Source organism: Streptomyces sp. NPDC127190 (assembly GCF_042672505.1).
Lineage (GTDB): Bacteria > Actinomycetota > Actinomycetes > Streptomycetales > Streptomycetaceae > Streptomyces.
The window spans coordinates 244,807-300,909 of record NZ_JBHXVE010000004.1 but is presented as its reverse complement, the minus strand read 5'-3'; the positions used below and the strand labels follow the sequence as shown (position 1 = coordinate 300,909).

At 72.6% G+C, this 56,103-nt stretch carries 50 protein-coding genes and 1 tRNA gene (1 of these 51 only partly in view); 22 read left to right on the top strand and 29 right to left on the bottom strand.

The genetic code is table 11. The features are described from left to right. Positions 1-882, top strand: partial view of a SpoIIE family protein phosphatase gene (locus ACFVIU_RS09490; protein WP_385841649.1) — the end only. The gene continues 1,314 nt to the left of window position 1, outside the view; 882 of the gene's 2,196 nt are visible here — the last part of the coding sequence; its start codon lies beyond the left edge, outside the window; its stop codon occupies positions 880-882. On the opposite strand, the gene ACFVIU_RS09485 is transcribed toward ACFVIU_RS09490, so the two are convergent. From ACFVIU_RS09485 to ACFVIU_RS09475, 3 genes are all read right to left on the bottom strand, one after another. Beyond that, positions 798-1,898, bottom strand: a complete 1,101-nt coding sequence (locus ACFVIU_RS09485; RefSeq protein ID WP_385841648.1) for an AI-2E family transporter — start codon at positions 1,896-1,898, stop codon at positions 798-800. The two genes, ACFVIU_RS09490 and ACFVIU_RS09485, sit on opposite strands and share 85 nt — an antisense overlap. Before the next feature lie 79 nt (positions 1,899-1,977). After that, on the bottom strand, positions 1,978-2,955 hold the full coding sequence (locus tag ACFVIU_RS09480; protein WP_385841647.1) for a pirin family protein: 978 nt from the start codon (positions 2,953-2,955) through the stop codon (positions 1,978-1,980). Between the two features lie 113 nt (positions 2,956-3,068). Further along, positions 3,069-3,539, bottom strand: coding sequence for an SseB family protein (locus ACFVIU_RS09475; protein WP_385841646.1), 471 nt, complete (start codon positions 3,537-3,539; stop codon positions 3,069-3,071). A 273-nt stretch (positions 3,540-3,812) separates the two neighbouring features. Here ACFVIU_RS09475 and ACFVIU_RS09470 point away from each other — a divergent pair, with 273 nt between their 5' ends. The 3 genes from ACFVIU_RS09470 to ACFVIU_RS09460 all read left to right on the top strand — a co-directional run bounded on the left by ACFVIU_RS09470 (position 3,813) and on the right by ACFVIU_RS09460 (position 7,377). Continuing rightward, positions 3,813-5,639 carry an acyl-CoA dehydrogenase gene (locus ACFVIU_RS09470; RefSeq protein WP_385841645.1) on the top strand — a complete coding sequence of 609 codons (1,827 nt, stop codon included), beginning with the start codon at positions 3,813-3,815 and terminating at the stop codon, positions 5,637-5,639. An 83-nt stretch (positions 5,640-5,722) separates the two neighbouring features. Beyond that, complete coding sequence (locus ACFVIU_RS09465) at positions 5,723-7,018, top strand: M18 family aminopeptidase (RefSeq protein WP_385841644.1); 1,296 nt, start codon at positions 5,723-5,725, stop codon at positions 7,016-7,018. Between the two features lie 101 nt (positions 7,019-7,119). Next, positions 7,120-7,377: a hypothetical protein gene (locus ACFVIU_RS09460; protein WP_385841643.1), complete on the top strand. Its 258-nt coding sequence runs from the start codon at positions 7,120-7,122 to the stop codon at positions 7,375-7,377. On the opposite strand, the gene ACFVIU_RS09455 is transcribed toward ACFVIU_RS09460, so the two are convergent. Beyond that, positions 7,365-9,206, bottom strand: a complete 1,842-nt coding sequence (locus tag ACFVIU_RS09455; RefSeq protein ID WP_385841642.1) for a thioredoxin-like domain-containing protein — start codon at positions 9,204-9,206, stop codon at positions 7,365-7,367. The genes ACFVIU_RS09460 and ACFVIU_RS09455 overlap by 13 nt on opposite strands. A 152-nt stretch (positions 9,207-9,358) precedes the next feature. On the opposite strand from ACFVIU_RS09455, the gene ACFVIU_RS09450 reads away from it, so the two are divergent. Further along, the gene (locus tag ACFVIU_RS09450; RefSeq protein WP_385841640.1) at positions 9,359-9,880 is read left to right on the top strand and encodes an LURP-one-related/scramblase family protein; all 522 of its coding nucleotides are present in this window, start codon (positions 9,359-9,361) and stop codon (positions 9,878-9,880) included. 79 nt (positions 9,881-9,959) lie between these two features. Here the strand turns inward: ACFVIU_RS09450 and ACFVIU_RS09445 are convergent, their stop codons facing one another. Beyond that, a complete protein-coding gene (locus tag ACFVIU_RS09445; protein WP_385841639.1) occupies positions 9,960-10,754 on the bottom strand; it encodes a carbon-nitrogen family hydrolase in 795 nt (264 codons plus the stop codon). Between the two features lie 222 nt (positions 10,755-10,976). Here ACFVIU_RS09445 and ACFVIU_RS09440 point away from each other — a divergent pair, with 222 nt between their 5' ends. Beyond that, positions 10,977-11,801: a maleylpyruvate isomerase family mycothiol-dependent enzyme gene (locus ACFVIU_RS09440; protein WP_385841638.1), complete on the top strand. Its 825-nt coding sequence runs from the start codon at positions 10,977-10,979 to the stop codon at positions 11,799-11,801. A 98-nt stretch (positions 11,802-11,899) separates the two neighbouring features. Here ACFVIU_RS09440 and ACFVIU_RS09435 read toward each other — a convergent pair whose 3' ends face one another. Together ACFVIU_RS09435 and ACFVIU_RS09430 are read right to left on the bottom strand one after the other, a co-directional pair. Then, complete coding sequence (locus ACFVIU_RS09435) at positions 11,900-13,207, bottom strand: nitrate/nitrite transporter (protein ID WP_385841636.1); 1,308 nt, start codon at positions 13,205-13,207, stop codon at positions 11,900-11,902. Further along, on the bottom strand, positions 13,204-13,887 hold the full coding sequence (locus ACFVIU_RS09430) for a GntR family transcriptional regulator (protein WP_385841635.1): 684 nt from the start codon (positions 13,885-13,887) through the stop codon (positions 13,204-13,206). The genes ACFVIU_RS09435 and ACFVIU_RS09430 overlap by 4 nt, the downstream gene beginning before the upstream one ends. 188 nt (positions 13,888-14,075) lie before the next feature. Here ACFVIU_RS09430 and ACFVIU_RS09425 point away from each other — a divergent pair, with 188 nt between their 5' ends. The 3 genes from ACFVIU_RS09425 to ACFVIU_RS09415 all read left to right on the top strand — a co-directional run bounded on the left by ACFVIU_RS09425 (position 14,076) and on the right by ACFVIU_RS09415 (position 16,592). Then, positions 14,076-14,978 carry a D-alanyl-D-alanine carboxypeptidase family protein gene (locus ACFVIU_RS09425; protein WP_385841634.1) on the top strand — a complete coding sequence of 301 codons (903 nt, stop codon included), beginning with the start codon at positions 14,076-14,078 and terminating at the stop codon, positions 14,976-14,978. A gap of 130 nt (positions 14,979-15,108) precedes the next feature. Continuing rightward, positions 15,109-15,456, top strand: coding sequence for a GntR family transcriptional regulator (locus ACFVIU_RS09420; RefSeq protein WP_385841633.1), 348 nt, complete (start codon positions 15,109-15,111; stop codon positions 15,454-15,456). 212 nt (positions 15,457-15,668) lie between these two features. Next, positions 15,669-16,592 carry a DUF1648 domain-containing protein gene (locus ACFVIU_RS09415; protein ID WP_385841810.1) on the top strand — a complete coding sequence of 308 codons (924 nt, stop codon included), beginning with the start codon at positions 15,669-15,671 and terminating at the stop codon, positions 16,590-16,592. Between the two features lie 76 nt (positions 16,593-16,668). Here ACFVIU_RS09415 and ACFVIU_RS09410 read toward each other — a convergent pair whose 3' ends face one another. Next, positions 16,669-17,475 (bottom strand): hypothetical protein, encoded by an 807-nt coding sequence (locus tag ACFVIU_RS09410; RefSeq protein WP_385841632.1) that lies wholly within the window; start codon positions 17,473-17,475, stop codon positions 16,669-16,671. A gap of 177 nt (positions 17,476-17,652) precedes the next feature. Further along, positions 17,653-19,311 carry a murein biosynthesis integral membrane protein MurJ gene (gene murJ / locus ACFVIU_RS09405; RefSeq protein WP_385841631.1) on the bottom strand — a complete coding sequence of 553 codons (1,659 nt, stop codon included), beginning with the start codon at positions 19,309-19,311 and terminating at the stop codon, positions 17,653-17,655. A gap of 115 nt (positions 19,312-19,426) precedes the next feature. On the opposite strand from murJ, the gene ACFVIU_RS09400 reads away from it, so the two are divergent. Together ACFVIU_RS09400 and ACFVIU_RS09395 are read left to right on the top strand one after the other, a co-directional pair. Beyond that, positions 19,427-19,498, top strand: a tRNA-Lys gene (locus ACFVIU_RS09400). Between the two features lie 2 nt (positions 19,499-19,500). After that, positions 19,501-21,906 (top strand): hypothetical protein, encoded by a 2,406-nt coding sequence (locus tag ACFVIU_RS09395; protein WP_385841629.1) that lies wholly within the window; start codon positions 19,501-19,503, stop codon positions 21,904-21,906. Between the two features lie 76 nt (positions 21,907-21,982). Here ACFVIU_RS09395 and ACFVIU_RS09390 read toward each other — a convergent pair whose 3' ends face one another. From ACFVIU_RS09390 to pdhA (ACFVIU_RS09380), 3 genes are read right to left on the bottom strand one after another with little or no spacing between them, the layout of a single operon-like run. Next, a complete protein-coding gene (locus ACFVIU_RS09390; protein ID WP_385841627.1) occupies positions 21,983-23,374 on the bottom strand; it encodes a dihydrolipoamide acetyltransferase family protein in 1,392 nt (463 codons plus the stop codon). Between the two features lie 11 nt (positions 23,375-23,385). Further along, a complete protein-coding gene (locus ACFVIU_RS09385; protein WP_385841626.1) occupies positions 23,386-24,363 on the bottom strand; it encodes an alpha-ketoacid dehydrogenase subunit beta in 978 nt (325 codons plus the stop codon). A 1-nt stretch (position 24,364) separates the two neighbouring features. Beyond that, positions 24,365-25,603 (bottom strand): pyruvate dehydrogenase (acetyl-transferring) E1 component subunit alpha, encoded by a 1,239-nt coding sequence (gene pdhA / locus ACFVIU_RS09380; protein WP_385841625.1) that lies wholly within the window; start codon positions 25,601-25,603, stop codon positions 24,365-24,367. A gap of 574 nt (positions 25,604-26,177) precedes the next feature. Here pdhA (ACFVIU_RS09380) and ACFVIU_RS09375 point away from each other — a divergent pair. Then, the gene (locus ACFVIU_RS09375; protein WP_385841624.1) at positions 26,178-27,197 is read left to right on the top strand and encodes a phosphotransferase; all 1,020 of its coding nucleotides are present in this window, start codon (positions 26,178-26,180) and stop codon (positions 27,195-27,197) included. A gap of 72 nt (positions 27,198-27,269) precedes the next feature. Here the strand turns inward: ACFVIU_RS09375 and ACFVIU_RS09370 are convergent, their stop codons facing one another. Next, positions 27,270-28,898: a protein kinase gene (locus tag ACFVIU_RS09370; protein WP_385841623.1), complete on the bottom strand. Its 1,629-nt coding sequence runs from the start codon at positions 28,896-28,898 to the stop codon at positions 27,270-27,272. Between the two features lie 376 nt (positions 28,899-29,274). On the opposite strand from ACFVIU_RS09370, the gene ACFVIU_RS09365 reads away from it, so the two are divergent. Further along, on the top strand, positions 29,275-30,942 hold the full coding sequence (locus tag ACFVIU_RS09365) for a protein kinase (RefSeq protein ID WP_385841622.1): 1,668 nt from the start codon (positions 29,275-29,277) through the stop codon (positions 30,940-30,942). A gap of 84 nt (positions 30,943-31,026) precedes the next feature. Here ACFVIU_RS09365 and ACFVIU_RS09360 read toward each other — a convergent pair whose 3' ends face one another. Further along, entirely contained in the window at positions 31,027-31,563 is a 537-nt protein-coding gene (locus ACFVIU_RS09360) for a bacterial proteasome activator family protein (protein ID WP_385841621.1), read from the bottom strand. Between the two features lie 172 nt (positions 31,564-31,735). Between ACFVIU_RS09360 and ACFVIU_RS09355 the strand changes: the two genes are divergently transcribed. Then, positions 31,736-32,455 carry a hypothetical protein gene (locus ACFVIU_RS09355; protein ID WP_385841620.1) on the top strand — a complete coding sequence of 240 codons (720 nt, stop codon included), beginning with the start codon at positions 31,736-31,738 and terminating at the stop codon, positions 32,453-32,455. Positions 32,456-32,502: 47 nt separating this feature from the next. On the opposite strand, the gene ACFVIU_RS09350 is transcribed toward ACFVIU_RS09355, so the two are convergent. From ACFVIU_RS09350 to pdhA (ACFVIU_RS09325), 6 genes are all read right to left on the bottom strand, one after another. Next, complete coding sequence (locus ACFVIU_RS09350; protein WP_385841619.1) at positions 32,503-33,483, bottom strand: NAD(P)H-quinone oxidoreductase; 981 nt, start codon at positions 33,481-33,483, stop codon at positions 32,503-32,505. Between the two features lie 162 nt (positions 33,484-33,645). Then, positions 33,646-35,055 (bottom strand): molybdopterin molybdotransferase MoeA, encoded by a 1,410-nt coding sequence (locus tag ACFVIU_RS09345; RefSeq protein ID WP_385841618.1) that lies wholly within the window; start codon positions 35,053-35,055, stop codon positions 33,646-33,648. Next, positions 35,052-35,948 (bottom strand): NTP transferase domain-containing protein, encoded by an 897-nt coding sequence (locus tag ACFVIU_RS09340; RefSeq protein WP_385841616.1) that lies wholly within the window; start codon positions 35,946-35,948, stop codon positions 35,052-35,054. The genes ACFVIU_RS09345 and ACFVIU_RS09340 overlap by 4 nt, the downstream gene beginning before the upstream one ends. Before the next feature lie 83 nt (positions 35,949-36,031). After that, the gene (locus ACFVIU_RS09335; RefSeq protein ID WP_385841615.1) at positions 36,032-37,384 is read right to left on the bottom strand and encodes a dihydrolipoamide acetyltransferase family protein; all 1,353 of its coding nucleotides are present in this window, start codon (positions 37,382-37,384) and stop codon (positions 36,032-36,034) included. Further along, entirely contained in the window at positions 37,384-38,388 is a 1,005-nt protein-coding gene (locus tag ACFVIU_RS09330; RefSeq protein WP_385841614.1) for an alpha-ketoacid dehydrogenase subunit beta, read from the bottom strand. Before ACFVIU_RS09330 ends, ACFVIU_RS09335 begins: the two co-directional genes overlap by 1 nt. After that, entirely contained in the window at positions 38,385-39,539 is a 1,155-nt protein-coding gene (gene pdhA, locus ACFVIU_RS09325; RefSeq protein WP_385841613.1) for a pyruvate dehydrogenase (acetyl-transferring) E1 component subunit alpha, read from the bottom strand. The genes ACFVIU_RS09330 and pdhA (ACFVIU_RS09325) overlap by 4 nt, the downstream gene beginning before the upstream one ends. 175 nt (positions 39,540-39,714) lie before the next feature. Between pdhA (ACFVIU_RS09325) and ACFVIU_RS09320 the strand changes: the two genes are divergently transcribed. Further along, positions 39,715-40,239 (top strand): Lrp/AsnC family transcriptional regulator, encoded by a 525-nt coding sequence (locus tag ACFVIU_RS09320; protein WP_385841612.1) that lies wholly within the window; start codon positions 39,715-39,717, stop codon positions 40,237-40,239. Positions 40,240-40,316: 77 nt separating this feature from the next. Here the strand turns inward: ACFVIU_RS09320 and ACFVIU_RS09315 are convergent, their stop codons facing one another. Further along, positions 40,317-40,904, bottom strand: coding sequence for a TetR/AcrR family transcriptional regulator (locus tag ACFVIU_RS09315; RefSeq protein ID WP_385841611.1), 588 nt, complete (start codon positions 40,902-40,904; stop codon positions 40,317-40,319). Continuing rightward, positions 40,901-42,415: a 3-hydroxyacyl-CoA dehydrogenase gene (locus tag ACFVIU_RS09310; RefSeq protein WP_385841609.1), complete on the bottom strand. Its 1,515-nt coding sequence runs from the start codon at positions 42,413-42,415 to the stop codon at positions 40,901-40,903. Before ACFVIU_RS09310 ends, ACFVIU_RS09315 begins: the two co-directional genes overlap by 4 nt. A 161-nt stretch (positions 42,416-42,576) precedes the next feature. Between ACFVIU_RS09310 and paaN the strand changes: the two genes are divergently transcribed. Further along, a complete protein-coding gene (gene paaN / locus ACFVIU_RS09305; RefSeq protein WP_385841608.1) occupies positions 42,577-44,268 on the top strand; it encodes a phenylacetic acid degradation protein PaaN in 1,692 nt (563 codons plus the stop codon). 24 nt (positions 44,269-44,292) lie between these two features. Here paaN and ACFVIU_RS09300 read toward each other — a convergent pair whose 3' ends face one another. Genes ACFVIU_RS09300 through ACFVIU_RS09290 form a run of 3 tightly spaced genes read right to left on the bottom strand, consistent with a single transcriptional unit; the run spans position 44,293 to position 47,065 of the window. Then, positions 44,293-45,048 (bottom strand): TrmH family RNA methyltransferase, encoded by a 756-nt coding sequence (locus ACFVIU_RS09300; protein ID WP_385841607.1) that lies wholly within the window; start codon positions 45,046-45,048, stop codon positions 44,293-44,295. Then, positions 45,045-46,304, bottom strand: coding sequence for an HTTM domain-containing protein (locus ACFVIU_RS09295; protein WP_385841606.1), 1,260 nt, complete (start codon positions 46,302-46,304; stop codon positions 45,045-45,047). The genes ACFVIU_RS09300 and ACFVIU_RS09295 overlap by 4 nt, the downstream gene beginning before the upstream one ends. Further along, on the bottom strand, positions 46,301-47,065 hold the full coding sequence (locus ACFVIU_RS09290) for a DUF5819 family protein (RefSeq protein WP_385841605.1): 765 nt from the start codon (positions 47,063-47,065) through the stop codon (positions 46,301-46,303). Before ACFVIU_RS09290 ends, ACFVIU_RS09295 begins: the two co-directional genes overlap by 4 nt. Before the next feature lie 398 nt (positions 47,066-47,463). Between ACFVIU_RS09290 and paaA the strand changes: the two genes are divergently transcribed. From paaA to ACFVIU_RS09265, 5 genes are all read left to right on the top strand, one after another. Further along, a complete protein-coding gene (paaA, locus tag ACFVIU_RS09285) occupies positions 47,464-48,498 on the top strand; it encodes a 1,2-phenylacetyl-CoA epoxidase subunit PaaA (RefSeq protein WP_385841604.1) in 1,035 nt (344 codons plus the stop codon). After that, entirely contained in the window at positions 48,495-48,785 is a 291-nt protein-coding gene (paaB, locus tag ACFVIU_RS09280; protein WP_385841602.1) for a 1,2-phenylacetyl-CoA epoxidase subunit PaaB, read from the top strand. The genes paaA and paaB overlap by 4 nt, the downstream gene beginning before the upstream one ends. A gap of 92 nt (positions 48,786-48,877) precedes the next feature. After that, entirely contained in the window at positions 48,878-49,579 is a 702-nt protein-coding gene (gene paaC, locus ACFVIU_RS09275; RefSeq protein ID WP_385841809.1) for a 1,2-phenylacetyl-CoA epoxidase subunit PaaC, read from the top strand. Further along, positions 49,573-50,100 carry a 1,2-phenylacetyl-CoA epoxidase subunit PaaD gene (paaD, locus tag ACFVIU_RS09270; RefSeq protein ID WP_385841601.1) on the top strand — a complete coding sequence of 176 codons (528 nt, stop codon included), beginning with the start codon at positions 49,573-49,575 and terminating at the stop codon, positions 50,098-50,100. Before paaC ends, paaD begins: the two co-directional genes overlap by 7 nt. Further along, positions 50,100-51,164 (top strand): 2Fe-2S iron-sulfur cluster-binding protein, encoded by a 1,065-nt coding sequence (locus tag ACFVIU_RS09265; RefSeq protein ID WP_385841600.1) that lies wholly within the window; start codon positions 50,100-50,102, stop codon positions 51,162-51,164. Before paaD ends, ACFVIU_RS09265 begins: the two co-directional genes overlap by 1 nt. A 51-nt stretch (positions 51,165-51,215) precedes the next feature. Here the strand turns inward: ACFVIU_RS09265 and ACFVIU_RS09260 are convergent, their stop codons facing one another. Further along, positions 51,216-51,608, bottom strand: coding sequence for a hypothetical protein (locus ACFVIU_RS09260; protein ID WP_385841599.1), 393 nt, complete (start codon positions 51,606-51,608; stop codon positions 51,216-51,218). A 147-nt stretch (positions 51,609-51,755) separates the two neighbouring features. On the opposite strand from ACFVIU_RS09260, the gene ACFVIU_RS09255 reads away from it, so the two are divergent. Next, the gene (locus ACFVIU_RS09255; RefSeq protein ID WP_385841597.1) at positions 51,756-52,904 is read left to right on the top strand and encodes an acyl-CoA dehydrogenase family protein; all 1,149 of its coding nucleotides are present in this window, start codon (positions 51,756-51,758) and stop codon (positions 52,902-52,904) included. 75 nt (positions 52,905-52,979) lie between these two features. Here ACFVIU_RS09255 and ACFVIU_RS09250 read toward each other — a convergent pair whose 3' ends face one another. The 3 genes from ACFVIU_RS09250 to ACFVIU_RS09240 form a co-directional block, all read right to left on the bottom strand. Continuing rightward, complete coding sequence (locus ACFVIU_RS09250) at positions 52,980-53,309, bottom strand: rhodanese-like domain-containing protein (RefSeq protein WP_385841808.1); 330 nt, start codon at positions 53,307-53,309, stop codon at positions 52,980-52,982. A 49-nt stretch (positions 53,310-53,358) separates the two neighbouring features. Continuing rightward, entirely contained in the window at positions 53,359-54,171 is an 813-nt protein-coding gene (locus ACFVIU_RS09245; protein ID WP_385841596.1) for a hypothetical protein, read from the bottom strand. A gap of 157 nt (positions 54,172-54,328) precedes the next feature. Beyond that, positions 54,329-55,774: a DUF2252 domain-containing protein gene (locus ACFVIU_RS09240; RefSeq protein WP_385841595.1), complete on the bottom strand. Its 1,446-nt coding sequence runs from the start codon at positions 55,772-55,774 to the stop codon at positions 54,329-54,331. Positions 55,775-56,103: the final 329 nt, after the last annotated feature.

Sequence of the window (56,103 nt, the reverse complement as noted above, 5' to 3'; positions counted from 1 at the left end):
GTCGAGGCCGACCCGGAGACCGGGATGCTGGAGCTGGCCCGCGCCGGGCACCCGGACCCGGCGGTCCGGATGGCCGACGGCACCGTGATCATGCGGCCGACGGCGGGCGGGCTGCCGCTGGGCGTCGACCCGGACGCCGACTACCCGACGACCCGGTTCGCCCTCGAACCCGGCGAGACGATGATGCTCTGCACCGACGGGCTGCTCGAGACCGGCGGGCACGACCTGGAGAGCGGCTGGCGGCGGCTGCGGGCGATCCTGGAGGAGCACCAGGGGGACGCGGAGTCGCTGGCCGACGCGCTGGTGCAGGGCGTGCACGGGCCGTCCTCGCACCACACCACCGGCCCGCTGGCCGACCGCCGCGAGGACGACATCGCGCTGGTGCTGCTGAGCCGGCTGGCAAAGACCGCCCCGGCGCCCCAGGTGCGGCGCACCCTGCTGTCGGTGGCGCAGGACGCGCCGGAGCTGATCGCCGAGGCCCGCCGCCAGCTGCGCGAGCTGCTGCACGACTGGGCCTCGGCGGACCAGGTGGACTCGGCGGTGCTGCTGGTCTCGGAGATGGTCACCAACGTGCTGGTGCACACCGACAGCGACGCGCTGCTGCTCGCCGAGGTCATCGGCGAGCGGGGCGGCCGCCGGCTGCGGGTGACGGTCGCCGACGCGGGCGACGACCTCCCGCACAAGCGCCGCCCCGGCGAGCTGGCCTCCTCCGGCCGCGGTCTGGTGCTGATCGAACTGCTCGCGGAGCGCTGGGGGGTGAACCCGCGGGGCGAAGGCAAGAGCATCTGGTTCGAGCTCTACGAGTCCCCGGACGGCCCGGTCTCGGGGGACGGCCCGGTCTCCGTGGACGGCTCGGGCGATCGCTCGGGGCGGGAGGCGTAGTACGTCCGCAGCTCCTGTACGACCGCGAAGGCGGCGGCGGTCAGCGGGACCGCGAGCAGCATGCCGAGGACCCCGGCGACGGACGCCCCCGCGGTGATCGTGATCATGACCACCGCCGGATGCATCTGCACGGTCCGGCTCTGGATCACCGGCTGGAGCACATGCCCCTCCAGCACCTGTACGGCGAGCACCACCCCGAGCACCCACAGCGCGATGACGAAGCCGCGGTCGGCGAGGGCGACCAGCACTGCCACCGCGCCGGAGACGAACGCGCCCAGGTAGGGGATGTAGGCCCCGACGAAGACGAGCGCGCCGAGGCCGACCGCCCCGGGCACCTGGAGGACCAGCAGGCCGACGGTGATGCAGAAGGCGTCGATGAGCGCGATCAGGGTCGTACCGCGCATGAACCCCTCGACCGCCGCGAACGCCCGCCGCGCGACGGCCTCCACGGTGTCGGCGGTGCCGCCGGGGGCGACGGACCGCAGCGTCTCGACAGCGCGGTGCCCGTCGCGCAGGAAGAAGAAGACGAGCAGCAGCGCCAGCACGGCCATCGCCAGGGCCTCGCCGACGACGCTCACCCCGCTGATGACGTTGGACGCAGCCGTCCCGCCGAACCTGCTCAGCAGCTGCCGCGAGTTGGCGGCCAGGTCGTCCAGCCCGGAGCCGGCGGCCCCGAAGTGCTGCGAGACGCCCTTGGCGGCGTCCCGCAGCGAGGCGACGATCTGGTCGCCGGTGTCGATGAGCGCGGCGACGACGATGTACACCGCGCCGCCCACGACGGCCACGACCGCGACACAGGTGAGCCCGGCCGCCACCGACGCCTGCACCCCGGCCCGCACCAGACGCCGGTGCAGCGGGCCGAGCAGCGCGGTGCCGAGCAGGGCGAGCAGCACCGAGGTGACGGCCGTACGCAACTCCGCGCACAGCCGGACCGCCACCCAGCCGACACCGGCCAGGAGCAGCAGCACGGCGCACCAGGCGGCGAGCCGGCGCAGGGGGTCGGGAAGCAGCGGCACCCACCCAGCGGATCACGGGCACCGGGAAGGTGTCCTGCGCGGATCCGCCGGGTGGGTGCGCCCGGATCAGCCCTGCGGGTCAGTCCTGCGGACCGTTCGGCGTCATCCCGTGGACCGCGGGGACGGTGCCGAGGCGGCCCTTCTGGAAGTCCTCGAAGGCCTGCATCAGCTCGTCCTTGGTGTTCATGACGAACGGGCCGTAGTGGGCCATGGGCTCACGGATGGGCCGGCCGCCGAGCAGGACCACCTCCAGGTCGGGGGTGTGGGAGTCCTGCTTCTCGTCCGCGCGGACGGTCAGCGAGCCGCCGTTGCCGAACACCGCGGTCTGCCCGAGATGGATCGGACGCCGGTCGGCACCCACGCTGCCGCGGCCCGCGAGGACGTAGGCCAGGGCGTTGAAGTCCTCCCGCCAGGGCAGGGTGATCTCCGCACCCGGCGCGAGGGTCGCGTGGATCATCGTGATCGGGGTGTGGGTGATGCCCGGACCCGCGTGGCCGTCCAGCTCACCGGCGATGACGCGGAGCAGCGCGCCGCCGTCCGGCGAGGTCAGGAGCTGTACCTGGCCGCCCCGGATGTCCTGGTAGCGCGGCGCCATCATCTTGTCCTTGGCGGGCAGGTTCACCCACAGCTGGAGGCCGTGGAAGAGACCGCCGGACACGACCAGGGACTCCGGCGGCGCCTCGATGTGCAGCAGGCCGGAGCCGGCCGTCATCCACTGGGTGTCGCCGTTGGTGATGGTGCCGCCACCGCCGTTGCTGTCCTGGTGGTCGAAGGTGCCGTCGATGATGTAGGTGACGGTCTCGAAGCCGCGGTGCGGATGCCAGGGGGTGCCCTTGGGCTCGCCCGGCGCGTATTCCACCTCGCCCATCTGGTCCATCATGATGAACGGGTCGAGGTAGCGGTAGTTGATCCCGGCGAACGCCCGGCGCACCGGGAAGCCCTCGCCCTCGAAACCGCTCGGAGCCGTCGTCACGGCGAGCACGGGACGTGCCACGGCGTCGGCGGATGCGGTCACGCGGGGCAGCGTCAACGGGTTCTCGACGGTCACTGCAGGCATGGTCGGTACCTCCTTGTGCGTCCACTTTAGTTGAGCATTGAACTTTCTGCCACCCACAACACAGAGAGCCCGGAGGGCATTCCCTCCGGGCTCCACTCCTGCGCGCCGACGACTCAGCCGCCGCCGTACATCCGGCGCATCGCGAAGTCGACCATCTGCTCGACCGCCTTCGCGTCGAACACGATCCGGTGCTCACCCTCCATGTCCAGGACGAAGCCGTAGCCGGTGGGGAGGAGGTCGATCACCTCCGCCCCCGTGATCACGAAGTACTTGGACTCCTTGCCCGCGTACCGGCGCAACTCCTTGAGCGAGGTGAACATCGGGATCACCGGCTGCTGGGTGTTGTGCAGGGCCAGGAAGCCGGGGGTGTCGCCGCGCGGGCAGTACACCTTCGACGTGGCGAAGATCTGCTGGAAGTCCTCGGCGGACATCTGCCCGGTGGTGAAGGCGCGCACCGCGTCGGCGAGGGAGGGCGGGGACGGCTCGGGGTACAGCGGCGGCTGCTGCCCGTATCCGCCGGCCATCGGCTGCTGGGGCGGGGCGTACTGCTGCTGGGCACCCACGTTCTGGTCGTAGCCGTACATGGGCGCAAGCGTACCGAGGCGCGGGGGCGGGGCGTCGGGCGCTCCCATCCTGCGGACCCTCGCCGAAACCCAGGCGACCGACCGGTATTGGACGCGACGACCGACCGGCGGACAGCCCTGCTCACGGGCGCGGCCGGGTAGACCCTGCTCACACTTCGGCGGAAAGGGGTTGCCTCTTATTACCGACGGGTAGCATCATCGTAGCTACTTGTTGGTACGTGAACTAGGTGCGAGGAGTCAGTGCCTCGCCGATCCCTCTACGGAGCCGTTGCCATGGGGCACTACAAGTCGAATCTCCGCGACATCGAGTTCAACCTCTTCGAGGTACTGGGGCGCGACAAGGTGTACGGCACCGGCCCGTTCGAGGAGATGGACGTCGACACCGCGAAGAGCATCCTGGAGGAGATGACCCGCCTCTCGGAGAACGAGCTGGCCGAGTCCTTCGCCGACGCCGACCGCAACCCGCCGGTCTTCGACCCGGAGACCAACACCGCGCCCATCCCGGCGTCCTTCAAGAAGAGCTACCAGGCCTTCATGGACTCCGAGTACTGGCGTCTCGGCCTGCCCGAGGAGATCGGCGGCACCACCTCCCCGCGCTCCCTGATCTGGGCCTACGCCGAGCTGATCCTGGGCGCCAACCCGGCCGTGTGGATGTACTCCTGCGGCCCGGCGTTCGCCGGCATCCTCTTCGAGGAGGGCAACGAGGTCCAGAAGAAGATCGCCAAGATCGCCTCGGAGAAGCAGTGGGGCGCCACCATGGTGCTGACCGAGCCCGACGCCGGCTCGGACGTCGGCGCCGGCCGCACCAAGGCGATCCAGCAGGAGGACGGCTCCTGGCACATCGAGGGCGTGAAGCGCTTCATCACCTCGGGTGAGCACGACATGTCCGAGAACATCATCCACTACGTGCTCGCGCGCCCCGAGGGCGCCGGCCCCGGCACCAAGGGCCTGTCCCTCTTCATGGTGCCGAAGTACCTCTTCGACTTCGAGACCGGCGAGCTGGGCGAGCGCAACGGCGCCTACGCCACCAACGTCGAGCACAAGATGGGCCTGAAGGCCTCCAACACCTGCGAGATGACCTTCGGCGACAAGCACCCCGCCAAGGGCTGGCTCGTCGGCGACAAGCACGACGGCATCCGCCAGATGTTCCGCATCATCGAGTTCGCCCGCATGATGGTCGGCACGAAGGCGATCTCCACGCTGTCCACGGGCTACCTGAACGCGCTCGAGTACGCCAAGGAGCGCGTCCAGGGCCAGGACCTGGCCAACTTCATGGACAAGACCGCGCCCAAGGTCACCATCACCCACCACCCCGACGTGCGCCGCTCGCTGATGACGCAGAAGGCGTACGCGGAGGGCATGCGCGCCCTGGTGCTGTACACCGCCTCGGTCCAGGACGCCATCCAGATCAAGGAGACGAACGGCGAGGACGCCTCCGCCGACCACGCGCTGAACGACCTGCTCCTGCCGATCGTGAAGGGCTACGGCTCCGAGAAGGGCTACGAGCAGCTCGCCCAGTCGCTCCAGACCTTCGGCGGCTCCGGCTTCCTCCAGGAGTACCCGATCGAGCAGTACATCCGGGACTCCAAGATCGACACCCTGTACGAGGGCACCACCGCGATCCAGGGCCAGGACTTCTTCTTCCGGAAGATCGTCCGCAACCAGGGCGCCGCGCTGAACTCCCTCGCCGAGGACATCAAGAAGTTCCTGGCGCTCGGCACCGGCGGCGAGGAGCTGGCCGGCGCCCGTGAGCACCTGGCCAAGGCCGCCGTGGAGCTGGAGGCGATCGTCGGCCTGATGCTGACCGACCTCGCCGCCACCGAGCAGGACACCAAGAACATCTACAAGGTGGGCCTGAACACCACCCGCCTGCTGATGGCCTCCGGCGACGTGGTCATCGGCTACCTGCTGCTCAAGGGCGCCGCGATCGCCGCCGAGAAGCTGGCCACGGCCTCCGCCAAGGACAAGGCCTTCTACACCGGCAAGATCGCCGCGGCGAAGTTCTTCGCGGCGAACGTCCTGCCGGGCGTCACGCTCGCCCGCAAGGTCGCCGCCGACGTGGACCTGGACCTGATGGAGCTGGACGAGGCCGCGTTCTAGCCCCTCCGGACGCCCCGTCGTTTCCCGCACGGGCCCGCTCCCTTCCCGGGAGCGGGCCCGTGTCCGTCGTTAAGGTGAATCCCATGAGCGCACCCCTCCGCTTCGACCGCGGCCACACCGACGACCTCATGTCCTTCCTGGCGGCGAGCCCGACGCCGTACCACGCCGTGGCGAACACCGCCGCGCGGCTGGAGAAGGCGGGCTTCCGGCAGGTCGCCGAGACCGAGGCCTGGGACGGCTCGGTCGGCGGCACGTACCTGCTGCGCGGCGGCACGATCGTGGCCTGGTACGTCCCCGAGGGCGCCGAGCCGCACACGCCCTTCCACATCGCCGGCGCCCACACCGACTCCCCCAGCCTGCGGGTCAAGCCCCGCCCGGACAGCGGCGCGCACGGCTGGCGCCAGCTCGCCGTGGAGCTGTACGGCGGTCCGCTGATGAACTCCTGGCTCGACCGGGACCTGGGCCTGGCCGGCCGGCTGACCCTGCGCGACGGCTCCACGGCCCTGGTGAACGTGGACCGCCCGCTGCTGCGCGTGCCCCAGCTCGCCATCCACCTGGACCGCAACGTCAGCAACGACGGGCTCAAGCTCGACAAGCAGCGCCATATGCAGCCGGTGTGGGGCCTCGGCGAATCGCTCGACGGCGACCTGATCGCCTTCCTGGAGGAGGAGGCCGGGCTCGCGGCCGGCTCGGTGGCCGGCTGGGACCTGATGCTCCACCCGGTGGAGCCGCCGGCCTACCTGGGCCGGGACCGGGAGCTGCTCGCCGGCCCGCGCATGGACAACCTGCTGTCGGTGCACGCCGGCGTCGCCGCCCTGGCCGCCGTCGCGACCTCCGGCGCCCCGCTCACCCACATCCCCGTGCTCGCCGCCTTCGACCACGAGGAGACCGGATCCCAGTCGGACACCGGCGCGGACGGCCCGCTGCTCGGCACCGTGCTGGAGCGCTCGGTCTTCGCGCGCGGCGGCTCGTACGAGGACCGGGCCCGCGCCTTCGCCGGCACGGTCTGCCTGTCCTCCGACACCGGACACGCCGTCCACCCCAACTACGCGGAGCGGCACGACCCGACGCACCACCCGCGGCTCAACGGCGGTCCGATCCTGAAGGTCAACGTCAACAACCGCTACGCCACGGACGGTTCCGGCGCCGCGCTGTTCACCGCCGCCTGCGAGAAGGCGGGCGTGCCCGTGCAGTCCTTCGTGTCCAACAACTCCATGCCGTGCGGCACCACCATCGGTCCGATCACCGCGGCCCGGCACGGCATCCGCACGGTGGACATCGGCGTGCCGATCCTCTCCATGCACAGCACGCGCGAACTGTGCGGCGCCGACGACCCGTTCCTGCTGGCGAACGCCCTGACGGCCTTCCTCGCGGGCTAGGTGCCGAGCCTGCTCCTGGGCCGGTTCCGGCCTAGGAGCGGGCTGGGCGGGTACCCGGACGGGACCGGAGAGTCCGGAACCGGAAGGGGAGGCGAATTCTCATGGGGCTCGGCGGATGCATCATCCTCATCGCCGCGGGAGCCATCCTGACGTTCGCGACCGACTGGCACATGCGCGGCGTCAACCTGCCGGTCGTCGGGGTCATCCTGATGGCCGTGGGCCTGATCGGCGTCGCCACGTTCAGCGGTATCGCGCGGCGCCGGCGGATCGTGATGCCGCCGACGCCGGTGGTGGAGGAGAAGCCGCACCACCACGTCGACGGCTACACCGAGGGCTACCGCGACGGCTACGGCGTCTGAGGCGCCGCCTCCTGCTCGTCCATCCCCGCCAGGACGAGCGGCAGGCGGTCCGCCCCGCCCTCGGTGAGGCGGACCGGAACACCCCAGTCCTGCTGGTGCACATGGCAGGCGGGATATTCGTTGGCAGGGTCGTCGTCGCAGGACGCGGCCATCGCCGAGACATGCAGGACACCCTCCGTGACGGCCGGGTTCAGCTCCAGCTCACGGGAGAGTTCCGCCTCCGCACCCGCGCCCTTGAGGAGCAGCTCGGGCGGGGTCGAGGAGACCAGCAGCCGGGTCGACGGGCCGTAGCGGGTGTCCAGCTTCTGCCCGGCCGGCGCCTGGAAGATGACGTCCAGCCGGAGGCTGCCGGGGGCCACCTCGGTCGCCGCGCGCTGGGTGCGATGGGCGACCGACTCCACCCGCACCGCCTCCTCGGGCAGCCGCAGCCGGGTCAGCCGGTGCCGGGCCGACTCCACCACGACGATGTCCGCGCCGACGAGCACGGCGTCACTGGGCTCGCGCAGGTCCGTGGCGAGGGTGGTGACCTCGCCGGTGGCCGGGTCGTACCGGCGCAGGGCGTGGTTGTAGGTGTCGGCGACCGCGACCGAGCCGTCGGGCAGCGCGGTGACGCCCAGCGGGTGCTGGAACAGCGCCTGTCCGGCGGCGCCGTCCCGGTGGCCGAAGTCGAACAGGCCGGTGCCGACGGCGGTGTGCACCTGCCCGTCGAGGTCCACCCAGCGCAGGGCGCTGGTCTCGGAGTCCGCGAGCCACAGCCGGTCGGCGGTGGCGGCGAGCCCGGAGGGCTGGGCGAACCAGGCCTCGGCGCCGGGGCCGTCCACCAGGCCCTCGTTGGTGGTGCCGGCCGCCACCGCGACGGTCCCGTCCACCGGGTCGTACGTCCACAGCTGGTGAACGCCGGCCATCGCCATCCACACCTTGCCGCCGAAGACCGCCACGTCCCACGGGGAGGACAGATCGACCTCGCGGGCCGGGCCCGAGGTGGCCGAGCCCTGCCACCACTGCCGCCCGGTGCCGGCCAGGGTGGTCACCGCACCCGTGGCGAGGTCGAGGCGGCGCAGCGCGTGGTTGACGGTGTCGGCGACCGCCACGGAGCCGTCGTCCAGCAGGGCGAGGCCCTGCGGCTCGTTGAAGGCGGCCTGCCCGGCGTCGCCGTCGGTGAACCCGCGCACTCCGCTGCCGATGCGCCGTACGACGGTCTCGGCGTCCTCGGCCAGCTCCACCAGCTGGTGCCGGGTGGTGTCGCTGACCAGCAGGTTCCCGCTCGGCAGGAGGAGTGCCTTGCCCGGGAAGCGCAGGGTGGTCGGCTCCGGCTCCGGCGGCACATAGGGGCCGTCGCCGCGGCGCAGGGTGCCCTTCGCCTCGTGCTCCGCCTCCAGCTCCTCGACCAGCCGCTCGATGGCGTGCGCATGGCCCTCGCCGGCGTGCTGCGCGACCACGTACCCCTCGGGGTCGATCACGACGAGGGTCGGCCACGCCCGCACCGCGTACTGCTTCCAGGTGGCCAGCTCCGGGTCGTCCAGCACCGGGTGCTCGACGCCGTACCGCTCCACCGCGTCCACGACCGCCTGGTGTTCGGCCTCGTGCACGAACTTCGGGGAGTGCACGCCGATGACCACCACCGTGTCCCGGTGCTTCTCCTCCAGCTCGCGCAACTCGTCCAGGACGTGCAGGCAGTTGATGCAGCAGAAGGTCCAGAAGTCCAGGACGACGATGCGTCCGCGCAGGTCGGCCAGGGTGTACTGGGTGTCTCCCGTGTTCAGCCAGCCGCCCTTGCCGATCAGCTCGGGGGCGCGGACACGGGCGCGTCGGGGTGCGGAGTCGGTCATGGCTCCAAGGGTGCCACCCGCCGCCGACACCCCGCTCACCGCCTGTGGAAAACTCCCCCGGCCCTGGTCAGGAAGGGTGTGGCCGGACCACCGCGGGCGGTTCGCCCCCATGCGCCCGTGATGATCGCCGCGCGGCGGGGAACGGTACCCGCATGAGACTCCTCGTACGAGACCGGCTGCTCGGCATCGGTGACGACTACTGGATCGAGGACGAGCACGGCCGGAAGGTCTACCTCGTCGACGGCAAGGCCATGCGGCTGCGGGACACCTTCGAGCTGAAGGACGCCCAGGGCCGCGTGCTGATCGACATCCACCAGAAGATGCTGGCGCTGCGCGACACCATGGTGATCGAGCGGGACGGCGAGGGCCTGGCCACCATCAAGCGCAAACGGCTGTCGCTGCTGCGCAACCACTACCGGGTGGCCCTGGCCGACGGCACCGAACTGGACGTCAGCGGCAAAATCCTCGACCACGAGTTCGCCATCGAGTACGACGGTGAGCTGCTCGCCGTGGTCTCGCGCCGCTTCCTGCGCGTGCGGGACACCTACGGCGTCGACATCGTGCGGGACGACGCGGACCCGGCGCTGCTCATCGCGGTGGCGGTGTGCGTGATCCACCTGGCGCAGAAGGAACGCGAGGAACGGGGCGAGCGGGCGGAACACGGGGAGGACTGAGGCCCGCGGGGACAGCGGTGCCGGCGTCGGAGAGGCTCCCCTCGCGCCCCGGCATCGCCGCGCCCCCGCCCCGGCAAGGTCACCGCGCGGGCCGCTCCAGGCCCAGCACACGGTCCTTCAGCGCCGGGAACTGCTCGCGGGTGGCCGCGACCTTCGCGGTGTCGAGGTCGACGGTGAGCACCTCCTCGTCGTGCCCCGCCTCGGCGAGCACCTCACCCCACGGATCCACCACGATCGAGTGACCCGCCTGCGGAACTCCCGCATGCGTCCCGGCCGTTCCACAGGCGAGAACGAACGCCTGGTTCTCCACCGCCCGCGCCTGAGCCAGCAGCGTCCAGTGCGCGCGCCGCCGCTCGGGCCAGCCCGCCGGGAGCACCAGCAGTTCGGCGCCGGCGTCGACGAGTCCGCGGAAGAGTTCGGGGAAACGGAGGTCGTAGCAGGTGGCCAGGCCGACCGTGGTCTCCGGCAGCCGTACCGTCACCAGGTCCCGCCCGGCGCCCATCAGCACCGCCTCGCCCTTGTCGAAGCCGAAGCGGTGGATCTTGCGGTAGGCGGCGGCCAGTTCCCCGGTGGGGGAGAAGACGAGGGAGGTGTTGTAGAGCGTTCCGCGCGCGTCCAGCTCCGGGACGGACCCGGCGTGCAGCCACACGCCCGCGTCGCTCGCCGCCTTGGCCATCGCCTCGTACGTCGGCCCTTCCAGCGGCTCGGCCTCCCGGCCGAACTCCTCGAAGGCGAAGGCGCCGGTGGTCCACAGCTCGGGCAGCACCACGAGGTCGGCACCGGCCTGCTGCCGCACCAGCGCGGCAACGCGCTGTCTGCGTGAGGCGACCGATTCGCCCTCGTCCACGGCGATCTGGATCAGAGAGGCGCGCACACTACCACCGTCCTGGCATTCGACCCGTCCACACGGGCCTACGATCGTCACACGAAAGCACTGCCGGGGTGCCTGCCAGCAGCGTAACTTGGGGGGCACTCCCTGTTCGAGCTCAGCCGAGAACCTGGGGGACTCTCAAGACGCCCGCCGAAGTGCAGCCGCCGCCCGCTGGCAACGCCTCCACAACCTGCCCGTGTACCGACCGCCGAGGGGTCCCGTTCCGTGAGTCTGCATCCCACCCTCCAGCCCTACGCCGACGCCTGGTCGCACTCGATCGAGGCGATATCCGAGATGGCGCAGTCACTGGTCGAGGGCGAGTGGAACCGGCGGACCCCCTGTCCCGGCTGGTCGGTCCGGGACATCGTGTCGCATGTCATCGGCCTGGACTGCGAGATGCTCGGCGACCCCCGCCCGATCCACGCGCTGCCCCGCGACCTCTTCCACGTCGCCACCGATCACCAGCGCTACATGGAGATGCAGGTCGACGTCCGCCGCCACCACACGGCGCCCGAGATGACGGCGGAGCTGGAGTACACGGTCATCCGCCGCAACCGCCAGCTGCGCAACGAGAACCGCGCCCCCGACGCCCTGGTGCGCGGCCCGCTGGGCACGGAGATCACCGTCGAACAGGCCTACCGCGCCCGCGCCTTCGACGTCTGGGTCCACGAACAGGACCTGCGCACCGCCCTCGGCCGCCCCGGCAACCTCGACTCGCCGGGCGCGCACATCGCCCGGGACGTCCTCCTCGAAGCGCTCCCGAAGGTCGTCGCCAAGGACGCGAACGCGCCGCGCAGCTCGGCGATCGTCTTCGACGTGCACGGCCCCATCGAGTTCCTGCGCACCGTCCGCGTCGACATCCAGGGCCGCGGCACCCTGGAGACGGCCCCCGCCCTGGGCCCGGTGGCCGCGCTCGCCCTCGACTGGGAGACCTATGTCCGCCTGGCCTGCGGCCGGGTGACCCCGGAGGCTGCCGCCGACCGCATCAAGACGGAGGGCGACCAGGACCTGGCCTCGGCGATCCTGCGCAACTTCGCGGTGACGCCGTAGGCGCGCATCGGCGCTAGCCGCGGGCCATCCCGCTGCTGAGGGCGGAACAGGATCTGGGGGCGACAGCCCCCAGCTCGTCCCCCACCGGCCCCGGGCGGCTACGCAGGCACATGCACCGTCTCCACCCGGCTGGCGACCAACCGCTCCCGCTCCCGGCGAGCCGCCCGCCCCCGCAACCGCAGGATCTGCGAGACCCCCAGCGCCTGGAGCACGAACACGGCGCTGAACGCCACGGTGTAGTCGTCCCCGGTCGCGTCCAGCAGTACCCCGACCGCGAACAACGTCGTCATCGAGGCGACGAAACCGCCCATGTTGGTGATCCCGGACGCGGTGCCCTGCCGCTCGGGCGGATTGGCCGGCCGGGCGAAGTCGAAGCCGAGCATCGAGGCCGGTCCGCACGCCCCGAGCACCACGCACAACACCACCAGCAGCCACATCGGCGCGTGCACCGCGGGATAGGCCAGCGTCGCCGCCCACAGCAGCGCGGTCACCCCCACGGTGCCCAGCGCCAGCGGCAACCGCGCCGCATGGTGCCGGGCGACGATCTGGCCGTAGACGAGCCCGATCACCATGTTGGAGAGCACGACCAGGGTGAGCAGCTCACCCGCGGTGGCCCGGCTGAGCCCCTGCGCCTGGACCAGGAACGGCAGCCCCCACAGCAGCAGGAACACCATCGCCGGGAACTGGGTGGTGAAGTGCACCCACAGTCCGAGCCGGGTCCCCGGTTCCCGCCATGCCGCGGCGATCTGCCGCCGCACATAGGCCGAGCCCTGGTGCGGCGACGGTTCGGGCGCGTACCCCTCGGGGTGGTCCTTGAGGAACAGCAGCGTCAGGACCAGGACGACGGCCCCGGCGAGCGCGCTGCCCGCGAACGCCGGCGTCCATCCGAGGCCGTGCAGCAGCCGGGCGAGGACGAGGGTGGAGACCAGGTTGCCCGCCATGCCGGCCAGCCCGGCGAACTGGGCGACCAGCGGCCCGCGGCGGGCCGGGAACCAGCGGGTGCCGAGCCGCAGCACGCTGATGAAGGTCATCGCGTCTCCGCAGCCCAGCAGCGCCCGGGAGGCGAGCGCGGTGCCGTACGTCGGCGAGAACGCGAAGCCCAGCTGCCCGGCCGTGAAGAGCACCGCCCCCAGGCTGAGCACCTTCTTGGTGCCCAGCCGGTCCACCAGCAGGCCGACGGGTATCTGCATGCCGGCGTAGACCAGCAGCTGGAGGATCGAGAACGTGGACAGCGCGGACGCGTTGACATGGAAGCGGTCCGCCGCGTCCAGCCCCGCCACGCCCAGCGACGTACGGAAGATGACGGCGACGAAGTAGACGGCGACGCCTATGGACCACACGGCGAGCGCACGACGGCCGCCCGGCGGATCACCCGGAAGGGTGGCGTTCCTGGCCGGAGTGCTCATCGGACCTCACCCCGCGCGAGGTGCGAGAACCAGCTCACATGCCGGTGCACGACTCCGACGGCCGCCTCCGCGTCCCCGGCGCGCAGCGCCTGGAGGATCTCCTCGTGCTCGGCGAGCGTCTTGGCGACCCGGTCGGGGTGCGAGTGCATGACGGCGACGCCCATCCGCAGCTGCCGGTCGCGCAGCTGGTCGTAGAGGCGGGACAGGATCTCGTTGCCCCCGCTGCGGACGATCTCGGCGTGGAAGCAGCGGTCGGTCACCGCGGCGGCGGCCAGATCACCGGCGGCGGCCTGCGCCTTCTGCTGCTCCAGCAGCTCGGCCAGCCGCTCAAGCAGGCGCTGCGGTGCGGGTACGGCCTTGCGGGCGGCGTGCTCCTCCACGAGCAGCCGGGTCTCCACCACGTCGGCGATCTCCTGCGCGGAGACGGGCAGGACCAGGGCGCCCTTCTTCGGGTAGAGCCGGATCAGCCCCTCCGCCTCCAGCCGGAGCAGCGCCTCCCGGACGGGCGTACGGGAGACCCCGACGGCCTCGGCCAGCTCCCCCTCGGTGAGGAGCGTCCCGCCCTCGTAGCGACGGTCGAGCACTCCGTGCTTGACATGGGCGTAGACGCGGTCGGCGGCGGGCGGCTGCTTGAGGGGCTGAGGGGTCTTGGGGGCGGTCTGCTGAACGGCCGTGTTCATGTCCACATCATAGATACAACACGTACGCAAGCGCTGCCGCCGTCCATCATGCGGACGTGGCCCAAACCGGCCCGCAGCGACCGCACAACCTTCTGTGCTACTTACGTGTCACACATATGCGGCCCCGCTCCTTTCACCTCAACTGGGCCGCATTCCAGGGGTTTTCCAGACAATCGGGGTACTTTACTTTGATTACCGGCATCAAGGGCACCCGCCTTCGCAGAGCAACCGCCGCCGCCGTGACGACCGGCGCCCTGCTCGCTACCGGTGCCCTCACCGCTGCACCCGCCCAGGCCGTCACGACTCCCTCGATCGTGGCCAAGGGCGGCTATGTGATGAACAACGCCACCGGCAGGACGCTGTACACCAAGGCTGCGGACACCAAGCGCTCCACCGGCTCCACGACCAAGATCATGACTGCCAAGGTCGTGCTCGCGCAGCCGAACCTCAACCTGAACGCCAAGGTGACGATCCAGAAGGCGTACAGCGACTACGTCGTCAAGAACCAGGCCTCCCAGGCCCACCTGATCGTCGGCGACCGGGTCACCGTCCGCCAGCTGCTCTACGGCCTGATGCTGCCGTCCGGCTGCGACGCCGCCTACGCCCTCGCCGACACGTTCGGCTCCGGCAAGACCCGGGCCGCGCGCGTCTCCAACTTCATCGGCAAGATGAACTCGGCCGCCAAGAGCCTGAAGCTGAAGAACACCCACTTCGACTCCTTCGACGGCATCGGCAACGGCAACAACTACTCCACCCCGCGCGACCTGACGACCATCGCCAGCAGCGCGATGAAGAACGCCACGTTCCGCACGATCGTCAAGACCAAGTCCTACACGGCCCACACGGTCACCAGGACGGGCAGCACCCGCACCATGACCCCGTGGACCAACACCAACACGCTGCTGTCCAGCTACAGCGGCACCATCGGTGTGAAGACCGGCTCCGGCCCCGAGGCCGGCGCCTGCCTGGTCTTCGCCGCCACCCGCCACGGCAAGACCGTCATCGGAACCGTCCTGGCCTCCTCCTCGTACGCGCAGCGCGCGAAGGACGCCACGAAGCTCCTCGACTACGGCTTCGCCCGGCTCCGCTGACCCCTCCTCACCTCTGAGGCCCTGACGGGCCCGCAGCCCCCGGCTGCGGGCCCGTTCTGCTGCCCGGCCCTCCCGGAGCCACCGGATTGCCAAGACGGATGGAATGAATGGTGCTAGCTTCATTAGCACCATGTTGCTGCGCCTGGACAAGACCGACACCCGCCCCCTGCACGAGCAGGTCGCGGCCGCGATCCGGCGGGCCGTCGCCGAGGGCGAGTGCCGCCCGGGTGACCGCCTGCCCTCGGCCCGCGACCTCTCGACGGCCCTGGACATCAACGTCAACACCGTCCTGCGCGGACTGCGCCAACTCCGGGACGAGGGCCTGCTGGAGTTCCGCCGCGGCCGGGGCATCACCGTCGCCGAGGACGCGTCCCGGCACTCCGGTCTCCAGATCAAGGTGCGGGAACTGGTCACGGAGGCCTCCCGGCTGGGCTACAGCCGGACCGATCTCATCGACATGATCCGGGGGTTGTCATGACGGACGAGCCAGTGCCCGACGACACCGCGACAGAGCACGACCGCGGACGCAAGCAGGGACAGGACGGGGGACAAGACGGGGAACAAGACTGGGGACAGGACGGGGGGCGGGAGCAAGGCCGGGACCGGACTCTCGTCCGGGAACAGGAACAGAGGCGGGGCAGAGGGTGGGGGCCGGGCAGTGGGGCCCGGCGTGGGACGTGCGCCGGCGGGATCGCCGCCGTGGCCGCGCTGATCGCCGGGCTGCCGTGGGCCGTGCGGGACCGGCTCCCCGACCGGCTGGCCACCCACTGGAGCGGCGGTGCCGCCCCCGACGGCTCGATGCCGCTGCGCACCGCCTCCCTCTTCCCGGCCGCGCTGTGGCTGCTCCTCGCCATCGCGATCAGCGTGCGGTGGCGCCGCTCCTGGCCCTCGCCCCGCCCCTGGGTGGCGATCGCGCTGGCCCCCACCGCGGTGTTCCTCACCGGCGCCGAGCTCTGCGTGGTCCGCGCGAACCTGGACCGCGCCGACTGGCACGAGGCACGCGAGCCCGTCCTGGGCAACGTGGCGATGCTGGTCCTGGCCGCCCTCGCGGGGGTGGCGGCCTGGCGGCTGACCGTCCGCCACGCCGCCGCCACGGCCCCGGCGACGGGTCCCCGGCTGGACCTCCCCGAGGACGAGCGGGTGGTGTGGTTCTCCCGCGCGGCCAACCCCTGGCTCCAGCTGATGGCGGCACTGGCCGGTCTGGTCGCCGTCGCCGCGCTGGTGGCACTCGCTCTCGGTCTGGCCTCTGCCTCCCTTCTGTGGCCCGTGTTCGTGGCCGGCACCGTCATCTCGCTCACCGGCGCCGCCTGCTCCTCCGTCCAGGCCAAGGTGTCGGACGCCGGCCTGGAGGTGACGTTCGGCCCGCTCGGCTGGCCCGCCCGCCACTGGTCCGCGGCCGCCATCGAGTCCGCCCGTGCCGAGCAGCGCCGGCCGGCCCAGGTCGGCGGCTGGGGATACCGCTTCAGCGGCCTCGGCACGACCGTCATGCTCCGCGCCGGTGACTGTCTGGTGATACGGCCCCGGGGCCGCCGTACCGACTTCGCGGTGAGCGTGGACGACGCGGAGCGGGGCGCGGCCCTGCTGAACACCCTGCGGACACGGCAGTCGGCCTGAACGGCCGGGGACGAGGGCCGGGGGCCCGCCGGCCGGGGTCGAAGGCCGGGTCGCCGGCCAGGGTCGGGCTCCTCTCTCAGCGCAGCTGGTCGTATGTCTTGAAGGTGTAGGACGCGTCGTACGACAGCAGGTTGCCGCTGTCCGCCGGGAGCCCCAGCCTGCGGTTGAGGGGCCCGGCCAGTGGGCCGCAGTGCTCGGCCGCCGGGGCGGTGAAGGTGTCGTCGTAGGCGGAGAACTCGATCACCGGCGGGTCCTGGGATATCCACTTCGACGGGCCCGAGCGCTTCAGCCGGAAGTCGACCGGCGCGCTCGCCCCGACCGTGCAGCCCTGCGGCAGCATCGGGCTCAGCAGCCGGAACCGCAGGCTGAACGTCCCGGTGTAGGCGTCGAACCGACCGCCGTACTCCGGCTGTATCGCCAGCCCCAGCACCGGCGAGCGGTCACCGGCCGGGGTCCCGGTCAACCCGCCCGGCACAGCGGTCGGGGGGGTGTGCATGGTGCCCCACACCTGCCCGTTGCCGCCGTCGGGCATGGGGCCCTCGGCATGCGTCATGGTGATCGGCGCGAGGTCCACCGCGACCTTGCCCAGGGTCAACCGCGGCGCGGCCGTGTGCACTTCGCATCTCCAGCGGGCCGGGTCGACGCCCGCGGGCAGGGGCGGGCAGTCACGGAAGTCGGCGGCCGAGGCGGCGGAGCCGACGGAAGCAGTGGAGCCGACGGAAGCGGTGGAAGGAGTGGAAGGAGTGGAGGTGGCCGGGGTCGCCTGGGCAGCTCCCGCCGTGCACACCGCCGCCGTACCGGCGAGGGCCACCGCGCCTGCGGCACCGGCGAGACGACGCACGAACGAGGACCAACGGACCGGAGCAACACGCGATTTCGACATGACACCAGCGTGCCGCCCGCGGCCCGCCCAGCACTATCCGTGACAGCCCTGGCCCGACCCCGAGCCGCCCCTGACCCAGCGTCAGGGTCAGGTCGTGATCCAGCGGCCGACAGCGACCCGACAGCGATCCCGCACCGATCCGGCTCCGATCCGGCACCGATCCCGCACCGCTCCGACTCAGGACCGGAACCCGGGCAGCCGGCGCAGTTCGGTGATCTTCAGTACCCGGGCCAGCAGCAGGAAGACCGCGCCCAGCGCGAGGGTGCCCGCGGCCGTGGCCAGCGCGGTGCCCGCCGTACCGCCGCCCAGGACCCCCGTACCCGCCCGGGCCGCCGCCCATCCCGCGACCGCTCCCGCGCCGCCCGCGCACAGCAGCTTGGCGTACGTCGTGCGCAGCGTGCCGTCGTCCAGCCGGCCACCGACGCGGCGGGCCAGCAGCCGGGCGGTGAGGGTGAGTCCGGCGAGGTAGGAGACGGTGTACGCGCCCGCCATCCCCGTCACCGCCCACTGCGCGGGCAGCAGCAGATGGCAGGCGGTGGCGAGGGCGATGTTCACGGCGCCGATCCACACGGCCATGAAGAAGGGCGTACGGGTGTCCTCGAAGGCGTAGAAGCCGCGCAGCAGCAGGTACTGGGCCGAGAACGGGATCAGCCCCGGCCCGAACGCCTGGAGCATGTGCCCGAGCGGCCGGGCGGAGGCCGGGTCGGCGGTGCCGTGCGCGAAGAGGAGCGTCGCGATCTGCGGCCCGAGGGCGACGAACAGGAAGGCGGCGGGCACGATGACCACCCCGCTGATGCGCAGCGCCCGCGACAGATCGGCCCGCAGATCGCCGACCCGAGCCTCCGCCGCGGCTTTGCTCATCCGCGGCAGCAGGGCGGTGACCAGGGAGACGGTCACGATCGACTGCGGGAGCAGCCAGATCGTCTGCGCATAGCTGTAGGCGGTGTAGCCCACACCCGCATTCGGCAGCGCGCGGTCGGCGGCGTTGGCGTAGTTGGTGACGACCGTCAGCGCGACCTGGTTGGCGAGCACGAACAGCAGCGTCCACTTGGCCGCGTGGATCCCGGAGCCGAGCCCGGTGCCGCGCCAGTCGAACCGGGGCCGGAACCGGAATCCGGCGGCACGCGCGAAGGGCAGCAGCGCCAGCGCCTGTAGGGCGATACCGGCGGTGGTGCCGACGCCGAGCCACCGCACCTGGGCATCGGTGACGTCCGCGACGGTGTGCGGCACGGTCATCATGCCGAGGTAGACGCCGAACATGGCGATGAGCACCACGTTGTTCAGCACCGGTGTCCACATCATCGCGCCGAACTTCTCGCGTGCGTTGAGCACTTGGCCGTAGATGGAGAACAGGCCGTAGAAGAAGATCTGCGGCAGCAGGAACCGGGCGAAGACGACGGTCAGCTGATATGCCTGGTGGCTGTCGGGTGTGTCGCGGATGTACAGGTCCACGATCTCCGGCGCCGCCCACACGGCCAGGGCCGTACCGACGGCCAGCACGGTCACGACGAGGGTGACGAGCCGCTGCTCGTACGCCCGCCCGCCGTCGGGGTGGGTGTTCCGGGCCCGTACGAGCTGCGGCACGAGCACCGCGTTCAGGGCACCGCCGACGATCAGGGTGTAGAGGCTGGTGGGCACGGTGTTCGCCGTGTTGTACGTGGTGGCGAGGAGACCGGTGCCGAGCGCGGCGGCCTGGAGCACACTGCGGATCAGACCGGTCCCGCGGGACACCACGGTCCCCATGGCCATCAGCGCGGACGACCGGGCGAGCCCGCCCCCGTCCGCCGCGGTCCGCCGCCTCGCATGCCGAGCCGATTCCTTGGTCCCCGTCAACATGCCGTCAATCTACGGCAGTTCCGTGTCCCCTCCGGGCGCGGTGATCGACGTCTCCCGGCCTGCGCGGCGAAAACCCGTTTGTACGGCAGCGGCCCGCCGTCTAGCTTCGGGGCATCGGCATGTAGCTCAGCAGCAGAGCACCGGGCTCTTCACCCGGAGGGCGCGGGGGCGGAACCCGCCATGCCGGCTATGAAGGACGACGCTGAGCAGCAGCACCTCGCGCAGGCGAACCCCGGATACGCGGCCGGTCAGCTGGCCGCCGCGTTCCGTACGGCCGCCACCCACCCGGACCCCGAGACCCGCCGCCGTGGCGAGGAACGCGGCCGCAGGTGGCGTGCGGTCCTGGACGGGATGGCGAGCGGCCGGCTGACGATCGGCTCCCGCACCCCCGTCGCCGGACTGCCCGCCTGGGTCACGCCCGAGGTGGTGCGTGGCGGCTTCGCCACCGGCCGGCCGAGCGCGGGCGGCCCGCTGCTCGACCACGAGATCGCCGCCGCGCGCCGGGCCGGCGTCCGGGAGGAGCGGCAGGCGCTGTTCGCCTCCTTCCTGACCGAGGAGGGACTCGCGCGGCTCTACGGCCTTCTCGACAGCGGTCGTTACGAGGTGACCGTGCCGGAGGAGGCCGCCCTGCTCACCGTGGCCTGGCTGGTCCGGGCCGGGGAGACGGACGCGGCACTGGACCTGGTCGAGGAGCTGGCCCCCTTCGCGGACCGGCTGCGGTTCTGTCCGCGGCCGGCCGACCGGCCCGCGCCCCGGCCCGACGCCGTGCACCGCTCCACCGTCGCCGACGCCCGTGCGGCGCTCGCCCGCCGGCAGCCCAGCACGGCCGTCGAGACCCAGCGCGAGGCCCTGGCCGTCTGGCAGCCCTTCGGCGACGAACTGCTGCGGCACTGGCTGGAGGTGACGGACGAGCAGGGGTACGTCCGCCTCCCGCGCCCCACCGACGGCGACTGGCACGCCCGCTCGGCCGGGCTGCTGCGGCGCTACCGCGAACTGGGCCGGCGCCACACCCACTGCACCAAGCACCGCAAGCCCAAGGAGAACCTGGGCATCCTGTGCGGGGCGCTGGCGGAGGTCGTCACCGGGAAGGATCTGGCACCGCGGCGGCTCGGGCTGGTGCGGCACGCCGTCGCGTCCATGGTCCGGCGGCGCGGCCTGCCCGGTTCCGCGGAGCACACCGCGCTGCGCCGGGCGCAGGCCGCCCAGGCCGCACTGCCCTCGCACCATGCGCTGGCCCGTGTGGTGCTGGGGCGGCTGTCCGGCCTGCCCGGGGACGACGGGGTGAGCGATGTCGCGGCGGCCGTCGCACCGGTGAGCGCCGAGGAGGCCGCCGCCACGGCCGTGCCGGACGCGACCGGGGCAGGCGGCAGCGCAGGTGTGCCCGGTGGCGCAGGTGTGCCCGGCGGCGCCCGTGTGCCGGTGGGCGCGGTGATTCCACCGGCCGTGCGCCGGCCGGTCGAGGCGGCGCTCAGCGCACCCGTCGGGACGCTCGTGGACCGCGGTGTCGTGCCCTCGGCGGAGGTCCTCGCCGAGCTGGTCCCCCAGCTGGTCGCCGCCACCACCGCCGCGGCCCACCGTGAACCGGCCCTGCGCTCGCTGGCCGCCGCGAACTACCGGGCGTTCCGCAACCGCCGCTCCCTGCTGCTGTTCAACCTGGAGCGGCAGGTACGGGTGGAGGAGCTGCCCTGGGTCCGGGCCGTCGCCGCCCACCGGACGGACGCCGGGGCGGACGAGGTGGCGGCCGCCGCGCTGCGCGAGCTGGGCGGGCTCGCGGTGCGGGCCTTCCCCGGCACGATCCTGCCCAACCCGCTGATCCGCGAGCTGTCCGTGCTGGCCCGCCAGGCCGAGCTGGGGGCGCCCTTCACCGAGGAACTCGCGGCGGACATCTTCATGGGCACCTTCAGCCCGAAGTTCCTGACGGCCGCGCGGGTCGCGGCCGAACTCCTCCACGGCTCCCTCTACGAGCGGTACTACGCCATCGACTACCGGGCGCTGCGCAACCTCGCGATCGTGGAGGCGGGGAACACGGCACTGCGGTCCCCTGGGCCATACCCGTCCGGCGGGGCGCATACGTCGCCCGGCTTCGCCGCGCTGTGCCGGGAGCGGGCGGAACGGTTCGCTCCGGGCGCGGGGACGTCCACCTCCTGGGTCGCCCGGAACGGGACGGTCATCGAGCAGGCGCAGATCCTCACCACCCACAACCTGGCCACGCTCGTGCACCGGGCGGGCATCGACCCCGGCATCGGCTGGGACGAGCTGGCGCTGCGCTGCTTCGGCACCGTATGCCGGCTCACCGGACAGGTGCAGCACCACCCGCGCCCACTCGGCACCATCAAGGACGTCGCCTACGCCTGGCGGCAGATGGTGTTCTTCCTGTCGCTGTGCACAGCGGACGCCCAGCGGCACGCTGTCGGCCGCCTGGCCGAGGAGACCGCCCGTCAGCCCTGGCATGTCGCGGGACGTCTCGGTCCGGCCCTCACCGGCCTGAGCCAGGCCCTGGCCGGCACCCCGGCCGACGCGGGCACGGGCCGCCGCCTGCTGGGCTGGAGCACCGGTGGCCACTGGTTCCGTGCGCAGCCCGCGTCCCGGAGCTGAGCGCGGGGTGTGAGCGAGGGGGCGGTCGCGAGCCCGTGTCGCGCTCGCCCCCTCCGGGTGGTGCGGTGTTACCGCCTCACGCCCAGGTGATCAGCCGCTTCGGCTGCTCCAGGATCGCCGCCACGTCGGCGAGGACCTTGGAGCCCAGTTCACCGTCGACCAGGCGGTGGTCGAAGGAGAGGGCCAGGGTGGTGACCTGGCGCGGCTTGACCTTGCCCTTGTGGACCCACGGCTGGAGCTTGATCGCGCCGACCGCGAGGATCGCCGACTCGCCTGGGTTCAGGATCGGCGTGCCGGTGTCGACGCCGAAGACGCCGACGTTGGTGATGGTCACCGTGCCGCCCTGCATGGCCGCCGGGGAGGTCTTGCCCTCGCGGGCCGTCGTCACCAGCTCGCCCAGCGCGGCGGCCAGCTGCGGCAGGGTCTTGTCGTGCGCGTCCTTGATGTTCGGCACGATCAGGCCGCGCGGGGTGGCCGCGGCGATGCCCAGGTTGACGTAGTGCTTCTGCACGATCTCCTGGTTCGCCTCGTCCCAGGACGCGTTGACGTCGGGGTTGCGCTTGATGGCGACCAGCAGGGCCTTGGCGATGACGAGGAGGGGGCTGACGCGCAGGCCCTGGAACTCCTTGTCCTGCTTCAGCTCCTCGACCAGGTTCATCGTGCGGGTCACGTCCACCGTCACGAACTCCGTGACGTGCGGGGCGGTGAAGGCCGAGCCGATCATGGCCTGCGCCGTCGCCTTGCGGACGCCCTTGACCGGGATGCGGGTCTCGCGTGCCGTGTCGTACGACGTGACCGCCGGCGCGGGAGCGGCGGGGGCGGGGGTGACCGGGGCCGCCGGGGCGGCCGGCTCCGCGGTCCTCGGAGTGGCCGCCGCGTGGACGTCCTCGCGCGTGATGACGCCGTCCGGGCCGGACGGGACCACGGTGGCCAGGTCGACACCGAGGTCCTTGGCCAGCTTGCGCACCGGCGGCTTGGCCAGCGGGCGGTCCTGCGGCACGGCACTGTGGCCGTTCAGCTCCTTCTGGAGCGCCTGCGCGGCTGCCGGGACGGTGACCTCGGGGCCCTTGCGGGGGCGGCGCTTGGTGGCGGAGGCGGCCACGCCGTAGCCGACCAGGACCGGCTTGCGGCCCTCGGGCTTGGGCTCTTCCGCCGGTGCCGCGGGCTCTGCGGCGGGCTGGGCGGCCGGTGCCTGCGCCGGTGCGGCGCCCGCGACCTCCACGGCGATGATCGAGGTGCCCACGTCCACCGTGGTGCCCTCGGGGAAGTGGAGTGCGCGGACCACGCCGTCGTAGGGGATGGGGAGTTCGACGGCCGCCTTGGCGGTCTCGACCTCGCACACCACCTGGCCGTCGGTGACCGTGTCGCCGGGCTGGACGTACCACTTGAGGATCTCGGCCTCGGTGAGGCCCTCGCCCACGTCCGGCATCTTGAACTCGCGTACGGACGCTTCCGTCATCGTCGTCACGACCCTCTCCCTCAGTACGCCAGCGAGCGGTCGACGGCGTCGAGCACGCGGTCCAGGTCCGGCAGGTAGTCCTCCTCCAGACGCGCCGGCGGGTACGGGGCGTGGTAGCCGCCGACCCGGAGCACCGGGGCCTCCAGGTGGTAGAAGCAGCGCTCGGTGATCCGCGCGGCGATCTCCGCGCCGGAGCCGAAGAAGACCGGCGCCTCGTGGACGACGACCAGACGGCGGGTCTTCTGCACCGAGGTCTGGAGGGTGTCGAAGTCGAGCGGCGAGACCGAGCGGAGGTCCACGACCTCCAGGTTCTTGCCCTCCTCGGCGGCCGCGGCGGCGGCCTCCTGGCAGAGCTTCACCATCGGTCCGTAGGCCGCCAGGGTCAGGTCGGTGCCCTCGCGGACGACCTGCGCCTTGTGCAGCGGGGCCGGGATGGCCTCGGTGTCGACCTCGCCCTTGTCCCAGTAGCGGCGCTTGGGCTCGAAGTAGATCACCGGGTCGTCGCTCTGGATGGCCTGCTGCATCATCCAGTAGGCGTCCGAGGCGTTGGACGGAGAGACGATCTTCAGGCCGGCGACGTGCGCGAACAGGGCCTCGGGGGACTCCGAGTGGTGCTCGACCGCGCCGATGCCGCCGCCGTAGGGGATGCGGACCACGACCGGCATCTTGACCTTGCCCAGCGAGCGCGCGTGCATCTTGGCGAGCTGGGTGACGATCTGGTCGTACGCCGGGAAGACGAAGCCGTCGAACTGGATCTCCACCACCGGGCGGTAGCCCCGCAGGGCCAGGCCGATCGCGGTGCCGACGATGCCGGACTCGGCGAGCGGGGTGTCGATGACCCGGCTCTCGCCGAAGTCCTTCTGGAGGCCGTCGGTCACCCGGAAGACACCGCCGAGCTTGCCGACGTCCTCGCCCATGACGAGGACCTTGGGGTCCGTCTCCAGGGCGCGGCGCAGCGACTCGTTGATGGCCTTGGCCATCGCCATCTTCTCGGCCATCTCAGTGACCCCCTTCTGCGTCCGCGAACGACGCCTGGTAGGCGGCGAACTGGGCTCGCTCCTCGTCGACGAGCGCGTGCCCGTCCGCGTACACGTTCTCGAAGATGGCGAAGTGGTCCGGGTCGGGCATGGCGCGGACCGCTTCGCGCACTCGCCTGCCCAACGCTTCGGACTCGGCCTCGAGTTCCGCGAAGAATCCCTCGTCCGCGTGGTTTGCGGCCTCCAGGTAGCGGCGAAGGCGCAGGATCGGGTCCTTGGCCTCCCAGGACAGACGCTCCTCGTCGCCGCGGTAGCGGCTGGGGTCGTCGGAGGTGGTGTGGGCGCCCATGCGGTAGGTGTACGCCTCGACCAGGGTGGGGCCCTCGCCGCTGCGGGCGCGCTCCAGCGCCCACTTGGTGACCGCGAGGCAGGCCAGGACGTCGTTGCCGTCGACGCGGACGCCGGGGAAGCCGTAGCCCTGGGCGCGCTGGTAGAGCGGGACGCGGGTCTGCTTCTCGGTGGGCTCGGAGATCGCCCACTGGTTGTTCTGGCAGAAGAACACGACGGGCGCGTTGTAGACCGCGGAGAAGGTGAACGATTCGGCCACGTCGCCCTGGCTGGAGGCGCCGTCGCCGAAGTAGGCGATGACGGCCGAGTCCGCGCCGTCCTTGGCGACGCCCATGGCGTAGCCGGTGGCGTGCAGCGTCTGCGAGCCGATGACGATCGTGTACAGGTGGAAGTTGTTCCCGTTCGGGTCCCAGCCGCCGTTGTTCACGCCGCGGAACATGCCGAGCAGGTTGGTCGGGTCGACCCCGCGGCACCAGGCGACGCCGTGCTCGCGGTAGGTCGGGAAGACGTAGTCGTCGTCGCGCAGCGCGCGGCCGGAGCCGATCTGGGCGGCCTCCTGGCCGAGCAGGGACGCCCACAGGCCCAGTTCGCCCTGGCGCTGAAGGGCCGTGGCCTCGGCGTCGAAGCGGCGGGTGAGCACCATGTCGCGGTACAGGCCGCGCAGGTCTTCGGGGGTGATACCGGCGACGTAGGAGTCGTACTCGGCGTTCTTGACCCGCTTGCCCTCGGGGGTCAGGAGCTGTACCAGCTCCGGCCCGGTGCTCCGGGCGGTGGTGCGGTTGGTACGGGTGGTGCGCTTGGTGCCGGTGGCCCCGGACGTCTTCCCGGCGGTACCGGTCTTGTCGCCGGTGGTGCCGGCCTTGCCTGCGGCGGTGCGTCGCGGCTTGCGCGCGGCACTGCTCTCCACGGTCACGTGTGCTCCTCCGTCGTTCCGGCCCCCGGGGTTGCCGGTAGGCCAGTGCGGCTCACCTGTTCGACCACGGGGCACGGGGTGGGTGCCACTCGGCCGGGAACAGGCGTGACAGGTGCCCCGGCGAGCGCCCTGCAACCATTACGTTACCCAGTGCTTCACAATTCTGTGAAACCCCACCTGACCTGCGATTTTGCTTGGATTTCCAAGTAAATCGGGGTGGTGTGCAAGCGTGCTGGTCACAGCCTTGTCGCGGCCGGAACATGCGCACGTTATCCCGCTCACCCAGCTCACGGGAAGAGTTTGCGTGCGAGACCGGTTCGCCGTGCCAAGACCGAAAAATCATGGCAATCCTCCCCAGCGGGGTGTCCCGCCGAGAAGACGATCAAGAATTCCTGCGCGGCCCGATGTAGTCCGAATGCAGGCGGAAAAGAGCGGAAGCAACGGAAACATTTGATAAAGCCCGCCGCATGACCGAAAGCGATCGCCAGCGACTGTCTGTGATAACCCGCAGCTCACAGGCCTCTTTTCGTGCCCTAGCATCTGCCGCGTGCCGCGCTCTTGTGTACCACCCGCCGTGCCCCACGCGCCCCCTCTCGGCCCCTTGCTGCACCTCTACGCCGCTGGTACGGCCCTCACCTGTGAACCGGTCGAACAGGGCCTGCTGAACCGCGGCTACCGGCTCTGCACCACCCGCGGCCGCTACTTCCTCAAGCACCACTTCGACCCGGACACCGCCGATCCGGCCGCCATCGAACGCCGGCACCGCGCCACCCAGCGCCTCGCCGACCTCGGCGTCCCGGTCGCCCTGCCGCTCACCCACCGCGAGGGCCGCACCGTCGCCGTCATCGGCGGCCACGCCTACGCCCTGCACCCGTGGATCGACGGCAGACACCGCCACGGCGGCCAGCTCACCCGTGGGGAGAGCGCACGCCTCGGCGCACTCCTGGGCGCCGTGCACGCCTGCCTGGAGCGCGTGATGCCGCCGAAGGGGCGCACCCGCCCGGCCACCAGCCCCCACCCGGTGGAGAGCGCCGACCCGGCCGAAACCCTCACCGTCATCGACGGCCTGCTCGCGCACGTCGACCGCCACCGCCCCGCGGACGCCTTCGACGAACTGGCCCGGCACCGGCTCCAGGAGCGCCGCGCCCTGCTGGAGCAGCACGCCGACCGGCGCCCGCCGCGCGGCGCCTCGGTGGGCTGGGTGCACGGCGACTTCCACCCGTTCAACCTGCTCTACACCGACGACGACGCACCCGCGGCGATCGTCGACTGGGACCGGCTCGGCGTGCAGCCACGCGCGGAGGAGGCCGTACGCGCCGCCGCGATCTTCTTCGTACGGCCGGCGGGCACGCTGGACCTGCCGAAAGTGCGCGCCTACGCGCGCGCGTACCGGCGCGCGGCCGGTGCGGCGCCCTCGGAGCTGGCGGCGGCCGTGCACCGGGTGTGGTGGGAGCGGCTGAACGACTTCTGGATGCTGCGCTGGCACTACGAACGCGGCGACACGCGCGCGGACTGCCAGTTCCCGGCCGCGTCGGCGCTCGTGGTGTGGTGGACACGCGCGTACGACGCGGTGTGCGACGCGTTCACCGGCTGACGGCGACCGCCCTCAGGACGACGTCCCGCGGGGCGACGGGGTGCCCGGCGGGACGGTCGCCGTGGGTGACCTTCAAGGACCGGTGTCGCCCGTGGTGCCGTCCGTGGCCCCGGTGTCCGTACCGCCGCCGACCGTGGTGCCGGTGTCCGTGCCGCCGTCCACGGTGCCCGTGCCGGTGCCGCCGTCCACGGTGCCGGTGCCGGTGCCGCCGTCCGTCGGGCTGGTGGGCGGCGACTGCGAGGTCGCCGGGTCCGTGGGCGCGGTGGACGGGTCGGTGGTGTCCGGCTGCGACGGGGTGTCCGACGGCGTGGGCGTCGGCGACGTCCAGTGGGAGCCGGAGCCGGTGTCCGAGCCACTGCCCGTGCCGGTGTCAGAGGTCTGGCCGGTGCCGTTGTCGGACGGGGTCGGCGAGTCGGTCTTGTGGTCCGTGGACTTGGAGTGGGTCGTCGTCGGCTTGGTGTCCGTGCCGGGGCTGTGGGTGGTGCCCGTGTTCTTGAGCGCCAGCGCCACACCCGCCGCGATGGCGATCACCGCGAGGACGGCGAGCACCCAGAGCTTGCCGCGGCCGCTGCCCCTGTTGCCGTGTCCCTCGAAGCCGCCGTCGTCACCGCCGCCGTAGCCCTGCGGCAGGATCGACTGCGGGATCTGCGCGGTGCCGGCGCCGTCCATGGGGTGCGGCATCGCGGTCGTCCCCGCGAAGCCGCCCGCCGGCGTGTGCCGGCCGTCGTGCGCCTCCACCGGGCCGGTGTTCCAGGTGCCGGTGTAGCCGCCCTGGTCGTACAGCATCTGCACGCCGTACTGGACCAGGCCGCGCATCTCCTCGGCCGTCTGGAACCGGTCGTCCGGCTCCTTGGCGAGCGAGCGCATGACCAGGCCGTCCAGCTCCGGCGGGCAGCCCTCGGAGACCTGCGACGGCGGCACCGGCATGTCCTGGACGTGCTGGTAGACCACCGACAGCGGGGTCTCGCCGGTGAACGGGGGCCGCAGCGCGAGGAGTTCGTACAGCAGACAGCCGGTCGCGTACAGGTCGGAGCGGTGGTCGACGGCCTTGCCGAGCGCCTGCTCCGGCGAGAGGTACTGCGGCGTGCCCATGACCATGCCGGTCTGGGTCATCGTCGTGGACGCGCCGTGCAGGGCGCGGGCGATGCCGAAGTCCATCACCTTGACCGCGCCGCTGTGCGTGATGATGACGTTGGCCGGCTTGATGTCACGGTGCACGATGCCGTGCTGGTGCGAGTAGGCGAGCGCCTCCAGCACCCCGGAGACGATGATCAGCGCCTGCTCGGGACCCGGCGCGTCGGCGGTCATCAGCAGGTCACGGATGGTGCGGCCCTCGACCAGCTCCATCACGATGTACGGCACGGACTGGCCGCCGACGACGTCCTCGCCGGAGTCGTACACGGCGACGATCGCGTGGTGGTTGAGGCCCGCGACCGACTGCGCCTCACGGGTGAAGCGGGCCTTGGAGACCGGGTCCTCGGCGAGATCCGCGCGGAGCAGCTTCACCGCGACGGTACGGCCCAGACGGACGTCCTCGGCGGCGAACACCTCGGCCATGCCGCCCCGGCCCAGCCGGTGCGTGAGCCGGTACCGGCCGTCGCCGACGAGCCCGCCGTTGCCCCACATCTCCGGCGCGTCCGACATGCCGCCGCCAGTCGCCTCGGGGTCGGACGGGCCCTGGGCGCGCTGCGTCTGTGCCATCAGTCCTCGCCGTCGTTTCTGCCCGCGGTGCGCGCGGTGTTGTCACGGTCTCCGTCGGCCACGCTACAGCCTCCGTCGGGCCCGCCGGTCCGGAACCGGAACCGGGACCGGCCCGGCGCCGGACCGGCCATCAAACCTGTAGCACGCGCTGTCGTGCAAATTCTGTGCGCCGGTCGTACGCCCCCTGTAACGCTTGCGCGACGCTTCTTTCGCGTACGGTCACGGAACGGGCACCGAGCTTGACGTGTCAGTGGCCTGGGGCAGACTTGGCCGGTAATGACACATTCGATCAAGGCCTGCGCGGCCGGCGTCTGATCAGCAGCGGATACGACGCGATCGACGACGGCGCCGGACGGGCAGTGGGGGACGCGGAGACATGAGCCAGGACGGCGCACACGGCCGGTACGCGGGGCAGGGCCTGGCCGGCGGCCGCTACCAGCTGCGCGACTTGCTCGGCGAAGGCGGCATGGCCTCGGTGCACCTGGCGTACGACGCCGTGCTCGACCGCCAGGTCGCGATCAAGACGCTCCATACGGAACTCGGCCGGGAGCAGGCCTTCCGCGAGCGCTTTCGCCGCGAGGCGCAGGCCGTGGCGAAGCTCACGCACACCAACATCGTCTCCGTCTTCGACACGGGCGAGGACGAGCTGGACGGCATGGCGATGCCGTACATCGTCATGGAGTACGTCGAGGGCCGCCCGCTGGGCTCGGTCCTCGAGGAGGACGTCCGGCAGTACGGCGCCATGCCCGCGGACAAGGCCCTGAAGGTCACCGCGGACGTGCTCGCGGCGCTGGAGATCAGCCACGAGGCGGGGCTGGTCCACCGCGACATCAAGCCGGGCAACGTGATGGTGACCAAGCGCGGCGTGGTCAAGGTGATGGACTTCGGCATCGCCCGCGCCATGCAGTCCGGTGTCACCTCGATGACCCAGACCGGCATGGTCGTCGGCACCCCGCAGTACCTCTCGCCGGAGCAGGCGCTCGGCCGGGGCGTGGACGCCCGCTCCGACCTGTACTCGGTCGGCATCATGCTGTTCCAGCTGGTCACCGGGCGGCTGCCGTTCGACGCGGACTCGCCGCTGGCGATCGCCTACGCGCATGTGCAGGAGGAGCCGGTCGCGCCCTCCTCGATCAACCGCTCCCTGCCGCCCGCCGTGGACGCGCTCGTCGCCCGCGCGCTGAAGAAGAACCCGAACGAGCGTTTCCCGACCGCCGAGGCCATGCGGGACGAGTGCCTGCGGATCGCCGCGTCCTTCCAGGCGGCCCCGCCGAGCATCGTGCCGGGCGCCGGGCCGCAGCAGAGCGGTTCGGGCGTGGGCTCCGCGGTGTTCCCGCCGGTCGGCCAGGCCGCGCAGACGGCCCCCGGGCCGGTGCAGACGCCGTACCAGCCGGGTCCGTACGGCCCGCAGACGGCCGCCCCGGCCGCGCACACCCCCGCGCCTGCCTACGGCTACCCGCAGCAGGCCCAGCAGACGGCGCCCCCGGTCGGCTACGGCCCGCAGGGCGCCGCGACCCCGCCGCCGTACACGATCTCGCCCCAGCCGGCCACGCAGACCGGAGGGCGCTCCGGCGGCTCCGGCGGCGGGAAGAGCAACAAGCCGGTGATCATCGGCTCGATCGCGGTGTCGCTCGTCGCGGTCGTCGGTCTGATCGTCGCGATGTCGATGAGCAGCAGCAGCGACGACACCGGCGGGGGCGGCGGGGCCAGCGCCAGCGCCAGCGCCTCGACGTCCTCCGCGCACCGGTCGGGCTACCGCCCCCCGGACCGCTCCAAGGTGATCGACAAGACCCAGTGCACGGAGCCCACCAAGGCGTGGGACGACGCGAGCAAGATCGAACTGCCCGACTTCCGGTACAAGGACATCAACTCCGTGAAGGCCTGCTTCCAGGCCGCGGGCTGGATGATGAACATCAAGAAGGTGGACAACAACACCTGGGGTGACGGCACCGTGCTGGACCAGTTCCCGTCCCAGGGCTCGGACGTCGACAAGAAGGACCCGGGCACCATCGAGCTGAGCGTGTCGACGGGCAACCCGCCGCAGTGACGCGCGCGCGCTGACGAAGGGGCCCGGCGGTCGTCCGCCGGGCCCCTTCTCATGCGGTGTGATCTCGGATGTCGTGCTGACGGTCTACAGGTACGGCCCGCCCGAGCGGCCACCGGTGCGGGGGTCGTCCCCGCCCTCGTGGCTCATGCCCGGCGGCAGCGCGCGGCGCATCTGCTCCAACTGGGCCCGCGCGGCCATCTGCTGGGCGAACAGCGTGGTCTGGATCCCGTGGAACAGACCCTCCAGCCAGCCCACCAACTGCGCCTGGGCGATCCGCAGTTCCGCGTCGCTGGGGGTGGTGTCGTCGTTGAACGGCAGGGACAGCCGCTCGAGCTCCTCGACCAGCTCCGGCGCCAGGCCGTCCTCCAGCTCCTTCACCGAGCTGTGGTGGATCTCCTTCAGCCGGGCCCGGCTGGCCTCGTCGAGAGGAGCCGCGCGCACCTCCTCCAGGAGCTGCTTGATCATGCTGCCGATCCGCATGACCTTGGCCGGCTGCTCGACCTGCTCCGTCACCGGGGTCTCGCGGGATTCCTCGTCCCCGCCGCCGAGTGCCATCCCGTCCTGGCCCACGACGAGGATCTGGGGATTCTCCGGCGACCGTTCGTTCCTCGGCATCTCCATGCCGCCATTCTCTCGCACCAGTACACCTCATCACCGTGGTGCCCCCTCGCGGGACTGATCCACCGTTTAGACCTGACGGAGCAATCCAAAATGCCCTGTTAAGTCATGAATGTGAGGCTTGTTCTCTCGTTATCCATCGATTACGGCCTCTGGGCTCCGGGAGGTCACCGACGTGACTCCAAGGCAGCGACTCACCTTCCACCGCGTACGGCTGCTGCTCGCCCTCACGGCGACCCTGGCGGCGTACACCGCCACCCCCGCCTGCGCCGCGCCCGTACACGCCCCGGAGCCCGGTCCCACGCACCTCTTCGGCTCCGGGCATCCGGCCGCCTCGGGCTCCCCCGGCCATGTCCGGCAGGACGCCCGGCAGCACGGGCGGCCGCACGACGACACACCGGACGCTCCCGTGGCATCGGCCGGCGCGACGGACGCCCCCGGCCAGGATCCGCCCGCTCCCGCCGAGGAGTCGCCCGTGGTCATGCCCTCCGACTCCGCGTCCGCCTCGTTCCGGCCCGCGGACCCCGATCCGTCCCGGGCGGGGAGCCTGGCGGGCCAGGGGCGGATGCGTCCGGGCCGGCCGGACGGGCCCGCCGCCGAGGTGGAGGGCGACGACGACGTACCCACACAGCCGCCCGACCCCGCCGGCATACCGGAGGAGCCGGAGACCGCGGATCCCGCCGGACAGTCACCGGCGGCCTCGCAGCCGCCGGAGGAGGCCGGCCTCGACCCCGCGCGTCCCCCGCTGCGGCCGGCCGCCACCCAGAACGCCGCCCAGCAGAGCCAGGACGCCGGCGAGCCGGTGCTGGACATCCTTCCGCTGGGCAGCGGCCTGGTCTTCATCGGCCTGGGCCTCGGCCTCGCGTTCCTGGGCCTGCGGCTGCGCAAGAGCTGAGACGCGCCTGCGACCACGGCCACGGCCCGACCCTCACCCGGACGTGACTACGGCGCGACCAGCAGCACCTTGCCGATATGGCCGCTGGCCTCCACCACCCGGTGTGCCTCCGCCGCCTGGTCCATCGGCAGCTCACGGTCCACGACCGCCCGGACGTGCCCGGCCTCGACCAGCGGCCACACATGCTCCCGCACCGCCGCCACGATCGCCGCCTTCTCGTCCAGCGGCCGCGCCCGCAGCGACGTCGCGCTGATCGCGGCCCGCTTGCCGAGCAGCATGCCGAGATTCAGCTCGCCCTTGACCCCGCCCTGGAGCCCGATGATCGAGAGCCGGCCGTTGACGGCGAGCGCCTGGATGTTGCGGTCCAGGTACTTGGCGCCCATGTTGTCGAGGATGACATCGGCACCCGCCCCGCCCGTGGCCTGCCGGATCTCCTCGACGAAGTCCTGCTCCCGGTAGTTGACGAGGATGTCCGCGCCCAGCTCGGCGCAGCGCTCCAGCTTCTCCTTGGTACCGGCGGTCACCGCGACCTTGGCGCCGACGGCCTTCGCGAGCTGGATCGCCATGGTCCCGATGCCGCTGGAGCCGCCGTGCACCAGCAGGGTCTCTCCGGGCCGCAGATGGGAGACCATGAACACGTTGGACCAGACGGTGCAGACCACTTCGGGCAGTGCGGCGGCCTGCTTCAGGCCGACGCCCTCGGGCACGGGCAGCAGCTGCCCGGCCGGTACGGCGACCTTCTGGGCGTAGCCGCCGCCCGCGAGCAGCGCGCACACCGTGTCGCCCACGGCCCAGCCGGACACCCCGGGGCCGAGTGCGGCGATGGTGCCGGAGCACTCCAGGCCGGGGTAGGAGGAGGCGCCGGGCGGCGGGTTGTAGAAGCCCTGGCGCTGCATGATGTCGGCGCGGTTGACGGCGCTGGCCGCCACCTCGACCAGCACCTCGCCCTCGCCGGGCACCGGATCGGGAACCTCTTCCCACACCAGCACGTCAGGATCGCCGAATTCGGGAATCGTGATCGCATACATGTCCGTGACGCTACTCCGCCGCCGGGCTTGTCACCCGTCTCGCGCGGGGCGGGTGTCCGAGGTCACCCGGGTGCCGGGCGCGTCGGGGGGATGGCCTCATGGCCCGGTCGTTTCACGTGAAACACACCGCGCCATGGGCGATGGCGTGATGGCCGGGTTGTTTCACGTGAAACACACCCCGATTCCGCCGGTCGCCCAGGGCAGGTCCAGCAGTTCCGTCTCCGCACCCTGCCGTGCTCCGCCGGGCGGTACGACGGCCAGCGCGTCGGCGGCGGCGATGCCCCGGAGCATGGCGGGGCCGTTGTAGTGCAGCGGTACGGCGCGGTCGCCGCGCAGCGTCACCGGGATGAGCCGGGTGTCGTACGGGTGGCCCTGCACCGCCTCCCTCAGCGGCAATGTGTACGGCTCGGGGGCCGGGTGGGCGGCCAGGGTCCGCAGCAGCGGCTCGGCGAGGGTCAGCAGGCCGGAGACGGCCGCGAGGGGGTTGCCGGGCAGGCCCACGAGGTGCTGGTCGTCCTTGGTGCGGGCGAGCAGCATGGGGTGGCCGGGGCGCACCTTGACGCCGTCGACGAGGAGTTCGGCGCCGATGCGTTCCAGGGTGGGGTGGACGTGGTCGACGGGTCCGGCGGCGGTGCCGCCGGTGGTGACGATCAGGTCGGCGGTGGAGCCGGTGACCGCCTTGAGGAGCGCCCGGGCGTCGTCACCGATGCGGCGCACCGCGGACACCTCGGCGCCGAGCGCACGCAGCCAGGGCGGCAGCATCGGGCCGAGCGCGTCCCGGATCAGCCCGTCGTGCGGCAGTCCCTCGGTCAGCAACTCGTCGCCGAGGACGAGGACGTCGACGCGGGGGCGCGGGACGGCGGCGACCGTATCGTAGCCGGCCGCCGCGGCGAGGCCCAGGACGGCAGGGGTGACCAGGGTGCCGGCGGGCAGCAACTGGTCACCACTGCGGCACTCCTGGCCGCGCGGGCGGATGTCCTGGCCGTGGACCATCTCCCGGGTGGGGTGCAGCCGTCCCTGGGCGTCGGTGCGGCCGTGCTCGGTGCGCAGGACGCCGGTGGTGTCGGCGGGGATGCGGGCGCCGGTGGCGATCCGCACGGCCTCTCCGTCCGTGAGCGGCGCGGGCTGGGCGTGTCCGGCGAGCACCCCTTCGTCCCGTACCTGCCAGGGGCCGGGCCCGGCGACCGCCCAGCCGTCCATGGCGGAGGTGTCGAAGGAGGGCAGGTCGGTGAGCGCGTCGAGCGGGGCGGCCAGGACCAGGCCGAGCGCGTCGCCGAGCGGCACGGAGACGGGGGCGCGGCGGGCCCGGGTGCGGGCGGCCCGGGCAGCGGTCTCGCGGGCCTCGGGCCAGGGCGTGGCCCGGTGCCGTGCGGCCGCGCGCCGGTCGGGTGCGGGGGCTGCCGGGGCCGGGACGTGCCCGGCGTCGCCGGCGCCGGGTTCCCTGCCGGTCTCCGCGCCGGGGTTCCTGCCGGGGTCGTGGTCGGGGTCCTTGCCGGCTTCCCTCACGAGTGCCAGGGCCTCCTCGACGTCGAGGTCGTCGCTCTCCCCGGCGCGGGTTCCGGGGGCGGTCATCCGGCGTCCGGGGCGCCGGTGCCCCCGCTGCTCTCCGCTTCCCACCGCAGGGCCAGCGCGGTGGCCTTGCGGGCGGCCTCGGCCACGGCCTCGGGGCCGCCCTCGGCGCGGGCGGCGGCGTAGCCGACGAGGAAGGTGGTCAGCGGGGCGGCGGGCCGGGCGACGCCGTGTGCGGCGTCCCGGGCCAGGTCGAGCAGGACGCCGGTGTCGACGTCCAGGTCGATGCCCAGCTCGTCCTTGACTGCGGAGATCCATTCATCCAACACGTGCCCATGCTCCCTGATGCGTGCCCTGGCGTTGACGATGTCGTCCCAGGTGTCGCAGTCGAAGGACGCGAGCGGGTCCGGGACGCGGGTGAGGCGGAGGGCGCCGGTCAGCCGGCGGAGGGGAAGCCCGGTGAGGCCGTCGGGCGCGGCGGCGAGGGCGGTCAGCTCGCGGCGGAGGGCGGCGGTGCGGTAGGCGGCCACGAGCGGCTGGTCGCGGCCGTCGGCGTCGGTGAGCAGCGCGCCGTCGGCGCCGGTGTCCCGCACCGCGGTCAACAGGCGTTCCAGCACGGCCGGTGCGAGGAAGGGCAGGTCGGCGGAGAGGACGACGGCGTACTCGGCCGTGGTGTGCCGCAGGCCCGCCTCCAGCGCGGCGACCGGGCCGGCGCCGGGCGGCTCCTCGCGCGTCCAGCGCACCGCGCGGGCGGTGGGCCGGGGGGCGGCCACGACGACGGTCGTACCGGCGCCCGCGCAGGCCGCGAGCACCCGGTCGAGCAGCGCGCGGCCGCCGACGCGGACGGACGGCTTGTCGGCCCCGCCGAGCCGCCGGGCGGCCCCGCCGGCCAGCACGACGGCGTCGTACGGCGCGGGGCCGGGGCCCGCGGGGGTGGCGGGGGCGGTGTAGGTCACCCTCCGAGTATGTCCTGCGCGCTCCCGCGGCCGGGCCGGTGCCTCACAGGGCGGACAGCGGCCCGGACGTCAGGGGCGGTGCGTCACAGGGTGCGCAGGAGCACCGCCGGGTGTTCCACGCAGTCGGCGACATAGCGGAGGAAGCCGCCCGCCGTGCCGCCGTCGCACACCCGGTGGTCGAAGGTGAGCGAGAGCTGTACGACCTGACGCACGGCCAGCTCGCCCTCGTGCACCCATGGCTTGGGGACGATGCGGCCGACGCCGAGCATGGCCGCCTCCGGGTGGTTGATGATCGGGGTGGAGCCGTCGACGCCGAACACCCCGTAGTTGTTCAACGTGAAGGTCCCGCCGGTGAGTTCCCCGGGTGTCAGGGTGCCGGTGCGGGCCGCCTCGGTGAGCCGGGCGAACTCGGCGGTCAGCGACTCGGCGTCGCGCGCCTGGGCGTCCCGGACGACGGGCACGACCAGCCCGCGGTCGGTCTGCGCGGCGAAGCCGAGGTGGACCTGTTCGAGCCGGACGATCTCGCGGGCCTCGGTGTCCACGGTGGAGTTCAGCTCGGGGAACCGGGCCAGCGCGGCGGTGCAGATCCGGGCGAGCAGCGCGAGCAGGGAGATCTTGGTGCCTCCGGCGGCGTTCATCGCGGCCCGCGCCCGCATGAGTTCCGTCGCGTCGGCGTCGACCCAGCAGGTCGCGTCCGGGATCTCCCGGCGGCTGCGGGACAGCTTGTCGGCGACGGCACCGCGGACGCCCTTGAGCGGCACGCGGACGCCGTCCCGCGGGGTACCGACGGGCGTCGGCCGGACCGTGGCCGCTGTGGCGTGGCCGGGCTCCGCCGGGGCGGGGGCCTGGTGGAGCGGCTGGGCCGTCGCCGGGCCTGCGGCCCTGGCCCGCAGGGCGCCCTCGACGTCCGCGCGCAGGATGAGCCCCTCCGGGCCGGAACCGGACAGCTGCCTGAGGTCCAGGCCGTTGTCCCGGGCGAGCCTGCGCACCAGCGGGGAGATGACGGGCGCGGGGCCGGGCGCAGCGGGGGCCGCGGTCGCTGCGGGGGCGGCGGCGGCCGGGGCGGGCGCGGGGCGCTCCGCCGGGACGGGCGCCGTGGCGGCCGTACGGACCCTGCGGCGCCGGGGCGGCGCCTCGGAGGTGCCGTAGCCGACCAGGACGTTCCCCGAGCTCTCCGGGGCCGCCGACGGTTCGCCGACGGCAACGGTCAGCAGCGGGGCGCCGACGGGCAGTTCGGTGCCCTCCTCGCCGAAGCGGGCGGTGACCACACCGCCGTAGGGGCAGGGCACCTCGACCATCGCCTTGGCCGTCTCGACCTCGACCACGGGCTGGTCGATGGCGACGACGTCGCCGACCTGGACCAGCCAGCGGACGATCTCCGCCTCGGTGAGACCCTCGCCGAGGTCGGGCAGCTTGAACTCCAGCACCTGTGCCATCAGCCCTCGGCCTCCCACTGGAGCCTGGCCACGGCGTCCAGGATGCGGTCGACGCCGGGCAGGTGGTGCCGCTCCAGCATGGGCGGCGGGTAGGGGATGTCGAACCCGGCCACGCGCAGCACGGGCGCCTCCAGATGGTGGAAGCAGCGCTCGGTGATCCGGGCCGCGATCTCGCCGCCCGGTCCGCCGAACCCGGTGGACTCGTGGACGACGACCGCGCGGCCGGTGCGCCGGACGGACGCGCAGACCGTCTCGTCGTCGAACGGCACCAGGGAGCGCAGGTCGACGACCTCCAGGTCCCAGCCCTCGGCCTGGGCGGCCTCGGCGGCCTCCAGGCAGACCGGCAGCGAGGGGCCGTAGGTGATGAGGGTGGCACTGCGGCCGGCGCGGCGGACGACCGCCCGCCCGATGGGCTCGACGTCCGTGGGCTGCTCGGGGTTCCAGGAGTCCTTGGACCAGTACAGCCGCTTGGGTTCGAGGAAGACGACCGGGTCGTCGGAGGCGATGGCCTGGCGCAGCAGGCCGTAGGCGTCGGCGACGGTCGCGGGCGTGACGACGTGCAGCCCCGGGGTGGCCATGTAGTAGGCCTCGGAGGAGTCGCTGTGGTGCTCGACGCCGCCGATGCCGCCGCCGTAGGGGACGCGGACGGTGATCGGCAGCGGCATCCGGCCGCGCGTGCGGTTGCGCATCCGCGAGACATGGCTGATCAGCTGCTCGAACGCCGGGTAGGCGAAGGCGTCGAACTGCATCTCCACGACCGGGCGCAGCCCGTACATGGCCATGCCGACGGCGGTGCCGAGGATGCCGGCCTCGGCGAGCGGGGTGTCGGTGCAGCGGTCCTCGCCGAACTCCTTGGCGAGGCCGTCGGTGACCCGGAAGACACCGCCGAGGGCGCCGACGTCCTCGCCCATGACGTGCACGGTGGGGTCGGCGGCCATGGCGTCGCGCAGCGCCCGGGTGAGGGCCTGGGCCATGGTGGCGGGCTTGACGGCGACGGTGGTCATCGGGCGCCGCCTTCCTGCGCGCCGTGCTGCTCCTGCTCGGCCTCCAGCTCGGCGCGCAGCAGGGCGCGCTGCTCGCGCAGCTGGGCCGTGGTCTCGGCGTAGACGTGGTCGAAGAGGTCCATGGGGTTCAGCTCGGGGTCCCGGTTCATGCCGTCACGCAGGGAGGCGGCCATCGTCTCGGCTTCCTGCCGGACGGCCTCGATGCCGGCCTGGTCGATCAGCCCGCGCGCGGTCAGCTCGGCCTCCAGCAGCTCGATCGGGTCATGGGCGCGCCATGCCTCGACCTCGGTGTCACCGCGGTAGCGGGTGGCGTCGTCGGCGTTGGTGTGGGCGTCGATGCGGTACGTCACCGCCTCGACCAGGGTGGGGCCGCCGCCCGCGCGCGCGTGCCGTACGGCGTCGCTGAGGACCTCGTGGACGGCGATGGCGTCGTTGCCGTCGACCAGTCGGCCCGGCATGCCGTAGCCGACGGCCTTGTGCGCCAGGGAGGGCGCGGCGGTCTGCTTGGCGAGCGGGACCGAGATGGCGAAGCCGTTGTTCTGCACCAGGAAGACGACCGGTGCCTGCCAGACGGCGGCGAAGTTCAGCGCCTCGTGGAAGTCGCCCTCGCTGGTGCCGCCGTCCCCGACCATGGCGAGCGCGACGACGTCGTCGCCCTTGAGGCGGGCCGCGTGCGCCAGACCGACGGCGTGCGGCAGCTGGGTGGCCAGCGGGGTGCTGAGCGGGGCGACGCGGTGGGCGTAGGGGTCGTAGCCGCTGTGCCAGTCGCCGCGCAGCAGGGTGAGGGCCTCGACGGGGTCCACGCCCCGGGCGACGACGGCGAGGGTGTCCCGGTAGCTGGGAAAGAGCCAGTCGCGCTCCTCGAGGGCCAACGCGGCGGCCACCTCACAGGCCTCCTGGCCGGTGCTGGAGGGGTAGACGGCGAGGCGGCCCTGCTTGGTGAGCGCGGTGGCCTGCGTGTTGTAGCGGCGGCCGCGCACGAGTTGGGCGTGAAGGCGGCGCAGCAGCCCCGGGTCGGCCTTGGCGGCCGCCTCGGTGCCGAGGACGCGGTAGGGCTCGGCGTCGGGCAGCAGTGGCGCGGGGTCCATACGGGGCTGCCAGGCGGGCGGCGGGGCGGGCCGGTAGGCACCCCGCTGCTCCATCACCGTCATGACGGCACCTCCTCGTGGAAGCGGCTACGGGAGGCGCGTCGGCTGTGACCCGCCTCACCTACCGATTGTTCGGTCGACGGCACATTTTGGCTACAGGCCCCGCCAGGCTGTGGACAAACGGTTCTCCACAGCCTGGAATGAACGCAGGACGTCCACAGCGATGAAGCGGGGGGACATGGCACCTGAACAAATGGCCGACGCGCCGTACGACGCGGCCCGGGACGTGTCCCAGGAGGGCGGCGTGCTGCCGCCGCCGCGCCCGCTGGACGCCATCGATCAGGACATCCTGAAGATCCTCCAGGCGGACGGCCGTGCCTCGATACGGTCCGTCGCCGAACGCGTCCACGTCTCGCGCGCCAACGCCTACGCGCGGATCAACCGGCTCGTCGAGGACGGCGTGATCCGCGGGTTCAGCGCGCGCGTGGACCACGAACGCGCCGGACACGGCACCTCGGCGTACATCACGCTCAAGATCGTGCAGAACAGCTGGCGCACGGTCCGCGAGCAGCTGCGGCAGCTGCCCGGCGCCTCGCACATCGCCCTCATGGGCGGCGACTTCGACGTGCTGCTCCTGGTGCACACACCCGACAACCGGGCGCTGCGCGAGCTGGTGCTCACCCGGCTCCAGGCGATCCCGGAGGTGCTGAGCACCCGCACCCTGCTGGTGTTCGAGGAGGAGGACCTGGAGCCGGATTCCTGAGCCGGACCCGAGACCGGCTCAGCCCGCCCTCGGCCCCGCTCCAAGCCGGCGAACCAGCCCCGCTCCAGGCCGGGGAATCAGTCCTGCTTCAGGCCGGTGAAGACCAGTCGGACGACCGCGTCGGCCACCTCCCGGCCGCTGGCGCCCCGCGCCTCCGGCCGGTACCACTCCACGATGGAGTTGATCATGCCGAAGACGAGTCGGGTGGCGAGCCGCCCCTCCACGTCGTCGCGTACGTCGCCGTCGGCTGCGGCCGCCTTCAGCAGTTCGGCGACCTGGTGGTCGAAGTCCCGGCGGCGATCCAGCGCCCACCGCTCGGTGGCGGTGTTGCCGCGCACGCGCAGCAGCAGCGTCACATAGGGCAGCTCGGCTATGAGCACCTCGACCATGCGCCGTACGACGTGCTCCAGCCGGTCGACGGGCCGCCCCACGCGTGCGTGCTCCTCGCCCAGGATGCCGAACAGGCCGTCCAGGGCGCGGCTGACGGCCCGCCGCAGCAGCTCTTCCTTGCCGCTGACGTGGTGGTAGATCGACGACTTGGAGATGCCCGCCGCCTTGGACAGATGCTCCATCGACGTGCCGTCGTAGCCGCGCTGGTTGAACACCTGGACGGCGACGGAGAGCAGCGTCTCGGGTGTGTAGGTGTCGCGCTTGGGGGTGGTCATTCCGTGCCCTCCCGGTTCTCGGCCGCGCATGCGTGGCGGTAGAGCGCGAGGGAGGGCGCGTAGCGCCCGGAGGGGTCGCGCTCGTGCATCTCGTCCAGGACCTCGAAGGCGAACTCGCGGCCGAGCCGGCGGTCCCACTCGAAGGGGCCGAGCGGGTAGTTGACCCCCAGCCGCATGGCGGTGTCGATGTCCTCCTCGGTGGCCACGCCCTTGGCGACCGCGTCGTGCGCGAGGTCGATGATCCGGGCGACCGTACGGGCGACGATCATGCCGGGGACGTCCCCGATGACGCTGACGTCCTTGCCGAGCGCCTGGAACAGCCCGACGGCCTCGGCGAGGGTGCGGGGCGAGGTGTCCTGGCAGGTGGACAGGGCGATGCGGGTGGCCGTGCGGTAGTCCAGCGCGAGGTCGAAGTAGACGACGTCGCGGAACTCCACGGAGGTCTGGCCGTCGGCCAGCACCAGCTGGCCGCCGCTGGGCAGCACCAGACGGGTGCCGTTGTCCTCGTCCTCCTCGCGGACCTGGATGCCCGCCTCCCGGACCAGCGTGAGCACCTCGCGCGCGGGGCCGAGATCGCCCTCGGCGACGACGTACGCGGGCGGCTGCTCCTTGTCGGCGGTGTGCGGCTCGGGCCGCTCGGCACCGTCGGCGTAGTCGTACCAGCCGTGTCCGCTCTTGCGGCCGAGCCGGCCGGACTCCACGAGCCGGCGCTGGGCCAGGGACGGGGTGAAGCGCACGTCCTGGAAGAAGGACTGCCACACCGAGTGGGTGACGGACTCGTTGACGTCCTGGCCGATCAGGTCGGTCAGTTCGAAGGCGCCCATCCTGAAGCCGCCGCACTCGCGCAGCACCGCGTCGATGGTGGCCGGGTCGGCGGCCTGCGCCTCGTAGACGGCGAACGCCTCGGCGTAGAACGGCCGGGCGATGCGGTTGACGATGAAGCCGGGCGTGTCCGCGCAGGCCACCGGGGTCTTGCCCCAGGCGCGGGCGGTCTCGTACGCGCGGGTGGCCGAGGTGACGTCGGTGGCGAAGCCGGAGACGACCTCGACCAGCGGGAGCAGCGGGGCCGGGTTGAAGAAGTGCAGACCCACGAAGCGGCCGGGCCGGCGCAGGGCGCCGCCGATGGCCGTCACGGACAGGGAGGAGGTGTTGGTGGCGAGCAGACAGTCCTCGGCGACGATCTCCTCCAGCTCGCGGAAGAGCTGCTGCTTGATGTCCAGCCGCTCCAGCACGGCCTCGACGACCAGCGCGCAGTCGGCCAGTCCGGACAGGTCGTCCACCGGCGTCAGCCGGGCGCGGGCCGCGTCCCGCTCGGCGTCGCCGAGCCGGCCCTTGGCCGCGAGCCGGTCGAGGCGGGCGCCGATGGCTTCGGCCGCCTCCCGGGCCCGCCCGGCGACGGCGTCGTAGAGCCGCACGGGGTGGCCGGCGACCAGCGCGACCTGGGCGATGCCCTGGCCCATGGTGCCGGTGCCGACGACGGCGACGGGGCTGTTGAGGTCGAGTGCTGTCATGTGCGCGATCCTCCCGCACGGGGTTTTCCACAGATGCGGCAGGCCCCCTTGTCCCGACCGATCGTTCGGTTACTCTAGCTCTGACCGGCTGTTCCCGCCCCTGTTTCTGCCCAGGTCATGAACTCGACGAAGAGTTCCCCCAGACGAGGAGTTGGTCCCTCATGGCCGCCGAACCGACCGCGCCCGAGCTGATCGCGAAGCACCGGCCCACTCTCGACCAGGCCCTGGAAGCGATCCGCACGCGGGCGTACTGGTCCCCGCATCCCGAGCACCCGAAGGCGTACGGCGAGCACGGCAGCCTGGACGCCGCCGCGGGCAAGGCCGCCTTCGACGCCCTGCTGGGCACCCGTGTCGACCTCGGTCAGCCGGGCACCGACGACTGGGTGGGCGGCGAGGTCTCGCCGTACGGCATCGAGCTGGGCGTCACCTACCCGCACGCGGACCTGGACGTGCTGCTGCCCGCGATGAAGGCGGGCCAGGGGGCCTGGCGGGACGCGGGCGCGGAGGTCCGGGCCGTGGTCTGCCTGGAGATCCTCAAGCGGATCAGCGACCGCACCCACGAGTTCGCGCACGCCGTCATGCACACCAGCGGCCAGGCGTTCATGATGGCGTTCCAGGCGGGCGGCCCGCACGCCCAGGACCGCGGCCTGGAAGCGGTGGCGTACGCGTACGCGGAGCAGGTCCGCACGCCGGGCACGGCGGAGTGGAGCAAGCCGCAGGGCAAGCGGGACCCGCTGGTCCTCACCAAGGACTTCACGCCGGTCCCGCGCGGCATCGGCCTGGTCATCGGCTGCAACACCTTCCCGACGTGGAACGGCTACCCGGGCCTGTTCGCCTCCCTCGCGACCGGCAACGCCGTCCTGGTCAAGCCGCACCCGCGCGCGGTGCTGCCGCTCGCGCTGACCGTGCAGGTGGCCCGGGAGGTGCTCACCGAGGCGGGCTTCGACCCCAACCTGGTGGCGCTGGCGGCCGAGCGCCCGGGAGAGGGCATCGCCAAGACCCTCGCCACCCGCCCCGAGATCAGGATCATCGACTACACCGGCTCGACGGCCTTCGGCGACTGGCTGGAGACCCACGCCCGCCAGGCGCAGGTCTACACGGAGAAGGCCGGCGTCAACACGGTGATCGTGCACTCCACCGGCGACTACAAGGGCATGCTGTCCAACCTGGCGTTCTCGCTGTCCCTGTACAGCGGCCAGATGTGCACCACCCCGCAGAACCTGCTCATCCCCCGGGACGGCATCCGTACCGACGAGGGCCCCAAGACCTTCGACGAGGTCGCCGCCGACCTCGCCCGCGCGGTCGACGGCCTGCTCGGCGACGACGCCCGCGCGAACGCCCTGCTGGGCGCCATCGTCAACCCGGACGTCAAGGCCCGCCTGGAGGCCGCGGCCGGTCTCGGCGAGGTCGCCCTCGCCTCCCGCGAGATCAGCAACCCGGAGTTCCCGGACGCCGTCGTCCGCACGCCCGTCATCGTCAAGCTGGACGGCGCCAAGCCGGACGACCAGGCCGCCTACATGAGCGAGTGCTTCGGCCCCGTCTCCTTCGCCGTCGCGGTCGACTCGGTGACCGACGCGGTGGAGCTGCTGCGGCGCACGGTCCGCGAGAAGGGCGCGATGACGGTCGGCGCCTACACCATCGACGCCGAGGTGGAGCGGGCGATCGAGGAGGTCTGCCTGGAGGAGGCCGCCCAGCTGTCCCTCAACCTCACCGGCGGGGTGTACGTCAACCAGACCGCCGCCTTCTCCGACTTCCACGGCTCGGGCGGCAACCCGGCGGCCAACGCCGCACTGTGCGACGGCGCCTTCGTGGCCAACCGGTTCCGGGTGGTGGAGGTCCGCCGCGAGGGCTGACGGGAGGGCCGAAGAACCCCCGGGCTAGGAAGCCGGGGGTGCGCCCCCGGTGAGGCTCCAGTGGTACAGCGTCATCGCCACGCTGGTGGCGAGGTTGTAGCTGGAGACCTGGGGGCGCATCGGCAGCCGCAGCAGATGGTCGGCACGCGCGCGCAGCTCGGCCGAGAGCCCGCTGCGCTCCGAGCCGAACGCCAGGACGGCGTCGTCGGGCAGCGCGGTGCCGCGGATGTCCTGGCCCTCGGGGTCCAGGGCGAACAGCGGCCCCGCGGGCAGCTCCTCGACGCCGAGCCGCTCCACCACGGTCGCGAAGTGCAGTCCCGCGCCGCCGCGCACCACCGTGGGGTGCCAGGGGTCGAGCGTGCCCGTGGTGACCACCCCGGTCGCCCCGAACCCGGCGGCCAGCCGGATCACGGCGCCCGCGTTGCCGAGGTTGCGCGGGTTGTCCAGGACCACGACCGGCGCGGTGCGGGGCGTGCGGGCGAGCGTCCGCAGTCCGGCCTCGCGGGACGGTCGTACGGCGAGGGCGGCGACCCCGGTCGGATGCGGGCGCGGGACGAGCGAGGCGTACGTCTGCGCGGACACCTCGGTAAGCAGCGCGTCCAGCGTGTCCCGCACGTCCTCGGCCAGCTCGGCGGCGAGCGCGAGTGCGGCCCCCCGGTCGGTGGCGACCGCGACCGGCACCTCGGCACCGAAGCGCAGCGCGTGCTTCAGGGCGTGGAAGCCGTCCAGCAGCACGGCGGCACCGGCGTGCTCGCGCCAGCGGATCAGCGGGTCGGTCATGCGGTGAACCCTACGGCGCCGGGGGCGCTCTCCTCGGGGCTCGCACCGGGGCTCGTCCCGGAGCCCGTTTCGGGGCTCGCTTCGGAGCGCGGCGCGGGCACCGCGCCGTCACCCTGCCCGGCGAACCGCCCCCGCGCGCGCAGCGCCAGCGCCTGGATTCGGCGCAGGAAGGACGTCGGCAGGAAGACCGCGTCCGCGGTGATCATCGCCAGGGAGAAGAACGGCAGGCCGAGGACGACCGCGATCACCGCGTGCTCGGCCATCATCAGCACCAGCAGGACGTTCTTGACCCGCCGGTTGAACACCGTGAACGGGAAGGCGACCTGCACCATGACCGTGCCGTAGGCCGCGATCGTCATCATGATGCCGCTGGCCGACATCAGATCGGCGAGACCGGGCCAGGGCGTGAAGTAGTCCAGGTGCAGCGGGTAGTAGACGGCGGTGCCGTCCTGCCAGCGCGAGCCCTGGATCTTGTACCAACCGGCCGTGGCGTAGATCAGGCACGCCTCCGCCGCGATCACGAACATGGCGCCGTTGTGCAGCACGTTCGCGATCACGTCCAGCAGGATCTGCGGATGCGGCGACGTCGCCGCCCGGCGTCCGACCGCCCACCACAGGCCGAGCCCGGCCCACGCCGTCCACAGCAGCGCGGGGACCAGCCAGCCGTTGTCGAACCGGCCGGTCGCCGTCACCGTGACCAGGGCCAGTCCGAGCACCGTCCACAGCGCGGGGCCCGTCCAGTCGGCGGGCACCCGCTCGCCCCGCTCCCGTGCCGCCGCCTCGCGTGCCGCCCGCCGGGCGTCCAGCGACCACAGCCGACCGCAGCGGGTGAACACCAGGTAGAAGGACATCAGGTGCAGCACGTTGTCGCCGCCGTCGCCCACGAAGACACTGCGGTTCTGGAGCGACAGCACGCCCACCATGAACAGCACCGACGCGGTCCGGGTGCGCCAGCCGAGCAGCAGGGCCGCGCTGGCCAGGATCGCCAGCACGTAGAAGCACTCGAACCAGAGCTGCCCGTCGGACCACAGCAGGGCCGTGAAGGCGTGGTTGTCGGTGGTCAGCTGCTTGGCGAGGTTCCAGCCCCAGGGGCCGGCGGGCCCGTACAGCTCCTGGCGGTGCGGGTACTCGCGGAGCAGGAACAGCAGCCAGGTCCCGGCGAAGCCGATACGGATCACGGCGCTCTGGTACGGCGCGAGCGCCTCCCCGGTGACCTTGGCGATCCCCCGCGAGAGGGTCAGGGAGAACCGGTTCACCGCACACCTCCGGCGGCCTCGTCGGCGGCCACCGTCCACCACGGCAGCACGCGGTAGACCGGCTTGTCGGGCACCTGTTCATGGCTCCACTTCGGTGGCTGCACATTGGTGGTGACGGAACGGACCTGCACCCGCTGGATGACACCGTCACGGCTGGTCGGATCGGTCCGGTAGAGCCGCATCACCACGATCCGGCGCACGTACTGCTCGGACAGCGAGCCGCGCATGCCGACCGGGCGGTTGTCGTTGGTGTGCGTGGCGACGAGGAAGTCCCAGGCACGACGGACCTCGTTCTGCTGGGTGTGGCTGGGCAACAGGTTGCCGTCGATTGCCGCCCCGTCCTGCGCGGACAGGTCGATCCAGCCGGTGGTCCGCACACTGCCGTCCTTCATCTGCACCTCGGCGCGCACCTGGACGGCGATGTTCTGCTGGAGCGGGTTCGGCGCGAAAAGCTTCCAGTTCTGCTCGAACTCCGGGTAGACCCAGTCCTCCACCATCGTGCCGTGCTGCTTGGTCACCGCGTTCGCGGGGGCGACGCTGAGGAACACCATCAGCAGATGCACCCCGGCGGCGACCGCGACCACCGCGAGCGCCAGCGCCGCCGCGACCTGGTAGCGGGGGGAGAGAGCGGCGACACCGGTGGGCGGCGGGGACGGCTGCGCCGGATCCGGCACCGGAACCTCGTCCGGCACCGGAGCGCCCCCTCCGGGCTGCTGGGCCGGGGTGTCCGGGGGCCCCGAGTCCTCGTCGTACGCGTCCATTGCGCCCCGTCCCCCGTTTCGGTCAGTGGTCAGCTCGATGTCCGGGCCGGCGCTTCGGCTGAGCGGGTGACACGGCCGCACCCTGGGCACCGCATGTGTCACGAGCACCTCTCTTTGCCCGGCACTAGCACGGAACGGTACTCAGCCCCGGGCCGCGGGCGCAGCCCCGGGTACAACCGAGGGCCGTGGCGCTCACCACGAAAGGCCGCCGCCGGTCGGCCGGCGCCACCTGTCCCCACCTGCCCGGCGCGCTGATCCGCCGGGTTGTCCACAGGTGGCGCGGGGAGTTTTCCACAGCGGTTGACACCCCGCGGCGGCCCGGCACACCATGGATGCGCACGGACCGAACGATCGGTCGGGACGGAATCAATCACAGAGCCCGAGGTCAGGGGGACCGCATGGCCACAGCAGCCGCCGCGCAGCGCACGGCCGGCCCGGAACCGGACGGCGCACCGGACGCCACCGTCGACACGACGGAGTACCAGCACGCCTTCGACGCGGCCGTGGCCGCCGACGAGCGCATCGAACCGCGCGACTGGATGCCCGACGCCTACCGCTCGACCCTGGTCAGGCAGATTGCCCAGCACGCCCACTCCGAGATCATCGGCATGCAGCCGGAGGCGAACTGGATCACCCGCGCCCCCTCCCTGCGCCGCAAGGCCATCCTGATGGCCAAGGTCCAGGACGAGGCCGGCCACGGCCTGTATCTGTACAGCGCGGCCGAGACCCTCGGCGTCAGCCGCGAGGAGCTGCTCGACAAGCTGCACAGCGGCCGCCAGAAGTACTCCTCGATCTTCAACTACCCGACGCTGACCTGGGCGGACGTCGGCGCGATCGGCTGGCTGGTGGACGGCGCCGCGATCACCAACCAGGTCCCCCTGTGCCGCTGCTCGTACGGCCCGTACGCGCGCGCCATGGTGCGGATCTGCAAGGAGGAGTCCTTCCACCAGCGCCAGGGCTACGAGCTGCTGCTGGCCCTGAGCAAGGGCACCCCGGAGCAGCACGCGATGGCACAGGACGCGGTGGACCGCTGGTGGTGGCCCTCGCTGATGATGTTCGGCCCGCCCGACGACGAGTCCCAGCACTCGGCGCAGTCGATGGAGTGGAAGATCAAGCGCCACTCCAACGACGAGCTGCGCCAGCGCTTCGTCGACATCTGCGTCCCCCAGGCGGAGTCCCTCGGCCTCACCCTCCCCGACCCGGAGCTGCGGTGGAACGAGGAGCGCGGGCACCACGACTTCGGCCCGATCGACTGGACCGAGTTCTGGGACGTCCTCAAGGGCAACGGCCCGTGCAACGACCAGCGGATCACCCAGCGCCGGCGCGCGCACGACGAGGGCGCGTGGGTCCGGGAGGCCGCCGCGGCCCACGCGGCCAAGCACACCGGCGCCCCCGCCGGGGCGGCACACGAGACAGGAGCAGCGCGAGCATGAGCAGCACCACCGACTGGCCCCTGTGGGAGGTCTTCGTGCGTTCCCGGCGCGGCCTGTCCCACACCCACGCCGGCAGCCTGCACGCCCCCGACGCCGAGCTGGCCCTGCGCAACGCCCGCGATCTGTACACCCGGCGCGGCGAGGGCGTGTCGATCTGGGTGGTCCCGGCCACCGCGATCACCGCGTCCTCCCCGGACGAGAAGGACCCGTTCTTCGAGCCGGCCGCCGACAAGCCCTACCGGCACCCGACCTTCTACGAGATCCCGGAAGGGGTGAAGCACCTGTGACCGCCACCGGACCCGCCACCGGCACCCCGCCCGAGCCCGGCACCCCGCCCGAGCCCGCGGCCGACCCCGCCACCGGTTCCGCCACCCTCCCGGTGGGCGCCGCGCTCGCGCTCGGTGACGACGCCCTGGTGCTCTCCCACCGCCTCGGGGAGTGGGCCGGACACGCCCCGGTGCTGGAGGAGGAGGTCGCCCTGGCCAACATCGCCCTGGACCTGCTCGGCCAGGCCCGGGTGCTGCTGTCCATGGTGGGCGACGAGGACGAACTGGCCTACCTCCGCGAGGAGCGGGCCTTCCGCAACCTCCAGCTGGTCGAGCAGCCGAACGGCGACTTCGCCCACACCATCGCCCGCCAGCTGTACTTCTCCACCTACCAGCATCTGCTCTTCGCCGAACTCGCCGCAGGGGACGGCCCGTTCGCCCCGCTCGCGGCGAAGGCGGTGAAGGAGGTCGCCTACCACCGCGACCACGCCGAGCAGTGGACGCTGCGGCTGGGCGACGGCACGGCCACCAGCCAGGAGCGGATGCAGCGCGCCTGCGACGCGCTGTGGCGGTTCACCGGGGAGATGTTCCAGCCGGTGGAGGGCCTGGCCGTCGACTGGCCGGCCCTGGAGTCCCGCTGGCTGGAGTCGGTGACCGAGGTGCTCGGCCGGGCCACCCTGACCGTCCCGGAGGGACCGCGCACCGGCGCCTGGTCGGCCGGGGCCGGCCGGCAGGGCCTGCACACCGAACCCTTCGGCCGGATGCTCGCCGAGATGCAGCACCTGCACCGCAGCCACCCGGGGGCGTCATGGTGACCGCCACCGCCCTGGAGGCGGAGCTGCTGGAGCTGGCCGGCTCGGTGCCCGACCCCGAGCTGCCCGTGCTCACGCTCCAGGAGCTGGGCGTGGTGCGCGCGGTGCACATCAGCGGCCCCGACGCGGTCGAGGTCGAGCTGACCCCGACCTACACCGGCTGCCCGGCCGTGGAGACGATGACCCTCGACATCGAACGGGTCCTCCACCAGCACGGCATGCGCGAGGTCACCGTGCGCAAGGTGCTCAGCCCCGCGTGGTCGACCGACGACATCAGCGAGGAAGGGCGCCGCAAGCTGCGGGAGTTCGGCATCGCTCCGCCCCGCGTGCGCAGCGCCGCCGGCCCGGTGCCGCTGGCCCTCGGCCCCACACGCACGCTCGAGGCGGACACCGAGCCCGTCCACTGCCCGCACTGCGGTGCGGCCGAGACCGAGCTGCTGAGCCGGTTCTCCTCCACCGCCTGCAAGGCGCTGCGCCGGTGCCTGTCTTGCCGGGAACCGTTCGACCACTTCAAGGAGTTGTGATGGCCCGCTTCCACCCGCTCCCGGTGGCCGCGGTCGACCGGCTCACCGACGACTCCGTCGCCCTCACCTTCGCCGTCCCGCCCGGACTGCGCGAGGAGTACCGGCACGCACCCGGACAGCATCTCGCACTGCGCCGGCAGGCCGACGGCACCGAGATCCGGCGCACCTACTCGATCTGCTCCCCGGCGCCCGACCCGGCCGGGCCGGGACCGGACACCCTCCAGGTCGGGGTGCGGCTGGTCGAGGGCGGGGCGTTCTCCACCTACGCGCTGAAGGAGATCGCCGTCGGGGACGAGCTGGAGGTGATGACCCCGGCCGGCCGCTTCACCCTGGAACCGGCCCCGGGGCTGTACGCGGCGATCGTCGGCGGCAGCGGCATCACACCGGTCCTGTCCATCGTCTCCACCCTGCTGGCCCGGGAGCCCGAGGCCCGGTTCTGCCTGATACGGAGCGACCGCACGGCCGCCTCGACGATGTTCCTGGAAGAGGTCGCCGATCTGAAGGACCGCTACCCGGAGCGGTTCCAGCTGGTGACCGTGCTCTCCCGGGAGGAGCAGCAGGCGGGCCTGCCGTCCGGGCGGCTGGACGAGGACCGGCTGACCGGGCTGCTGCCCGCGCTGCTGCCGGCCGAGCAGGTCGCGGGCTGGTTCCTGTGCGGGCCGTACGGGCTGGTGCAGGGCGCGGAGCGGGCACTGCGCACGCTGGGCGTGGACGGCTCCCGGGTCCATCAGGAGATCTTCCATGTGGACGCGGGCTCGCCCCAGGCGGCCACCGCCCAGGCCCCCGCGCACAGCACCGTCACCGCCCGGCTCGACGGACGCGGCGGCTCCTGGCCGGTGCGGGACGGCGAGTCCCTGCTGGAGACGGTGCTGCGCAACCGCCCGGACGCGCCCTACGCCTGCAAGGGCGGGGTCTGCGGGACCTGCCGGGCCTTCGTGGTCTCGGGCGAGGTCCGGATGGACCGCAACTTCGCGCTGGAGAAGGAGGAGACGGAGGCCGGCTATGTCCTGGCGTGCCAGTCGCATCCGCTGACCGAGGAGGTGGAGCTGGACTTCGACCGCTGACGGAGACGCCCCGCCTCACCCCCGCCCCGCCCCCGCCTGTGACCGAGCGCTTCAGTCGGCGAGTCGGTTCGCGGAAAGCAGCCACCGCCAGCGTCGACGCTCCGTGACGAGGGTGGCGGCGACCAACAGGGTCACCGGGACCGCTGCCCAGGCGGGCCAGGCCAGCCACGAGGAGACCACGGCCGCGACGAGTTGGAGCAGCACCAGCAGGATCGTGGCCCAGCCCGGCACCGCGATGATCACATTGGCCTTGTCCCCCGGGGTGGAGAACAGCGTCGGAAGGCCGATCAGGACCAGCACGGACAGGGCGGCGAGCAGGACCGAGTAGCCGGCCAGGGCCCAGGGGGTGGCCACCCACGCGACGAGTTCCGCCGCGAAGCGCAGGGCGGACGCAGCGCGGTCGTCCGGTCGTCTCGAGGTCGGTGCCCCACCCGCGTCGGTCACCTGCGGACGATCTCACGCCGCGCGGCTGACTGCCAGAGGTGGGGACGCCTCCGCCGTTCCCTTCTCCTAGAACCTGTTCTATCTTGACGGGCCGTCAGATGCTGTGTCGGACGGATCGGATGACGGTTTCCGCCGGGAGGACAGGCCGTGGACTTCACCTTCAGCGAGGAACAGCGGGCGGCGGCCGAGGCGGCGCGGGGGGTGTTCGCCGGGGTCGCGCCGGACGCGGTGCCCAGCCCGGCCCTCACCACCGGTGCCGTGGCCGAGGGCTTCGACCGGGAGCTGTGGTCCCGGCTCGCCGGCGCGGACCTGCTGAGCCTGTTGCTCGGCGAGGCGCACGGGGGCGCCGGACTGGACGCCATCGCGCTCTGCCTGGTGCTGCGCGAGGCGGCGAAGGTCCTCGCGCGGGTGCCGCTGCTGGAGCACAGCGCGGCCGCCGCAGCCGTACAGGCCTACGGCGGCCGGGAGTTGGCTCAGCGACTGCTGCCCCGGGCGGGGCGGGGCGAGCTGGTGCTCACCGTCGCGGCGCACGGCCGTACCGGCCACGAGCCGGCCGAACTCGCCATCGGTGCGCGGCGGGAGGGCTCGGCATGGGTGCTGGACGGGGTGCAGACGGCGGTGCCGTGGGCGTACGACGCGGACCTCGTCGTCGTACCGGCACACCTCGGCGAGGCGGGGGCGGGGGCGGGGCGGACCGTGCTGGCGCTCGTGCCGCGCGAGGGGGACGGGGTGTCCCTCGCCGAGCAGGTGTCCACCAGCGGGGAGCGGCTGGCCGAGCTACGGCTCACCTCCGCCCGGATCGGCGCGGGGGAGGTCATCGAGGCCGAGGGGGCGTGGGAGTGGCTGCACGCGCTTCTCGCCACCGGCGTCTGCGCGCTGGCGCTGGGGCTGGGTGAGCGGGTGCTGCGGATGACCAGCGAGTACACCGGAAAGCGCGAGCAGTTCGGGTATCCGCTCGCCACCTTCCAGGCGGTGGCCGTCCAGGCCGCGGACCGGTACATCGACCTGCGTGCCATGGAGGCCACGCTCTGGCAGGCGGCGTGGCGGATCGCCTCGGGGGCGCCGGGGGCGCTGCCCGCCGCCGGGGACGTCGCCGTGGCGAAGATCTGGGCGGCGGAGGGCGTGCGCCGGGTGGTGCAGACGGCACAGCATCTGCACGGCGGGTTCGGCGCGGACACCGACTACCCGCTGCACCGCTACCACGCCTGGGCCAAGCACCTGGAGCTGGCGCTGGGCCCCGCGGCGGCGTACGAGGAGCGGCTGGGGGACCTGCTGGCCGCCCACCCGCTGGGCTGACAGCCACGCACTCCGGCACCGGACCGGACCAAACCGAACCACACCGGACCGGCGCGATCGGGTCGGAGTCGAGATCTACAGGACGTGACCCGGGTTGCCCTCGTCCGTGATCACCGGGCGGCCCGCGGCCTGCCAGACCTGCATGCCGCCGTCGACGTTCACGGCGTCGAGACCCTGCTGCACCAGGTACATGGTGACCTGGGCGGAGCGGCCGCCGGAGCGGCAGATGACATGGACGCGGCCGTCCTGCGGGGCGGCCTCGGTCAGCTCGCCGTACCGGGCCACGAAGTCGCTGAGGGGAATGTGCAGGGCCCCCTCGGCGTGGCCCGCCTGCCACTCGTCGTCCTCGCGGACGTCCAGCAGGAAGTCGCCGTCCTTGAGGTCCGTGACCTCGACCGTGGGCACACCAGCTCCGAAATTCATGCCTCCGACGCTACCCGAAGGCCGCGGCGGCTCAGTCCTGCGCGAGCAGGGCCGCCAGTTCCGCCTCCCGCTGGGCGATGTCGGCGCGCAGCCGCTCGCCGATCTCGTCGAGCAGGCCGTCGGGGTCGTCCGGGGCGAGCCGGAGCATGCCGGCGATCGCGCCGTCCTCCAGTTCCCGGGCGACGAGGGTGAGCAGTTCCTTGCGCTCGGCGAGCCATTCGAGGCGGGCGTACAGCTCCTCGGCGGGACTCGGACGCCGCTCGGGCGGCACCGGGCCGGCCGCCCACTCCGCGGCCAGCTCCTCCAGCAGCGTGACGTCGCCGCGGGCATAGGCGGCGTTGACGCGGGTGAGGAAGTCCTCACGCCGCTGCCGCTCGTCCTCCTCCTGCGCCAGGTCGGGGTGGGCCTTGCGGGCCAGCTCGCGGTAGAGCTTGCGGGCCTCCTCGCTGGGCCGCACCCGCTCGGGCGGCCGTACCGCCTGATCGGTGAGCATGGCGGCGGCTTCCGGGAACAGCCCGTGGCCGTCCATCCAGCCGTGCAGCAGCTCCTCGACACCGGGGATGGGCAGCACCCGGGCGCGGGCTTCCTCGGCGCGGCGGAGGTCCTCCGGATCGCCGGTACGGGCGGCCTTCGCCTCGGCGATCTCGGCGTCCAGCTCCTCGATACGGGAGTAGAGCGGGCCGAGTCGCTGCTCGTGCAGCCGGGAGAAGTTCTCCACCTCGACCCGGAACGTCTCGACGGCGATCTCGTACTCGATCAAGGCCTGCTCGGCGGCCCGTACGGCCTTCTCGAGCCGTTCCTCGGGCCGCGGGGCCTGGGACTGGTCGGCTTCCGGGGTCGTCACCCGCCCAGCGTAGCCGCTGCGCCCGCCCCCCGGCCCGGGCGCCGGGCGCCGGGCGCCCCACCAGACCCCGGCCCCTGTCTCCCGAGCACCCTCCCCAAGCCCTCTCCCCCAGCCCTCTCCCCGCGCCCTCTCCCCGGGCAGTCCTGCTCGCCCCTTCTCACACCCCCAGCTCGGCCGCGATCCGGCCGTTCCGTATCCCTGCGACCAGCTCGGCGTGGTCGGCCTCCGTGCGGTCGGCGTAGGCGACGGCGAAGTCGGCCATCGCCTCGTCCAGCTCCTCGTTCTTTCCGCAGTAGCCGGCGATCAGGCGCGGGTCGGCGCTGTGGGAGTGGGCGCGGGCCAGGAGCGCGCCGGTCATCCGGCCGTAGTCGTCGACCTGGTCGGCGGCGAGCGCGGCCGGGTCGACGCTGCCCTTGCGGTTGCGGAACTGGCGCACCTGGAAGGGGCGCCCCGCCACGCTCGTCCAGCCCAGCAGGAGGTCGCTCACGACCTGCATCCGCCGCTGCCCCAGGACCACCCGGCGGCCCTCGTGCGCCACCGGCGCCGTCGCGAAGCCGGCCGTGGCCAGATGCGGCAGCAGGGCCGAGGGGCGGGCCTCCTTCACCTGGAGGACCAGCGGCTGCTCGCGGTGGTCCAGGAGCAGGACGACGTACGACCGGGTGCCGACACTGCCGGTGCCGACCACGCGGAAGGCCACGTCGTGCACCGCGTGCCGGGCGAGCAGCGGGCGCCGGTCCTCGCCGAGGGTGTCGACGTACGGCTCCAGGGCGGCGGCGACCGCCGCGGCCTCGGCGTCCGGGATCCGGCGCAGCACCGGCGGGGCGTCGACGAAACGGCGTCCGCCGTCCGCGGCCGCCTCGGTCGCCTTCGCCGCGAACCGGCCGCTGGTGTTGGCCCGCGCCTTCTCCGAGACCCGCTGGAGGGTGCCGAGCAGGTCATGGGCGTCGGCGTGGGAGACGAGTTCCTCGTCGGCGATGGCGTTCCAGGCGTCCAGCACCGGCAGCCGGGCCAGCAGCCGCATGGTGCGGCGGTAGGCGCCGGCCGCGTCCCGGGCCGCCGCGCGGCAGGTGTCCTCGTCGGCGCCGGCTTCCCGCCCGGCCAGTACGAGCGAGGCCGCGAGCCGCTTGAGGTCCCACTCCCAGGGTCCGTGCACGGTCTCGTCGAAGTCGTTCAGGTCGATGACCAGGCCCCCGCGCGCATCGCCGTACAGGCCGAAGTTGGCCGCGTGGGCGTCCCCGCAGATCTGGGTGCCGATCCCGGTCGTCGGGGTGCGGGCCAGGTCGTGGGCCATGAGCCCGGCCGAGCCGCGCAGGAAGGCGAACGGGGTGGCGGCCATCCGGCCCACCCGGATCGGGGTGAGTTCCGGGATCCGGCCGGCGTTGGACTCCTCGACCGCGCGCACCGCGTCCGGGCGGGAGGAGTCCAGGTCGAGAGTGCGGTGCGCGGTGCGCGGCACGCTCTCCCGGAGCGCCTTGCCCTCCTGCTTGGGCGAGCCCTGCGGGGGCCAGTGACCGAAGCCACGTACCCGCGGCAGCCGGCGCCCGGCCGCCCCCGCCCCGTCCGCTTCCAGCACGCCCGTCACACCCACACCGGCATCGGCCACCGGGACCGCCTCCCCCGCACAAGCCACGTCGAATCAATGGCGAATCAATTGCGAGCAGACGGTACAGCCGATGCCGGTCCGGCGGACCACCGCCCGAACCACGGCCCGAACTGCCGCGGGCGGAGCCGCCGCTGAGGCCTTCCTCACAACACGCGCCACAACACGCCCCACAACAGGCGTCGCAACACGCGTCACAACACACGGCGAAAACACGGCACAAAGAGGAGTGGGGGGGGGGGGGGGGGGGAGGACGACCAGACCCGCCGGCTTGCGGTGTGGGGGGGGTGGGTGTGCACCCCCACCGGGGAGCGGACCGCGTCTATGAGACA

Excerpts from the sequence above, each read along its gene's own strand:
- ACFVIU_RS09480 (WP_385841647.1), bottom strand. The coding sequence starts at position 2,955 with ATGCCTGCAGTGACCGTCGAGAACCCGTTGACGCTGCCCCGCGTGACC.
- ACFVIU_RS09265 (WP_385841600.1), top strand. The coding sequence starts at position 50,100 with ATGGCCCGCTTCCACCCGCTCCCGGTGGCCGCGGTCGACCGGCTCACC.
- ACFVIU_RS09460 (WP_385841643.1), top strand. The coding sequence starts at position 7,120 with ATGGGGCTCGGCGGATGCATCATCCTCATCGCCGCGGGAGCCATCCTG.
- ACFVIU_RS09475 (WP_385841646.1), bottom strand. The coding sequence starts at position 3,539 with ATGTACGGCTACGACCAGAACGTGGGTGCCCAGCAGCAGTACGCCCCG.
- ACFVIU_RS09310 (WP_385841609.1), bottom strand. The coding sequence starts at position 42,415 with ATGACAGCACTCGACCTCAACAGCCCCGTCGCCGTCGTCGGCACCGGC.
- ACFVIU_RS09420 (WP_385841633.1), top strand. The coding sequence starts at position 15,109 with ATGTTGCTGCGCCTGGACAAGACCGACACCCGCCCCCTGCACGAGCAG.
- ACFVIU_RS09465 (WP_385841644.1), top strand. The coding sequence starts at position 5,723 with ATGAGCGCACCCCTCCGCTTCGACCGCGGCCACACCGACGACCTCATG.
- ACFVIU_RS09455 (WP_385841642.1), bottom strand. The coding sequence starts at position 9,206 with ATGACCGACTCCGCACCCCGACGCGCCCGTGTCCGCGCCCCCGAGCTG.
- ACFVIU_RS09470 (WP_385841645.1), top strand. The coding sequence starts at position 3,813 with ATGGGGCACTACAAGTCGAATCTCCGCGACATCGAGTTCAACCTCTTC.
- ACFVIU_RS09320 (WP_385841612.1), top strand. The coding sequence starts at position 39,715 with ATGGCACCTGAACAAATGGCCGACGCGCCGTACGACGCGGCCCGGGAC.
- ACFVIU_RS09435 (WP_385841636.1), bottom strand. The coding sequence starts at position 13,207 with ATGAGCACTCCGGCCAGGAACGCCACCCTTCCGGGTGATCCGCCGGGC.
- murJ (WP_385841631.1), bottom strand. The coding sequence starts at position 19,311 with ATGTTGACGGGGACCAAGGAATCGGCTCGGCATGCGAGGCGGCGGACC.
- ACFVIU_RS09430 (WP_385841635.1), bottom strand. The coding sequence starts at position 13,887 with ATGAACACGGCCGTTCAGCAGACCGCCCCCAAGACCCCTCAGCCCCTC.
- pdhA (WP_385841613.1), bottom strand. The coding sequence starts at position 39,539 with ATGACGGTGATGGAGCAGCGGGGTGCCTACCGGCCCGCCCCGCCGCCC.
- ACFVIU_RS09345 (WP_385841618.1), bottom strand. The coding sequence starts at position 35,055 with ATGACCGCCCCCGGAACCCGCGCCGGGGAGAGCGACGACCTCGACGTC.
- ACFVIU_RS09300 (WP_385841607.1), bottom strand. The coding sequence starts at position 45,048 with ATGACCGACCCGCTGATCCGCTGGCGCGAGCACGCCGGTGCCGCCGTG.
- ACFVIU_RS09315 (WP_385841611.1), bottom strand. The coding sequence starts at position 40,904 with ATGACCACCCCCAAGCGCGACACCTACACACCCGAGACGCTGCTCTCC.
- ACFVIU_RS09365 (WP_385841622.1), top strand. The coding sequence starts at position 29,275 with ATGAGCCAGGACGGCGCACACGGCCGGTACGCGGGGCAGGGCCTGGCC.
- ACFVIU_RS09385 (WP_385841626.1), bottom strand. The coding sequence starts at position 24,363 with ATGGCCGAGAAGATGGCGATGGCCAAGGCCATCAACGAGTCGCTGCGC.
- ACFVIU_RS09330 (WP_385841614.1), bottom strand. The coding sequence starts at position 38,388 with ATGACCACCGTCGCCGTCAAGCCCGCCACCATGGCCCAGGCCCTCACC.
- ACFVIU_RS09410 (WP_385841632.1), bottom strand. The coding sequence starts at position 17,475 with ATGTCGAAATCGCGTGTTGCTCCGGTCCGTTGGTCCTCGTTCGTGCGT.
- paaB (WP_385841602.1), top strand. The coding sequence starts at position 48,495 with ATGAGCAGCACCACCGACTGGCCCCTGTGGGAGGTCTTCGTGCGTTCC.
- ACFVIU_RS09395 (WP_385841629.1), top strand. The coding sequence starts at position 19,501 with ATGAAGGACGACGCTGAGCAGCAGCACCTCGCGCAGGCGAACCCCGGA.
- paaN (WP_385841608.1), top strand. The coding sequence starts at position 42,577 with ATGGCCGCCGAACCGACCGCGCCCGAGCTGATCGCGAAGCACCGGCCC.
- ACFVIU_RS09290 (WP_385841605.1), bottom strand. The coding sequence starts at position 47,065 with ATGGACGCGTACGACGAGGACTCGGGGCCCCCGGACACCCCGGCCCAG.
- ACFVIU_RS09350 (WP_385841619.1), bottom strand. The coding sequence starts at position 33,483 with ATGTATGCGATCACGATTCCCGAATTCGGCGATCCTGACGTGCTGGTG.
- ACFVIU_RS09370 (WP_385841623.1), bottom strand. The coding sequence starts at position 28,898 with ATGGCACAGACGCAGCGCGCCCAGGGCCCGTCCGACCCCGAGGCGACT.
- paaD (WP_385841601.1), top strand. The coding sequence starts at position 49,573 with ATGGTGACCGCCACCGCCCTGGAGGCGGAGCTGCTGGAGCTGGCCGGC.
- paaA (WP_385841604.1), top strand. The coding sequence starts at position 47,464 with ATGGCCACAGCAGCCGCCGCGCAGCGCACGGCCGGCCCGGAACCGGAC.
- ACFVIU_RS09450 (WP_385841640.1), top strand. The coding sequence starts at position 9,359 with ATGAGACTCCTCGTACGAGACCGGCTGCTCGGCATCGGTGACGACTAC.
- ACFVIU_RS09335 (WP_385841615.1), bottom strand. The coding sequence starts at position 37,384 with ATGGCACAGGTGCTGGAGTTCAAGCTGCCCGACCTCGGCGAGGGTCTC.
- ACFVIU_RS09360 (WP_385841621.1), bottom strand. The coding sequence starts at position 31,563 with ATGGAGATGCCGAGGAACGAACGGTCGCCGGAGAATCCCCAGATCCTC.